The organism is Brachymonas sp. J145 (genome assembly GCF_036312245.1).
Taxonomy (GTDB): Bacteria; Pseudomonadota; Gammaproteobacteria; order Burkholderiales; family Burkholderiaceae_C; genus Brachymonas; species Brachymonas wangyanguii.
Genome location: NZ_JAZDCI010000001.1, coordinates 283,951 through 340,633 on the forward strand (window position 1 = coordinate 283,951; position 56,683 = coordinate 340,633).

50 protein-coding genes and 2 pseudogenes (2 of these 52 running past the window's edge) are annotated in these 56,683 nt (G+C 63.0%); 15 read left to right on the forward strand and 37 right to left on the reverse strand.

Features of this window, described 5'->3' with window-relative positions:
• Positions 1–1,071 carry the 5' portion of a DNA polymerase III subunit beta gene (gene dnaN / locus V1261_RS01345; RefSeq protein WP_329769604.1) on the reverse strand. Its footprint begins 36 nt before the window's first position, so only the first 1,071 of its 1,107 coding nucleotides appear in the window; it begins with the start codon at positions 1,069–1,071; its stop codon lies beyond the left edge, outside the window.
• 135 nt (positions 1,072–1,206) lie between these two features.
• The gene (gorA, locus tag V1261_RS01350; protein WP_329769606.1) at positions 1,207–2,565 is read right to left on the reverse strand and encodes a glutathione-disulfide reductase; all 1,359 of its coding nucleotides are present in this window, start codon (positions 2,563–2,565) and stop codon (positions 1,207–1,209) included.
• Between the two features lie 153 nt (positions 2,566–2,718).
• Between gorA and V1261_RS01355 the strand changes: the two genes are divergently transcribed.
• On the forward strand, positions 2,719–3,057 hold the full coding sequence (locus V1261_RS01355; RefSeq protein ID WP_329769607.1) for a cupin domain-containing protein: 339 nt from the start codon (positions 2,719–2,721) through the stop codon (positions 3,055–3,057).
• A gap of 18 nt (positions 3,058–3,075) precedes the next feature.
• On the opposite strand, the gene V1261_RS01360 is transcribed toward V1261_RS01355, so the two are convergent.
• Together V1261_RS01360 and V1261_RS01365 are read right to left on the reverse strand one after the other, a co-directional pair.
• Positions 3,076–3,393, reverse strand: a complete 318-nt coding sequence (locus V1261_RS01360; protein WP_329769609.1) for a helix-turn-helix domain-containing protein — start codon at positions 3,391–3,393, stop codon at positions 3,076–3,078.
• Positions 3,386–3,787, reverse strand: coding sequence for a type II toxin-antitoxin system RelE/ParE family toxin (locus V1261_RS01365; RefSeq protein WP_329769610.1), 402 nt, complete (start codon positions 3,785–3,787; stop codon positions 3,386–3,388). Before V1261_RS01365 ends, V1261_RS01360 begins: the two co-directional genes overlap by 8 nt.
• Positions 3,788–4,000: 213 nt before the next feature.
• Here V1261_RS01365 and V1261_RS01370 point away from each other — a divergent pair.
• Positions 4,001–4,911, forward strand: a pseudogene (locus V1261_RS01370) (TIGR01777 family oxidoreductase).
• A gap of 303 nt (positions 4,912–5,214) precedes the next feature.
• Here the strand turns inward: V1261_RS01370 and V1261_RS01375 are convergent.
• From V1261_RS01375 to V1261_RS01385, 3 genes are all read right to left on the reverse strand, one after another.
• On the reverse strand, positions 5,215–6,438 hold the full coding sequence (locus tag V1261_RS01375; protein WP_329769612.1) for a type II toxin-antitoxin system HipA family toxin: 1,224 nt from the start codon (positions 6,436–6,438) through the stop codon (positions 5,215–5,217).
• The gene (locus V1261_RS01380; protein WP_329769614.1) at positions 6,435–6,746 is read right to left on the reverse strand and encodes a helix-turn-helix domain-containing protein; all 312 of its coding nucleotides are present in this window, start codon (positions 6,744–6,746) and stop codon (positions 6,435–6,437) included. The genes V1261_RS01375 and V1261_RS01380 overlap by 4 nt, the downstream gene beginning before the upstream one ends.
• Positions 6,747–6,890: 144 nt before the next feature.
• The gene (locus V1261_RS01385; RefSeq protein WP_329769615.1) at positions 6,891–7,079 is read right to left on the reverse strand and encodes a helix-turn-helix domain-containing protein; all 189 of its coding nucleotides are present in this window, start codon (positions 7,077–7,079) and stop codon (positions 6,891–6,893) included.
• Between V1261_RS01385 and V1261_RS11990 the strand changes: the two are divergent.
• A pseudogene (locus tag V1261_RS11990) lies at positions 7,078–7,329 on the forward strand (integrase domain-containing protein); the annotation flags it as partial. The gene V1261_RS01385 and the pseudogene V1261_RS11990 sit on opposite strands and share 2 nt — an antisense overlap.
• Before the next feature lie 54 nt (positions 7,330–7,383).
• On the opposite strand, the gene V1261_RS01390 reads toward V1261_RS11990, so the two are convergent.
• The 7 genes from V1261_RS01390 to ychF all read right to left on the reverse strand — a co-directional run bounded on the left by V1261_RS01390 (position 7,384) and on the right by ychF (position 18,775).
• On the reverse strand, positions 7,384–8,448 hold the full coding sequence (locus V1261_RS01390; protein ID WP_329769617.1) for an HNH endonuclease: 1,065 nt from the start codon (positions 8,446–8,448) through the stop codon (positions 7,384–7,386).
• Positions 8,448–10,289, reverse strand: a complete 1,842-nt coding sequence (locus V1261_RS01395; RefSeq protein WP_329769619.1) for a restriction system-associated AAA family ATPase — start codon at positions 10,287–10,289, stop codon at positions 8,448–8,450. The genes V1261_RS01390 and V1261_RS01395 overlap by 1 nt, the downstream gene beginning before the upstream one ends.
• Positions 10,286–11,845 (reverse strand): restriction endonuclease subunit S, encoded by a 1,560-nt coding sequence (locus tag V1261_RS01400; RefSeq protein WP_329769620.1) that lies wholly within the window; start codon positions 11,843–11,845, stop codon positions 10,286–10,288. The genes V1261_RS01395 and V1261_RS01400 overlap by 4 nt, the downstream gene beginning before the upstream one ends.
• The gene (locus tag V1261_RS01405; RefSeq protein ID WP_329769622.1) at positions 11,842–13,509 is read right to left on the reverse strand and encodes a type I restriction-modification system subunit M; all 1,668 of its coding nucleotides are present in this window, start codon (positions 13,507–13,509) and stop codon (positions 11,842–11,844) included. The genes V1261_RS01400 and V1261_RS01405 overlap by 4 nt, the downstream gene beginning before the upstream one ends.
• A 15-nt stretch (positions 13,510–13,524) precedes the next feature.
• On the reverse strand, positions 13,525–16,323 hold the full coding sequence (locus V1261_RS01410) for a type I restriction endonuclease subunit R (RefSeq protein WP_329769623.1): 2,799 nt from the start codon (positions 16,321–16,323) through the stop codon (positions 13,525–13,527).
• A gap of 126 nt (positions 16,324–16,449) precedes the next feature.
• Positions 16,450–17,511, reverse strand: a complete 1,062-nt coding sequence (locus tag V1261_RS01415; protein ID WP_329769625.1) for a Fic family protein — start codon at positions 17,509–17,511, stop codon at positions 16,450–16,452.
• Positions 17,512–17,677: 166 nt separating this feature from the next.
• Entirely contained in the window at positions 17,678–18,775 is a 1,098-nt protein-coding gene (ychF, locus tag V1261_RS01420) for a redox-regulated ATPase YchF (RefSeq protein ID WP_329769626.1), read from the reverse strand.
• A 148-nt stretch (positions 18,776–18,923) separates the two neighbouring features.
• Between ychF and V1261_RS01425 the strand changes: the two genes are divergently transcribed.
• The 9 genes from V1261_RS01425 (at position 18,924) to ruvC (ending at position 28,675) form a co-directional block, all read left to right on the forward strand.
• Positions 18,924–20,087 (forward strand): FAD-dependent monooxygenase, encoded by a 1,164-nt coding sequence (locus V1261_RS01425; RefSeq protein WP_329769628.1) that lies wholly within the window; start codon positions 18,924–18,926, stop codon positions 20,085–20,087.
• Positions 20,088–20,153: 66 nt separating this feature from the next.
• Positions 20,154–20,957, forward strand: coding sequence for a DsbC family protein (locus V1261_RS01430; protein WP_329769630.1), 804 nt, complete (start codon positions 20,154–20,156; stop codon positions 20,955–20,957).
• 149 nt (positions 20,958–21,106) lie between these two features.
• The gene (locus V1261_RS01435) at positions 21,107–21,544 is read left to right on the forward strand and encodes a DUF3429 domain-containing protein (RefSeq protein WP_329769632.1); all 438 of its coding nucleotides are present in this window, start codon (positions 21,107–21,109) and stop codon (positions 21,542–21,544) included.
• Between the two features lie 52 nt (positions 21,545–21,596).
• Entirely contained in the window at positions 21,597–23,534 is a 1,938-nt protein-coding gene (locus V1261_RS01440) for a M61 family metallopeptidase (protein WP_329769634.1), read from the forward strand.
• Positions 23,525–24,166: a YqiA/YcfP family alpha/beta fold hydrolase gene (locus V1261_RS01445; RefSeq protein ID WP_329769636.1), complete on the forward strand. Its 642-nt coding sequence runs from the start codon at positions 23,525–23,527 to the stop codon at positions 24,164–24,166. The genes V1261_RS01440 and V1261_RS01445 overlap by 10 nt, the downstream gene beginning before the upstream one ends.
• A gap of 41 nt (positions 24,167–24,207) precedes the next feature.
• Positions 24,208–26,271 carry a ribonuclease catalytic domain-containing protein gene (locus V1261_RS01450; protein ID WP_329769637.1) on the forward strand — a complete coding sequence of 688 codons (2,064 nt, stop codon included), beginning with the start codon at positions 24,208–24,210 and terminating at the stop codon, positions 26,269–26,271.
• Positions 26,272–26,362: 91 nt separating this feature from the next.
• On the forward strand, positions 26,363–27,247 hold the full coding sequence (aroE, locus tag V1261_RS01455; protein ID WP_329769638.1) for a shikimate dehydrogenase: 885 nt from the start codon (positions 26,363–26,365) through the stop codon (positions 27,245–27,247).
• Complete coding sequence (locus V1261_RS01460) at positions 27,244–28,092, forward strand: transglycosylase domain-containing protein (protein ID WP_329769640.1); 849 nt, start codon at positions 27,244–27,246, stop codon at positions 28,090–28,092. The genes aroE and V1261_RS01460 overlap by 4 nt, the downstream gene beginning before the upstream one ends.
• 7 nt (positions 28,093–28,099) lie before the next feature.
• Positions 28,100–28,675 (forward strand): crossover junction endodeoxyribonuclease RuvC, encoded by a 576-nt coding sequence (ruvC, locus tag V1261_RS01465; RefSeq protein ID WP_329769814.1) that lies wholly within the window; start codon positions 28,100–28,102, stop codon positions 28,673–28,675.
• A 19-nt stretch (positions 28,676–28,694) separates the two neighbouring features.
• Here ruvC and V1261_RS01470 read toward each other — a convergent pair whose 3' ends face one another.
• The 21 genes from V1261_RS01470 to V1261_RS01570 form a co-directional block, all read right to left on the reverse strand.
• Entirely contained in the window at positions 28,695–28,868 is a 174-nt protein-coding gene (locus tag V1261_RS01470; protein WP_329769641.1) for a hypothetical protein, read from the reverse strand.
• A gap of 29 nt (positions 28,869–28,897) precedes the next feature.
• Positions 28,898–29,821 carry a UDP-3-O-acyl-N-acetylglucosamine deacetylase gene (gene lpxC, locus V1261_RS01475; protein ID WP_329769643.1) on the reverse strand — a complete coding sequence of 308 codons (924 nt, stop codon included), beginning with the start codon at positions 29,819–29,821 and terminating at the stop codon, positions 28,898–28,900.
• Between the two features lie 257 nt (positions 29,822–30,078).
• Complete coding sequence (ftsZ, locus tag V1261_RS01480) at positions 30,079–31,311, reverse strand: cell division protein FtsZ (RefSeq protein WP_329769645.1); 1,233 nt, start codon at positions 31,309–31,311, stop codon at positions 30,079–30,081.
• Positions 31,312–31,413: 102 nt separating this feature from the next.
• Positions 31,414–32,646, reverse strand: coding sequence for a cell division protein FtsA (ftsA, locus tag V1261_RS01485; protein ID WP_329769647.1), 1,233 nt, complete (start codon positions 32,644–32,646; stop codon positions 31,414–31,416).
• Positions 32,647–32,648: 2 nt separating this feature from the next.
• A complete protein-coding gene (locus V1261_RS01490; protein WP_329769648.1) occupies positions 32,649–33,449 on the reverse strand; it encodes a cell division protein FtsQ/DivIB in 801 nt (266 codons plus the stop codon).
• Positions 33,450–33,463: 14 nt separating this feature from the next.
• Entirely contained in the window at positions 33,464–34,462 is a 999-nt protein-coding gene (locus V1261_RS01495; RefSeq protein ID WP_329769650.1) for a D-alanine--D-alanine ligase, read from the reverse strand.
• A complete protein-coding gene (murC, locus tag V1261_RS01500) occupies positions 34,459–35,880 on the reverse strand; it encodes a UDP-N-acetylmuramate--L-alanine ligase (RefSeq protein WP_329769652.1) in 1,422 nt (473 codons plus the stop codon). The genes V1261_RS01495 and murC overlap by 4 nt, the downstream gene beginning before the upstream one ends.
• Positions 35,877–36,950 (reverse strand): undecaprenyldiphospho-muramoylpentapeptide beta-N-acetylglucosaminyltransferase, encoded by a 1,074-nt coding sequence (gene murG, locus V1261_RS01505; protein ID WP_329769815.1) that lies wholly within the window; start codon positions 36,948–36,950, stop codon positions 35,877–35,879. Before murG ends, murC begins: the two co-directional genes overlap by 4 nt.
• Before the next feature lie 29 nt (positions 36,951–36,979).
• Positions 36,980–38,275, reverse strand: a complete 1,296-nt coding sequence (gene ftsW, locus V1261_RS01510) for a putative lipid II flippase FtsW (protein WP_329769654.1) — start codon at positions 38,273–38,275, stop codon at positions 36,980–36,982.
• A complete protein-coding gene (gene murD, locus V1261_RS01515) occupies positions 38,272–39,822 on the reverse strand; it encodes a UDP-N-acetylmuramoyl-L-alanine--D-glutamate ligase (RefSeq protein ID WP_329769655.1) in 1,551 nt (516 codons plus the stop codon). The genes ftsW and murD overlap by 4 nt, the downstream gene beginning before the upstream one ends.
• A gap of 3 nt (positions 39,823–39,825) precedes the next feature.
• Positions 39,826–41,004, reverse strand: coding sequence for a phospho-N-acetylmuramoyl-pentapeptide-transferase (mraY, locus tag V1261_RS01520; RefSeq protein WP_329769657.1), 1,179 nt, complete (start codon positions 41,002–41,004; stop codon positions 39,826–39,828).
• Positions 40,989–42,404 (reverse strand): UDP-N-acetylmuramoyl-tripeptide--D-alanyl-D-alanine ligase, encoded by a 1,416-nt coding sequence (locus tag V1261_RS01525; RefSeq protein ID WP_329769816.1) that lies wholly within the window; start codon positions 42,402–42,404, stop codon positions 40,989–40,991. The genes mraY and V1261_RS01525 overlap by 16 nt, the downstream gene beginning before the upstream one ends.
• Before the next feature lie 11 nt (positions 42,405–42,415).
• Positions 42,416–43,981: a UDP-N-acetylmuramoyl-L-alanyl-D-glutamate--2,6-diaminopimelate ligase gene (locus tag V1261_RS01530; RefSeq protein ID WP_329769658.1), complete on the reverse strand. Its 1,566-nt coding sequence runs from the start codon at positions 43,979–43,981 to the stop codon at positions 42,416–42,418.
• Complete coding sequence (locus tag V1261_RS01535) at positions 43,978–45,741, reverse strand: peptidoglycan D,D-transpeptidase FtsI family protein (RefSeq protein WP_329769817.1); 1,764 nt, start codon at positions 45,739–45,741, stop codon at positions 43,978–43,980. The genes V1261_RS01530 and V1261_RS01535 overlap by 4 nt, the downstream gene beginning before the upstream one ends.
• Positions 45,742–45,836: 95 nt before the next feature.
• Positions 45,837–46,166, reverse strand: a complete 330-nt coding sequence (gene ftsL, locus V1261_RS01540; protein ID WP_329769659.1) for a cell division protein FtsL — start codon at positions 46,164–46,166, stop codon at positions 45,837–45,839.
• Positions 46,163–47,089 (reverse strand): 16S rRNA (cytosine(1402)-N(4))-methyltransferase RsmH, encoded by a 927-nt coding sequence (rsmH, locus tag V1261_RS01545; protein WP_329769661.1) that lies wholly within the window; start codon positions 47,087–47,089, stop codon positions 46,163–46,165. The genes ftsL and rsmH overlap by 4 nt, the downstream gene beginning before the upstream one ends.
• 8 nt (positions 47,090–47,097) lie before the next feature.
• Positions 47,098–47,532, reverse strand: coding sequence for a division/cell wall cluster transcriptional repressor MraZ (locus V1261_RS01550; RefSeq protein ID WP_405197996.1), 435 nt, complete (start codon positions 47,530–47,532; stop codon positions 47,098–47,100).
• Between the two features lie 237 nt (positions 47,533–47,769).
• Positions 47,770–49,101, reverse strand: coding sequence for an ATP-dependent protease ATPase subunit HslU (gene hslU / locus V1261_RS01555; protein WP_329769663.1), 1,332 nt, complete (start codon positions 49,099–49,101; stop codon positions 47,770–47,772).
• A 70-nt stretch (positions 49,102–49,171) separates the two neighbouring features.
• Positions 49,172–49,729, reverse strand: coding sequence for an ATP-dependent protease subunit HslV (gene hslV / locus V1261_RS01560; protein WP_329769664.1), 558 nt, complete (start codon positions 49,727–49,729; stop codon positions 49,172–49,174).
• Positions 49,730–49,831: 102 nt separating this feature from the next.
• On the reverse strand, positions 49,832–50,296 hold the full coding sequence (gene dksA / locus V1261_RS01565) for an RNA polymerase-binding protein DksA (protein ID WP_329769665.1): 465 nt from the start codon (positions 50,294–50,296) through the stop codon (positions 49,832–49,834).
• 213 nt (positions 50,297–50,509) lie between these two features.
• The gene (locus V1261_RS01570; RefSeq protein WP_329769666.1) at positions 50,510–51,667 is read right to left on the reverse strand and encodes a CobW family GTP-binding protein; all 1,158 of its coding nucleotides are present in this window, start codon (positions 51,665–51,667) and stop codon (positions 50,510–50,512) included.
• 303 nt (positions 51,668–51,970) lie between these two features.
• Between V1261_RS01570 and V1261_RS01575 the strand changes: the two genes are divergently transcribed.
• From V1261_RS01575 to V1261_RS01585, 3 genes are all read left to right on the forward strand, one after another.
• On the forward strand, positions 51,971–53,431 hold the full coding sequence (locus V1261_RS01575) for an MFS transporter (protein ID WP_329769667.1): 1,461 nt from the start codon (positions 51,971–51,973) through the stop codon (positions 53,429–53,431).
• An 84-nt stretch (positions 53,432–53,515) separates the two neighbouring features.
• A complete protein-coding gene (locus tag V1261_RS01580; RefSeq protein ID WP_329769668.1) occupies positions 53,516–54,673 on the forward strand; it encodes a M20 aminoacylase family protein in 1,158 nt (385 codons plus the stop codon).
• A gap of 187 nt (positions 54,674–54,860) precedes the next feature.
• Positions 54,861–55,406, forward strand: a complete 546-nt coding sequence (locus V1261_RS01585; RefSeq protein ID WP_329769669.1) for a MarR family winged helix-turn-helix transcriptional regulator — start codon at positions 54,861–54,863, stop codon at positions 55,404–55,406.
• A gap of 9 nt (positions 55,407–55,415) precedes the next feature.
• Here V1261_RS01585 and V1261_RS01590 read toward each other — a convergent pair whose 3' ends face one another.
• Both V1261_RS01590 and V1261_RS01595 read right to left on the reverse strand, forming a co-directional pair.
• On the reverse strand, positions 55,416–56,375 hold the full coding sequence (locus V1261_RS01590) for a tyrosine-type recombinase/integrase (RefSeq protein ID WP_329769670.1): 960 nt from the start codon (positions 56,373–56,375) through the stop codon (positions 55,416–55,418).
• Positions 56,375–56,683, reverse strand: partial view of a DUF484 family protein gene (locus V1261_RS01595; protein WP_329769671.1) — the 3' end only. The gene runs 480 nt beyond the window's last position; the window shows 309 of its 789 coding nt (coding positions 481–789); its start codon lies off the right edge, out of view — the gene reads right to left on this strand; it ends in the stop codon at positions 56,375–56,377. The genes V1261_RS01590 and V1261_RS01595 overlap by 1 nt, the downstream gene beginning before the upstream one ends.

A 56,683-nucleotide genomic window follows, 5' to 3' on the forward strand; every position in this document is an offset into this window, starting at 1 on the left:
GTCGTCATCGGGAATCGTGACCAGCGCCGAGCTGTTGTTGTCCTGCAGCGCGATCTGCACCATGTCCTGGCCCATGTTGCCAAGCACGTCCATCAGGTAGGTGACGTTGAAGCCGATCTCGATCGGGTTGCCAGCGTAGTCGATATCGAGTTCGTCCACCGCCTCTTCCTGCTCGGCGTTGTTGCAGGCAATGCGCAGCGTGGCGTTGTCGAAGTTGAGGCGCACGCCCTTGAACTTCTCGCTGGTCAGGATGGCAGTACGCTGCAGCGCAGCCAGCAACGGCGCGCGGCCCAGCGTGACCAGATTGCCGTGGTCGCGCGGGATGACGCGGTTGTAATCGGGGAACTTGCCCTCGACCAGCTTGCTGACGAATTCCATGCCGCCAAAGCTGAACTTGGCCTGGTTGCCGGCAAACTGCATCTCGATGGCACCGTCGGCATCGGACAGCAGGCGCTGCAGTTCCAGCACGGTCTTGCGCGGCAGGATCACTTCCTGCTTGGGCACTTCGTTCTCGAGCGTGGCGCTGGCATAGGCCAGGCGGTGGCCGTCAGTGGCGACCAGGCTCAGCTTGTTGCCTTCGGCAACGAACAGGATACCGTTTAGGTAGTAGCGGATATCGTGCACCGCCATGGCAAACGAGACCTGCGACAGCAGTTGCTTGAGCACCTTTTGCGGCACGCTGAACTGTGGTCCGAAGTTGGCCGCTTCCTGCACCAGCGGGAAATCCTCGGCCGGCAGCGACTGCAGCGTGAACTTGCTCTTGCCGCCTTTGAGGATCAGCTTGTTCTGGCTGGCTTCCAGCGTGACGATCTGGTCCGCCGGCATGGTGCGCAGGATGTCGATCAGCTTGCGTGCGCCGACCGTGGTGCTGAACTCGCCGGCATCGCCACCCAGCTCGGCCACGGTGCGGATCTGGATTTCCAGGTCGCTGGTGATGAGCTGGAGCATGTCATCCTGCTTGCGCAGCAGCACGTTGGCCAGGATCGGCAGGGTATGGCGACGCTCGACAATGCCGGCTACGGATTGCAGGGCACTGAGGACCTGGGCCTGAGGTGCTTTGAAGACTTGCATGATGCCTCTGGATATTGTTGGGCAGTTCCGCTGACGCAGAGGACACTGCCGTGTGACGCGCAGCGGACTGCCAATATTTCGGGAATATTGTGCCTGATTGTATGTCAAGCGTAGCCCTGGCTACGCTTGCCCTGTTCAGCGGCTGGGTTCGCGCATCAGCACGAATTCTTCCGCTGCCGTCGGGTGTACGGCAATGGTGCGGTCAAAATCGGCCTTGCTCGCGCCGCAGGTCACCGCCACGGCCAGGCTCTGGATGATTTCCGGCGCATCGGCACCGACCATGTGCGCGCCCAGCACCTTGTCGGTGTCGGCATCGACGACCAGCTTCATGTAGCTGCGGCTGCTGCCATCGACAAAGGCATCCTTCATCGGACGGAAATCGCTCTCGAACACGCGGATGGGGCCTTTTTCTGCCGCCTGCGCTTCGGTCAGACCAACCGTGGCCATGGGCGGATCGGTGAACACGGCGCTGGCGACAATGCTGTGGTCGACACGGCGCGGCGTGTTGCCAAACACCGATTCGACCATGGCGCGGCCTTCGGCAATGGCGACCGGGGTCAGGTTGACGCGATCGGTGACATCGCCCACGGCCCAGATATGCTCCACGCTGGTGCGGCTGTCGGCATCGACCGGAATCGCGCCTTTCTTGTTCACGCTGATGCCGACACTTTCCAGACCGATGCCCTGGGTGTTGGGGCTGCGGCCGGTGGCGTTGAGCACCGCCGCCCCACGCAGCTGTTCACCGCCTTCCAGGTGCAGCACGAGAGCATCGCCGTCACGCTCAAGTTTTTGCGGCGCATGGCCGCTGTGCAGCTGCACGCCCTTGGCCTGCAGCGCCTGTGCCACGCGCTGGCGCAGGTCCTCGTCAAAGCCGCGCAACGGCAGGTCGCCGCGGTAGACCAGATGCACCTGGCTACCCAGGCGCGTCATGATGCTGGCAAACTCCACAGCAATAAAGCCGGCGCCGACCACCAGCAGGGTTTCGGGCACCTCGCGCAGGTCCAGGATCTCGTTGGAGGTCATGGCCTGCTCCAGCCCCGGAATCGTATCGGTATTGGGGTGGCCGCCGGTGGCGATCAGGATATGGCGCGCGGTATGGCGCTGGCCGTCGATCTCGACCGTGTGCGGGCCAACGATGCGCGCGTGGCCACGTACCAGCGTCACGCCGGCACGCTCCAGCATGCCTAGGTAGATGCTTTCCAGCCGGTCCAGTTCGGCGGCCTTGGTATCGGCCCAATTGGCCATGTCGAACACCGGATCGGAGAAGGACCAGCCGTAGCCGCGCGCATAGTCAAAGCTGTCGGCAAAGCTGGCGGCGTACATCATCAGCTTCTTGGGCACGCAGCCGCGGATCACGCAGGTGCCGCCAACGCGGCTGTTTTCGGCGATCAGCACCCTGGCGCCCAGCGCAGCGGCACGGCGCGAGGCGGCCACGCCGCCGGAGCCGGCACCCAGGGTGATCAGGTCGTAGTCGTAGGCGGTGTCTGTGCTCATGCGGGTGTTCCTTGCTGTTGCGGATATGGCCCTGATTATGCTTGCTTGTCGCCAGCCGTGCCGCCAGAGTACCGCCATGGCAGCTGCGGGTATCGGCCCATGGCGGGATCGGTTCACCTATAGTGGAATCATCACGACAAGGAGGGTTTATCCATGAGCGATAGCAAAATCACCGAAGTCCTCAACCTCAAGCAGCTGCTGTCCTACCAGGATCGCGCGGTGGTCAGCCGCATGCTGGTAAAAAACGCATCCGGCAGCGTGACCCTGTTTGCCTTTGACGGCGAGGAAGGCCTGAGCGAGCACACCGCGCCCTATGACGCGCTGGTGATTGGCGTGGAAGGCCGCGCCGAGATTCCGGTGGCCGGCGTGCCGCATATCGTGGGCGAAGGCGATTCGCTGCTGATGCCGGCGAACATCCCGCATGCGGTGAAGCCGCTGGGTGGCTTCAAGATGCTGCTGGTGATGATCAAGGAGAAGCCGCCGGCGGAATGAGCTTCTGAACTGTCGGCTTCAGGCGATGGCCTGAATCCCGTTTTTCTGCACGATGGTGAGCAGGCGCAAGGCTGGCCCGCCAGGCTTCTTGACGCCGCGCTCCCAATCCGAAATCAGGTTTCGGCTGACGTTGAGATAACGCGCAAACACGGGCTGCGACAGTTGCTCGCGCTCACGCAGGGCGCGGATATCCTCGGGTGCCATGGGCAGCACCGGCGACAGGCAGGCTTCATCGAACTCGCGCAGGGTACGCTTGTCGATTGCGCCGATGTCATGCAGGGCTTCGAGGGATTCGTGCAGGGCGGCGAGTGCATCACTGCGGTATCGTTTAGTCATGGCGGTTGATCTCCGTGAACTTGCCCATGCGGATCAGGCTGTCCAGCTGCTGGTCTGACAAGCCAAGCATATGAACGGCCGCCTTCTTGTACTGGGTGGTTTCATGCACATCCAGGTTGTCACGATCACTTTTTGCAAAGCCATACATGAAAATCGCCCGTGTTGCCGTCCGGTACAGGATGATGGTGCGATAGCCGCCTGATGCGCCCTGCCCTTGCCGGGCTACACGCTGCTTGATCACATTACCGCCCAACACCGCATCTACCAGACCTTGCTCTGCGCGCATGACGGCATGCACCAGCACCTGATCCGTGATGTCCTCCTTGCGCGCAAAGCGATGAAACCAGGCACTTTTCAGGATCCTTATCGGGCTGCGCATGGCAAGCCTTTGCATGTATCACACATAGTATTATGAAAAATCGGTTTCGTCAATGAACTGACAAGGGCTTGGCTGACGTTCGTCACACATTTCCCCCTTCAATTATATTAAATCTATAGTTGTATTTTGACTTGTATAGACAGATAGTCATCACCCCCCAACCCTCGCATCTGATTAATCCCTTCGGGCTATAGTGCATAGAGCATTCCAAACTCCTGGAGGATTCCCATGCGCATCCTGCTCACCGGCGGTACCGGCCTGATCGGTCAGGCCTTGTGCCGCCTCTGGTCCGCACAGGGCCATACGCTGCTGGTCTGGAGCCGCCGGCCGGAGCAGGTGGCGGCGCTGTGCAGCAGCGCACGCGGCATCGCACAGTTGCAGGAACTGGACGACGAGCCACTGGATGCGGTGGTGAACCTGGCCGGTGCCCCAATTGCCGATCGGCGCTGGTCCGCCGCGCGACGCCAGCTGCTGTGGCGCAGCCGGGTCGATCTGACGCGTACGCTGGTGGACTGGCTGCAGCGCCAGCCCGTGCGACCCGAAGTGCTGATATCCGGCTCGGCGACCGGCTGGTATGGCGATGGCGGCGAGCGCCTGCTCGATGAAGACAGCGCCTCCTGCGGCACGGATTTTGGCAGCCAGCTGTGTGCGGCCTGGGAGCAAGAGGCCTTGCGCGCCCAGACGTTGGGCATGCGCGTGGCCCTGATCCGTACGGCACCGGTGCTCTCGCCCACGGGCGGCATGCTGGCGCGCATGCGGCTGCCGTTCCAGCTGGGCTTGGGTGGCCAACTGGGTCACGGCCAGCAGTGGATGCCGTGGATCCATCTGGACGATGAGGTCGGGCTGATCGATTTCGTGTTGCAGCACCGCACCGGGAATGTCGGGGCGTGTTCAATGCCTGTGCGCCAGGGATGGTGCGCAATGCGGAGTTTACGCAGGCGCTGGCGCGGACGCTGCGCCGGCCAGCGGTGCTGGGAATGCCGGGCTGGGTGCTACAGCTGGCTTTGGGCGAGATGGCCGTGCTGCTGCTGGGTGGGCAGCGGTTGATGGCGCGGCGTGCGGTGGAGGCTGGGTATGTGTTTCGCTGGGAGGGGGTGGAGGCGGCATTGCGGGATGCGCTCCATCGACAGGAGCGCTGACTCCGATTTCCCCCCTTTGCCGGGCTTCCATACGCTGTCCTCCGTATGGAGATCACGTTTTCTATACACGTCCCGCTGAACATGCATGCCAACCAGCGCCACAAACAAGCAACCCGCGCCAGGCGCGGGTTCCTCATGCTGTTTCAAGACGGAATCAGACGTTGAACAGCGATTGTGACTGCAAGTCATTGAATGAACAGTTCACCATGCTGCTCCATTAAAAAATATACTCATGTTTGTACTCAAAAAACTCAGCATTGAGTACGTTCAACCCTGATCTGGCGCCGTTGCGCCGGCTCGGATTCAACTTTCCAGGCGCCTGCGACAGGCATCAATGGTGGATTTTATCTGCTGCGCCAACATCTGCCTGATCGGAACACGCTCAAATCGCTCACCCAATGAGCTTGCCTGCGGCAACATCCGGTCGATGACCTCTTCCGCCCGTTTCCTTGGGATGCCACCTTCCTCCGCCAGACGCAATAAATGCCGACGTTCGATGGCAGCACCTTCGCCGCAAACGTCCAGGTGATGCTGGCCCATCGGGCCTTCGCTGAAGGTCAGGTCGAATGCCGGAGCCAGACGCCAGCGCCGGTCGGGCCCGAGACGCCAGGCGAAATTCTTGGGGTGGTCGTCACGGTTGTGGAAGAGCACATTGAAGACGGCTCGCGCGTAGGCTTTCTCCACTTCGCGCTCGTCGCGCGTCAGGAAACGGGTAGCTCGCAGGAAGGCGGTGTAGTCGGTGGCACCGGGCAGGCGAAAATCCACCTGCAACAATCCAGCCAGACTGTGCACCGGGACGCGTTGCCCACCCTCTCGGTCGAAGCGCGCGACGCCGAAGGCGGCCAGTTCAGGGCCAAGGTCGAACCAGCGGCTTTCGGGTACATCCAGTCCGCAATCCCGAGCCAACTCGGCATAGAGCTGCTCGATGACGCAGACTTCCTTGTGTTCGTTCTGCGCCGGGAACTTGACCAGCCAGGGACTGCCGGGCGCATCCGGACGGGTGCTGACTTGCCCGGTCGTTGCGTCGTACTGCACCAAGGCCTTGGGCCTGGCCCCTTGCGGTGAGCCGCCGGTGAGCGCGAGCTCGCGCAGGGCTGCCCCCGCCTCGCCCGCGAGCGCGAGACGGCTTTGCTCGGCCAGCGCCAGCAAGGACCAGTCGGGCTCCTGGGCAGCGGCGTCGCTTGCCGGAACGAAGCGCAACGCGCCCATGGCGCGCTCACCAATGAAGGCCAGCCGGTCCAGCGGCCCGGGATGGCGCAAGCCGTGTTGACGGAACAAGCGATCCATCAGCAGCAAACCCCAGCCGTCAGGCAGACTGTCGGCGATCAGGCCCGGAAGGCGATGCAAATGGGTCGGAAAACCACCGTAGGCATCCGCACGCAGCTTGAGGTGCAAGGGCGACAGTTCCAAGCCCTGAGACAGGGCTACGGGAGAATATTCGAAGAGCAGGGATTGACCGTCATCGGCTAAGCGTCCCAACGGCCAGTCTTCTCCCCAGCCGCAATAATGCACGGTAAGCAGCTTCATGATGTTCTCTTACGCGGCGCACGCTGGCGGCGGCTGACAAGGTCCACCTGCTCCATCTGGGCGATGGATTGCCGTTTGAGCACGAAGAGATCGTCCAGCGCCTCCAGCAAGCCAAGCGCCTGCGCAACACGGACCAGCGTTTCCAGCGAGCACTGGCCGTCGCTTTCGAGTTTGCGCACCGCTCCCAACGACAGTCCGGCCATTTGCGCCAGTTCACGCTGCGTGAGCGATTGGGCAAGCCGCTGCTCGCGCAGACGAACACCCAGCGCGTGCAGGATCTCAGCGGGAGTCGAGAGATGAAAAGTCACTTTTATGACCCTTAACGCGGAAAAAATTGCGTAAGCACCATTGTAATGTACTTTACTTGTTCTTGAAAGCAGATGGCTGCGATAGCTGCCGCGAGCGACTAGGCAGTGACCATCGTAACGCTACGATACCGTAGCGCTACGATGTTACGGTGCAGGCTCCTGTCCAGCCGCCGGCGCCTCCAGCAGTACTGAAGGCTCCACCCCCAGCGCCTCGGCCAGCTTGAAGATGTTGAGCAATGCGATGTTGCGCTGCCCACGCTCAACCCCCCCCAGATAGCTGCGTGCCAAGCCACTTTCCAGTGCTAGGCGTTCTTGCGACCTGGACTCCAACATCCAGCAACGGCACGTCTACGATGGGCAGAGCAAGGCCGCGGGCCTGAGCAATATGCATGGGCTGCGGCATCGGTATGCACAGATGCGATATGAAACATTGACGGGGTGGAAGTCACCGGCAGCAGGCGGACCAGGCAAGGCTCAACTCGACCTATCACAACGTTTGGCCGACCAACATGTCCGGCAGCAAATCAGTCGCGAACTCGGGCACGAGCGGGTGAAGGTGACGGCGGTCTACCTGGGCAGCTGATCCAAGCCTGAGCTTCCAACGGCCCGCAACCGACTTGTCGGCTACCCACCTCCATCAAAAAGCACCAATCTGCTGGCAAGCATCGAGAAACGGCTTTTTGAGGAAGTTGCAACCACCGTACGGGTTATTCTTCACCTGTCGCGCTAGCGTGGCCATGAAATCGGAGGGGTCTCGACCGCCCTCTTTCCACTCGTCCAGCACCTGCGTCAGCCAGTATTTGCCGTCGTTCTCCGCGCAGAACTTGGCTTTATAGCGTTCTTCAATCCCGTATGCGTCCTTCCATGTGTCGAGTTCTTCAGCCAACGCCGCAGGACCGAGTTGAATTGTGACGTCGGCAGGCCCCAATTTATCGAGGTCTGCATGCAGCAAAGCAACCTGCAATTCAACGGTGTGGCTGACAGCGGCATACGGATAGAAGGCCTTGCGCCGTCCAACTGCATTGTGTGCGGGGTCTTTGCTCAGCTTGTAGGTGCTATTGCACTCGTGGCAGGCGGGTGCGAGATTGCGAAAGTTGATGGAATTGAATGGATATAGCGCTTTCGGCAGATAGTGGTCGTAGGCTTCGCGTTTACTGTGATTCTCACCCTTGATATCGCCTATGCCGCAGAACGGACACTTCCCCGTTTTGTTGGTGGACACGAAGGCCTGATAGTGATCGTCGATATCACCGATCTTGGCGCGCAGTGCAGCGAGACCCAGAAGCGATTGCGAATACAGTCCCTTGAAGAAGATACCGAGTTGAGCTGCAAGGTCTTTGTGATTGACGGCGATGTCGGCGTAACGGGCGAGGTGCGTTACCGGATCATTGGCGCAGACTTTTTCCAGATCGTTATTGCCCTGATACCACAGCTTGAACTGGTCAATCTCTCGCGGTGAGAGTGATGCGAAAAGATCGTAGATTGCCTTCACATCTTTGTAAAACGTCTTTCCTCGCTCTGCCGCTTGCGCGGAAAAACCGAACTCGCCCATGACCTCCTTGAGTTCCGGGTTGCCGTCAAAAAGATCCGGATGGAAGACCAAGCCAATCGGTGCTTTGCACCAGACCTCATGAAAAATGAAGTCAATGAACACCTGCATCTTCTCCATCTGATGCGGCACATAGGTATACGAGAACAACATCAGCCCTGCTCCTCCCCATTGTCTGGCTGATCGCCTTCGAGGATGGCCTTGATCAGCAACACTTTCTCCACTGAGTCGCCGAGCTGCTGGTTAATCTCCGTGATCAACGCTTCGTTATCTTCACCGCCCTGCTCAAAGCGCGTCCGCAACGCCTCCAATAGCTCCTGTGCGTGGCCGCCAATGGTTTCGCGCTTCCCAAACACCTTACTCATTGTGATCTTGTTTATCGAAGCACCAAACGTATTAAAGCCGGGAGGCTCAATACTGACCTTGCCGCTGGCTTTATCCTTGGCGAACACCAACACCTTCTCTGGCTTGCTGTCGGAGATCAGGAAGGGCGTGTGGGTGGTAACCAGCATTTCTTGCCCCGCATCCTCCACATCGGGCAGGCATTGACGCAGGCGGGTAATGAAGCTGGCGCGCCAGTGCGGGTTGAAGTGGGTTTCTGGCTCATCAAGCAGGAACAGGCTGTTAGTTTTACGAAACAGCAGGCATAGCCCGAGGCTGTGCAGCATCTGGTACTCGCCGTCCGACAGATCTTTGAGCAGCATTGGCTTTTCTACGCCCTGCATTGCGAAGTAGAAATTCTTGAAGCGCATGATGCGCTGGTCGGAGGCCAGCGTCGGTACCGTCTCACTGACGTAGTGGCTGGTGGAGCGGTACAAGTCGGTCTTGATGGTATCGCTGACGCTATACAGGTTGAGCGTCAGCAGAACCTGCAAGGCCTGGAACAAAGCGAGGGCAGGGCCTGCCGGATCATCGAAATTGGCCCGGAAGGCTTGCTTGGTTGCTTCATTGATCCGGTAATCCAGGATCAGCGTCTCGGAAGCCTCATCGTAGAAATGCAATGTGGCACAGCGCTTGAGCTTTTCGACAATGGCCGTGCGTTCAGTACGCTCATCGCCATTGGCCTCTAGTCCTTGAAGCAGATTGAGTCGGTAATCTCCGGTCTCCGGATCAAGATAAACCACATTGGTATCTGTAAAACGACCATCCTGCGTTTCGGTGGGCAAGGCGTACTCACCCGAAGTAAAGGCAGCAATTTGCTGGCTTGTGGTCGGGATGCTGCGGCGCAAGACAATGCGGAACTCGCGCAGTGCCTCTATGCCCACATCCTCGCGGAAGGGCTGGAGAGTGGCTTCATCCTGGAGCAGAAGATTGCACAACAGAATAGCTTGGCTGAAGCCACTGTCCAAATAGGCTAGCCGCGTTTCGGGACGGCCGGGATAAGGGAGCTGTCGGGCCAGAGCATTCCAGTACTCATCGAACTGGATGAAACGCATCTTGAAGAACGGCAGGCTAAGAATCTCATTCTCGCCGGAGGAGTAGCCCAGCACGTATTGCGGCAATAGCAAGTCACGCTCTTCGTCGCTCAATCGGCTGAAAGCAAAGCCCTCGACAGGGAACGCTTCGTTGTTCTCCCAGCGCAGCCACGGCGACTTGTCCCTCTCCTTGATTACGACCACGTGGGCGAACTCCGGACTACCGGAAGACCGGGATTCCTTCGGCAACTTGATCAGGTATTCCAGTTCATAGGCGTTGGGATAGCCTTCGTGCTCTTGTATGCCGTCCGGATTGTCATCAGGGTCGTACTGAAAGATGTCGGGCAAGAAATTGCGGCGTACCCGCTGCACCTCCAGCTGAAAGAAGATCGCTGCCAACGCTTCGAGCAAGTTGGACTTACCGCTGCCGTTGGGGCCAGCACACACGAAAGGCGCAAAACCTTCGGGCTGGGCTAGTTCTTCCTGCAAGCTCCATTCGGTGCGGAAGTGATGCTCGAAACCACAGGGCAGGCTGCGAAAGCCTGCCGGGTCAGTGATCTTGAGGCGCAGCAGTTTCATGCGTGGCTGTTCTCGGTGACGGCCTTGAGCTCGATGCGGTTGCCCGCGTCATCGAATGCCTGTACAAGCTGGCCTGTGGCCAGTGCCTCGAATACCCAGGTCTTGACGTGCTCGTAGTCGATGGTGCCCAGTTCGAAATCGTTGTCCGGGTGTAGTTCGGACAGTCGGGTTTGCGCCGCTGCTATGAAACGCTGCACTGAAAACGGTGCGCTGCCCAGTTGGCCGCGATACGCCTCCAGCCATTGCGTGAGTAGCCTTGGGCGCGCATCCGCGTTTTCCAGCGCGGCGAGCAGTTGGTCGGAGTCGGGAAAATGGATGGCAGGCACGGCCTGCACGACAGCTTCGGGCACGGTGGCTTGATCTCCAATGGAAGCGGGAGCAACGGGTTGGGTGGGGAGTGGTACGCGTGATAGATCCAGTTCGCCCTTGAAAGCCTGTTGGCTCAGTGCGCCATAGAGGATTTCGAGGTCGGTAAAGCTTTGCTGGTAGCGGGATTTCAGTTGATCGACGCTCTTGTGAATTTCAGCAAAGCGGTTTTGTAGGTCAATGGGTGCACGCTTGATCTTGGTCTCTTTAATGAGACCTAAATTAAGACCGCTCATGATGGCTCCGCGATTCTTGCTTGCGAACTGCTTCAGAACATAAGGACTGGAGTGAATGGAGTATGACAAGAACAATGGATTGGCCATCTCTCTATTCAGCGTAATCGCCGCAAGGTGCTTGGTGTTAATGGCAACAGGAATGTCGTCTGGGATCACCGCCGAACGACCGATGGTGCCCATGATCGTGACAATCACATCACCCGGGAAGATGCGATAACTCTGGAGCTCCTGATACTTTTCCTTGGAGATAAATCGGCGCTCACCCCACGCAAATCGATTTTGTACAGCATTATCGATGCCCAACACTGCCACATCTCCCTCTGACATAAACTCACTGTGGAGCAAATTGGAACCGAACGGTCCTGTTCGCATCGCACCTTTGTGTTTGGCAGCTAACTCACGAATCTCTACTAGCGGCCAAGTTTCATAACCTGGACTTGTTGGTCCAAACATCTCCAGAAACACGCTCTTGAGCAGGTCGTCGAGGTGTTGCAGGTGTTGTTTGCGCTGGGCGATCAGCCCTTCCACTTTGCCGAGCAGATGGGCAATGCGGATTTGGTCAGTAATTTTCTCTGGATGCGGGATCTGGATGTCCGAGAGATACGCCTTTGAGATGTGCTTTAGTCCAGCCCCCTTAAAGCCGCTCTCCAAGACTTGCATGTTTGCCTTGAAATACTGGAAAACATATCTAGCATCGATTATTCCGTTCGACTTGGGTTTGATTGTTATGCAATCAGTAGAGGTGGCAAAGTGGCTAGTCGTAAAATGGACGCTGGCTTTTCCACCCGTTCCGAATACTAGGCAACCTGGGCCATTCTGAAAGTCATTCAGATACTTGCTCTGGATTTCGCTCGACGTATAGAAAGGGTATTTTCCAGCTTCAAGCCCATCACCAGCTTTGATTTTTGATTTGGGCAGATAGTCAAACAGATCGCCCAGTTTTTCCTGCTTCATCCCACCATCCCCTTCAACGCCAGCAACTCGCGCACGATGCCACTTTGCACCTTGGCGAGTTCCACCTCATCCACATCGCCCACTTCGGCCTGAATCAAGCGATCCAGAATCACGTCGGGGGCGTCGTACTGCACTTCCTCGAACACATCGGTTTTGTAGCGCGACAGCGAGAGATCGAAGTTGTTTTTCTCATCCGCTATTTCGCTGCGCGGCACCATGAAGCATTTTGCGGTGCGGTCAGTATCAGCTTCCGCATCGTGGGCACGGTATTGGGCAATGATGTCCTGCAGATCGCCAGAACCTTCCTGCTTACTGCGTTTGTCATCCAGCGAGTAGCCGTCGGCAGCCATTTCGTAGAACCAGACATGCTCGGTGGCGGGTTTGCTGACCTTGTCTTTTGGCCCCCAGACCTTGGTGAACAACAGAATGGCGGTGCTGACGCCGGCATAGGGCTTGAACACGCCGCTGGGCAGGGTGATGACGGCCTTGAGGTCGCAGCGTTCCACCAGTGTCTGGCGCAAATCCCTGAAGGCCTTGCCGGAGCCGAACAGCACGCCCTGCGGCACGATCACGCAGGCAGTGCCGCCCTTCTTGAGCAGGCGATAGATGTTCTCGACAAACAGCAGCTCGGTCTTGGTGGTAGAGAGCCGCAGGTTTTCATTGATGTCGCCCTTGTCGATGCTGCCGGTAAAGGGCGGATTGGCCAGCACGATGTCGTATTCGGCTTCTTCGTTGTAGCTCTTGCTCAGAGTGTCCTGATAGTCGATGTGCGGCTCGTCGATGCCGTGCATCATCAGGTTCATCAGGCCCAAGCGCACCATGGTGGCGTCTATGTCGTAGCCGTACAGGCTTTCCTGCAGGATGGCCTGAGCCTTTTCGGTCAGTGCGGCAGCGACCGAGGTGCGGACAAAGCCGTCTTCATCGGGCTCAAGGTTCTTGGTTCCTGCATTGATGGCCAACTGGGTGACGATGTACTGGTAGGCGCCCAGCAGGAAGCCTCCAGTGCCGCAGGCAGGGTCGGCTATCTTGTGGCCTAGCTGTGGCTGTACCAGTTCGGCCATCAGCTTGATGATGTGGCGCGGGGTACGGAACTGGCCATTCTTGCCGGCGGTGGCGATCTCGGCTAGCAACATTTCATAGACATCGCCCTGGATGTCCTGGAAGGCTTGACCGTTTTCCCGTGAATCCTTCTCCATCACCTCGAAAATTTCGTCGATGGTCTTCACCGCTTCCACCAGCAGGGCTGGCTTGGGGATGATGAACACGGCGTTCTTCATATGGTGGGTGAAATTGGATTCAGCACCGTTCAGGTCTTTCAGGAAGGGGAATACCTTGCCCTGCACATGTTGCAGCATCTCTTCGGCCTGCATGCGCTTGAACTCACTCCAGCGCAGCGTACGTTTGTCGATGGGACGCTGTTCTGCCACAGGCCAGTTGCGTTCCTCGGGTGGAATCCAGGTACCTTCAAACTTGGATTGGTACGGATCGCTCCAGCCATCTCGTGCGTCGGCCTGGCGCTTCTGATCAAGTTCATCCAGCCGTTTCATGAACAGCAGGTAGGTGATCTGCTCGATGGCGGTGAGCGGGTTGCTGATACCGCCGCTCCAGAACTTGTTCCAGAGCTGGTCGATCTTGCTTTTGAGTTCGGGATTGTTTTGAAGCATGGTGTGCTCTGCTAATTAGGCAGCCAACCGTTCGGTCAGCTGCAGGATCTCGTTGATTTCTAGTGGGCTGAACACGCCACGGATGCCTTGTGGATGGATGACCGTAAAGGGGGCGGTGATCAGGTCTTTCTTCTCCACCTTTTCGCGCTCGATGATGAAGCCCTTCAACAGACTGAGGAATTCCATCTGCCGGCTGCTGAGCGTGGTGTGGGCGCGGATGAATTGGTCAAAGGCGGCGCTGACCTCGTCCGGGAAGCTCCTGAGCACATCAATACCCAGAATGTGGCGGATGAACTGGATGAAGCGCGCCTTGCGGTTCTTGTAGACCTGACGCAGCAGGTCTTCGGTGATGTGCGGATGTTCTTCATGCAGCAGTTCAGCCAGTTGGTTGGCCTCATCTGCACTCAACGTTTCGCCACTCTTGATCTTCTGCAGCACCGGGTTGTGCTCAGTGAGTTCGGCGATCAGGTTTTCCACCATTTCGCGGTAGCGGGTGATACTGACCGCCTCGTGCTGTGGGCCGAACTCCACCCATTCCTTCTTGTGCAGCTCATCGGCCAGATCGAGGTGGGTTTGCTCCTGGCCGCTGGATTGCTCGCGGAATTTCATCAGCGGGCCGAGCTTGGCGACCAGTTCGTCGAAGGCGTCTTCATCCGCCTTGGCCCAGTAGTGGCTGGTTTGCGCGGCGCGGATCAGGGCCTCTTCCTGCTTGACGAAGCCGACCGAGAGTGGCAATTCGCCGATCTGCTCAACGATGCCTTCCTTGAGGGTGTCGGCTTGTTCCTTCTCCTCGCTCAAAACGGCCAGTGAATATTCCAGCAGATCGCGCTCGAAGCGCATGGCCTTGAAATCGGCCTCGGACACGGTGCGGAACAGCGGCTTGATTTCTGCGCGCAGGAACTCAAGGCGCTCGTGGCTGAGGCTGATCCAGAAGTTGTCATCGTCCAGCCGCGCCAGCGCGGCGGCGGCTTCCTTGATCACCACCGACTCTTTGGGTAACGCGGCAATCTGCAGGCGGAGCTTGGCGACTTCACGCGTGGCGATGTCGGCATGGCCGCTGTCATTGGCCTTCTCGATCTTGTCGAGACGCAGGCCCACCAACCGCACCGGGAGCGGCAACTGCGGTTTCAGTTCCTTGCCCTTGGGGTTGAGCTTGAAGTATTCGAAGTTGTCCCAGCAGTCGAGAATCAGGAACACATCCTTTTCAAGGCACCAGGGCTTGGGCTTGCTGGTTTCCAGCAGGCGTGTGCCGCGCCCGACCATCTGCCAGAACTTGGTGTACGAGTAGACCGGCTTGGCGAACACGAGGTTGACGATTTCGCGCACATCGATGCCGGTGTCGAGCATGTCCACGCTGATGGCGATGCGAGGCATGTCGTTGTTGGTGAATTGATCGAGCAGCCCACCTTTCCCGTAGACGCGCGGGTCATCCGACACCAGCACCTTTGCAAGCTCACCGTGGTACTGCGGGTAGAGCTTGTCGAAGATTTCTTCCATGCGCCGGGCATGGGCCTTGGTGGCGCAAAAGAAGATAGTCTTGCCTGGCAGCACGCCGTTGGCGTCCTTGATGGCCTCCTCCATGAATTCACGGACGATCAGGGTGTTGGTGCCCTTGTTGATCACCTGCTTTTCAAGCTGAGTGCCCTCGAAGTTGATGTCTTCAACTTCCTTGCCCTGGAGGATCAGCTTCTTCTGGTCTTCCAGCGAAATGGTGCGCTTGCTGATGCCCTCCATCTGGAACTTGGTCTGAATCTTCATGACCTGGAAGTTGCAAAGGTAGGGCGGCACGTTGTTCACGGCTTCTTCATAGGTGTAGGCAAACGTGGGAATGCCATCTTCGCAATGAAAAAGCTGGAAGGTGTTGTGGTCGATGATGTCGGTCGGCGTGGCCGTGAGGCCCAGCGTGATGGTCTTGAAGTAGTCCAGCACTTCGCCAAAGGTGTTGTAGATGGAGCGATGGCTTTCATCGACGACGATGAAATCGAAGAAGTGAGGCGACAGGTGCTGTGCCTCATCCCGGATAATGTTGAGCATCGTCGGGTAGGTGGCGACATACACACGGCGATCCGTCGCGATCAGCTTTTCACCCACATTGGGCCAGCGCGGCTCGTTGGGCATGTGCTCCTTGAAGGCTGCCAGTGCTTGTTCACGCAACGCTATACGGTCCACGAGGAACAGCACTTTTTCTGCATGGCCAGCCCGCATCAAGGCATCGACCATGGCGATGCAGGTGCGGGTCTTGCCGGTGCCGGTGGCCATCACCAGCAGGAAATCGCGCTTCTTCTGTTCGATGCCTTCGAGCACCGAGCGTATCGCGCGAATCTGGTAATCACGTCCGGCAATCGAGGTGTTGATGAATTCCTGCGTCAGCGGCTTGCGATTGCGACGGATGTAGGCGAAGCGTTCGAGATCGTCGCGGGTGGGAAAGCCAACCACCTTGCGCGGCGGCGCGTTCTCCAGATCCCAGAAATAGAGCTCGTGGCCGTTGGTGTAGAAGCAGAATGGCAGCTCACCACCCAGCTGGTTCTGAATGTTGTAGCAGTATTGCTTGGCCTGCTCGCGGCCAATGGCGGCATCGCGGCTGGTCTTCTTGGCCTCGATCACTGCCAGGGGTTTGCGGTCTTTGCCGAGCAGGACGTAGTCGCTGAACTGGTGGCCCTCGTAGGGCGTGCGCGGCTCGGCCACGCCCACTGGCAAGGCGGTGAGGATGTCGAATTCCTCGACAACCTGGGTGGGGTCTTTGACGTTCCAGCCTGATAACGCGAGTTGCTGGTCAATCAAGTCGGCTCGTGTCTGTGCCTCGGATTTAGACATGCCTAGCCTCCCTGGCGATGCGGAAACGTTGGCTACATGCGGCCATTTCCTCGGTCTGGAACGCGGGCACGTTGCCGCAAGTGTGATCGTCGCGGATGTCGAGGCTGAAAATACTTTTTCTAGTCTTCATTTCTCACCGCCTTGATTGATGCGAAGCCACTTTGCTCCACGCCCCTTGCCGGTCGATTCGATCAGTCCCTCAGACTTCATCGCCCGCAATACCAGCCGTACCATGTCCCGGCTCACGCCCGGGCAGGCTTCTTCAATCTCGGAAATCGAGAACGGCAGGGTGCGCCCCAGAACTTCCGTCCGCACCCGGTCGCCTTTGCTGCCACGTCCCCGCTCGATGGTGCCGACACGCTCCTCGAACTCGCGATAGGCCCGTAGCAAGGCACCCCAGAAGTAATCAAGCCAGGGTTTGACGTTGTGCTGCCCCTGGTGCCAACCCTGAGAGCTGGCTTCCAGCGTCTCGTAATAACCTTCCTTGGTATCCTCGAAGATGCGTTCCAGGCTGATGTAGCGGCCCACGGCATAGTCGAAGTGGTAGAGCAGCAGCAAGGTCAGCAGGCGGGACATGCGGCCATTGCCGTCGGGGAAGGGGTGGATGCACAGGAAGTCGAGCATCGCCAGTGGCACCAGCACCAGTGGGTCGGCCAGGTGCTGGTCCAATGCGGTGGCGTAGCGCCCGGTCAGATCAGCCATTGCCATCGGCGCCAGATGCGCCGCGACCGGCTGGAAGCGCAGCCGCGACGTGCCGTCCGGGTGGCGCTCGATGATGTCGTTGTTGGTCGCCTTCCAGCGCCCGCCCGCCTGCGGCATATAACGGTACAGCAGGGTGTGCAGTTGCAGCACTACGCCTTCGCTGAAGGGCATGTGTGCAGCAGACTCATGAATCAGCGCCAGGGCATCACGGTAGCCGGCGATTTCCTGTTCGGAACGGCTCTTTGGCGTTGCGTTGCGGATGACCAGAGACTTCAACCGCGAGGGTGCGACGACAACGCCTTCCAACCGATTGGATGACTCGGTGGACTCCACCACGGCGATCTGGCGTAGCCCATTGAGAGCTTCGGGCGACTGCGCGGCAAAGAGTTGCTGCTTCCCTTGGTACTCGCCCAGTGTGCGCAACGTGGCAGCCTGGACGCCATCGAAGCGAAGCGCGGCAAGGAACTCGGGTGTGAGCGAGTGCATGGAATGCGAGTTTAGGCTGTATAAATGGGGTAATCATAGTCACTAAATGGGGTATTGTCCCCACAAATACCTCATTAAAGGTGTTTGATTACCCCCATTTCCAGCGACCCGCCTTGGGCTCAATCCAGCCAAGCGCTACCGAACGCTACTGAGTGTTGAAAAATCGTCACACGTTAAACAAGAAGTTCATCACATCCCCATCCTTCACGACATACTCCTTGCCCTCGGCACGCATCTTGCCCGCATCCTTGGCACCCTGCTCGCCCTTGTAGGCGATGAAGTCGTCAAACGCAATCGTCTGCGCGCGGATGAAGCCACGCTCGAAGTCGCCGTGGATCACGCCGGCTGCCTGCGGTGCGGTATCGCCAATGCGGATGGTCCAGGCACGCACTTCCTTCACGCCGGCGGTGAAGTAGGTCTGCAGGCCGAGCAGCTTGAAGCCGGCGCGGATCAGGCGGTTCAGGCCGGGTTCGTCCTGGCCCAGCTCCTGCAGGAACATGGCGCGGTCTTCGTCTTCCATCTCGGCCAGTTCGGATTCGATCTTGGCGCAGATCGCCACCACCGGCGCATCGCCGTGGGCCTTGGCAAATTCCTTCAGGCGATCCAGCAGCGGGTTGTTCTCGAAGCCGTCTTCGGCCACGTTGCCGACGAACATGGCCGGCTTGGCGGTGATCAGGCAGAGCTGCTTGATCAGGGCCTGCTGCTCGTCCGTCAGGTCGAGCACGCGCACCGGCTTGCCTTCCAGCAGGCCGGTCTGCACCACATCGAGTGCCTTCACCATGGCGATGGCTTCCTTGTCGTTGCCGGATTTGGACGCCTTGGTGTAGCGCTGCAGCGCCTTCTCCACCGTGCCCAGGTCGGCCAGGCAGAGCTCGGTCTGGATCACCTCGATATCGGCAATCGGATCGACCTTGCCGGAAACGTGCACCACGTTGGGATCTTCAAAGCAACGCACCACGTTGACGATGGCATCGGTTTCGCGGATGTGGGCCAGGAACTGGTTGCCCAGGCCTTCGCCCTTGCTGGCGCCCGCCACCAGACCGGCAATGTCCACAAACTCGACGATGGCCGGCACCACGCGCTCAGGCGTGATGATCTCGGCCAGCTGGTCCAGGCGCGGATCCGGCACTTCCACCACGCCGGTGTTCGGCTCGATGGTGCAGAAGGGATAGTTCTCGGCGGCGATGCCGGCCTTGGTCAGGGCGTTGAACAGGGTGGACTTGCCCACGTTGGGCAGGCCCACGATGCCGCATTTGAGGCTCATGGTGATTCCTTGGGTGATGCTCGGGCAAGGGGCCACGCGCGGGGCCGCGCCTTGCGAAAAAGTCGGAGGTCTGGGCAGGCTGCCGCCCAATCTTCCAAGTGTATGCGAAGCCGGCCTAAAATGGCCTTTTCTGTACCGGGATCCTGTCATGTCCTTCCATACCTATGATGTTTGCATCCGCGGCAGCGGCATCGTCGGACGCGCACTGGCCCTGCTGCTGGCGCGCCACCGCCTGCATGTGGGACTGGTAGAGTCACCCGCCTTCCCCGGCCAGCAGGCCGATATCCGCGCCTACGCCATCAACCACAAGTCGCAGGCCCTGCTCGCCAGCCTCAAGTGCTGGCCCGGCCCGGACAAGGCGACGCCGATCAAGGAAATGCGCGTCTGGGGCGATGTGCAATCGCAGACCGTGTTCAGCGCCAGCCAGCTGCAGCAGGAGGCCATGACCTGGATCGCCGATGTGCCCACGCTGGAGCACATGCTGCAGCAGGCCTGCCAGTACCAGGGCGGCATCGAGGTCATCACGGCGGAACAGGCCGAAGCCGATCCGGCACCACTCACCGTGATCTGCGAAGGCAAGCACAGCACGACCCGCGCCGAGCTTGGCGTGGAATACGACGTCACGCCCTACCGCCAGACCGCCATCGCCACGCGCGCCACGCTGGACGCGCCGCACCGCCAGATCGCCTGGCAGTGGTTTGCCCACACCGGCAACAACAGCGAAATCCTCGCCTTCCTGCCGCTGGGCGGCCCGGACGGGCAGGAAGTCGGCATTGTCTGGTCGGTCGATCGCGGCCGTGTGCCCGAGCTGCTGGCACTGGACGATGCCGCCTTTGCCGCCGCGCTGGACAGCGCCGCCCACCTGCAGCCGAACGAGGCACCGAGCGTGACCGGCGTGCAGCGCCGCGTCGCCTGGCCGCTGCAGCTGGGCATGGCGCAGCGCTGGGTCGGCAGCCAGCTCGCCGCCGATGGCAAGACGCGCCTGAGCTGGGCGCTGGCCGGCGATGCCGCGCACAGCGTGCACCCGCTGGCCGGCCAGGGCCTGAACCTGGGCCTGGCCGATGTGGCGCTGCTGGGCGAAATTCTCGGCAAGCGCCCGCTGTGGCGCAGTACCGGCGACATGCACCTGCTGCGTCAGTACGAGCGCACGCGCAAAGCCGCCAGCGCACCGCTGATTGCCGGCATGGACGGCATCCAGCGCCTGTTCTCGCACAATGCCGCCGGCGTGCGCCAGTTACGCAATCTGGGCATGGCACTGTTCGATCGCAGTGGCCCGGTGAAGGACTGGGTCGCGCGTCGCGCCATGGATTGACACATTTTTCCGCTAAAGTAGAACCTTCTACATAATCATCGGGCAGCTGACTGCCTGGCACTGCCCATGAATTTCCACCGCCTGGCAGCCTGTGCGCTGCTTCCCGCTTCCCTGTTGACGCTGACCGCCTGCCAGCAGGATGCCACCAAGCCCGCCACACCGGCTTCTGCTGCCGCGCCTGTCGCTGCGGCCCCGGCCAGTGCCAGCGCCGATGCCATGGCCGCCCTGCAGCAGACGCTGGAGCAGCGCATTCCGCAACTCAGCGGCCACATCCTGGAAGTCAGCCCCAGCCCCATGCCCGGCCTGTACGAGGTACTGGCCAGCGGTAACAACCTGTTCTATACCGATGCCCAGGGCGATTTCCTGCTGAACGGCTCGATGCTCGAAACGCGCACGCAGAATGACCTGACCGCCGAGCGCATCGACCAGCTGAACGCCATCGCCTTTGACCAGCTGCCGGCGCAAGACGCCTTTGTCACCAAGCGCGGCGATGGCAGCCGCCAGCTGGCGGTGTTCAGCGATCCCAACTGCCCGTTCTGCCACCGTCTGGAAGAATCGCTGGCCAAGATCGACAACATCACCATCCATACCTACCTGCTGCCGATCCTGGGCGACAACTCGGTCCAGCGCGCCGGCCAGGTCTGGTGTGCGACAGACCGCGTCAAGACCTGGGAAGACTGGATGCTGCGCAAGGCCGAACCGGCGGCAGCTGCTGCCAGTTGCGACACCGGTGCGCTGGAACGCAACGTCGCCTTTGCCCAGCACCACGGCATTACCGGCACGCCGGCGCTGATCTTTGCCAATGGCAAGCGTGTCAGCGGCGCAATCCCGACCGAGGAAATCGAAAAACTGTTGGCAGAAAGCCAATAAGCCCGATCCGGGCCGCGCATTTCACCCGCCGGCGTGCGGAATTCCCGCCGGCCGGAATCAATTTGTTCGACAATCAGGGGTTCCCCGCAATAGACAGCCTGGCGTCAGCCGCACGCCAGGTGCAACTTGCGGCTACCCGAGCCTGACCCATGCTGCCGCAAACCAGTCGCCATTTCATCCGTGCCATCCTGTACCTGGGCTGTGTGCCCATGGCCTTGCTGGCGATCCTGATGTGGCTGGTGCATGACGAACTGCACGGCTTTGTCGCGGTGGCGCTGGCCAGCTATGCCGGCATCGTGGTCGCCTTCCTCGGCGGCGTGCACTGGGGCATCGGCCTGCGCATTGGCGTGCATGCACCCAAGTTCCACTTCATCTGGGGCGCGATTGCCGCTTTCTGCGGCTGGTTCGGCACCATGATGATGCCGGCCGCCGGCATGCCTTTCCTCGCGCTGATGTTCGTCATCTGCTACGTGGTGGATGACCGCACCTGGGTACGCGCCGGCCTGAGCGAATGGCTGACCGCACGCTTCCACTCCACCGTGATCGCCGTCTTGAGCTGCCTGGCGGGCGCCGCCGGCTCCATGTAAGGCTGCTGCCGGTGGCGGCACAGCCAGCGTCCTGCTGCGCTATGCTTGCCGCATGGCCAAGAAAAAATCTTCCGCTTCTGCAGCGACCCCGGTACAGGCAAGTCCTGCAGCCGCCCCCGCCCCCATCAGCTACCAGGTATCGGCAGCCGATCCGCATCAACACCTGTTCCAGGTCCAGATGGTGGTACAGCAACCCGCTGCCCAGCAGGAACTGATGCTGCCGGTCTGGATTCCGGGCAGCTACCTGATCCGCGAATTTGCGCGTCACCTGCAACAGCTGCGCGCCAGCCAGGACGGCAAGCCCTGCCGCGTGGTGCAACTGGACAAGCACCGCTGGGTGGTGGAATGCTGCGCCGGCAAGCCGCTGACGGTCAGCTACCAGGTCTACGCCCACGACAACTCGGTGCGCACGGCCTGGCTCGATGCCGACCGTGGCTTCTTCAACCCGACCAGCCTGTGCCTGCAGGCCAAGGGCCGCGCCAGGGTGCCGCATGCGATCACGGTGGCATCGCCCAATCCGGCCTGGCGGCTGGCGACCGGACTGGATCCGGAACAGGTCGATACCCAGGGCTTTGGCCGCTATCTGGCCCCCGATTACGACACGCTGGCCGACAGCCCGTTTGAACTGGGCGATTTCTGGGACGCCAGCTTCACGCTGTACGGCGTGCCGCACCGCCTGGTGGTGGCGACACCGCCTCCCGGTTTTGACGGCGAACGCCTGCTGGCTGACACCGAGCGCATCTGCAAGACCCAGATGCAGTTCTGGCACGGCAGCAAGCCCAAGGGCAAGCTGCCGTTCACACGCTATGTGTTCATGCTCAACGCCGTGGACGACAGCTATGGCGGCCTGGAGCACCTCAACAGCACCGCGCTGATCGCCAGCCGAAAGCACCTGCCGCGCCACGGCGCCGATACCGGCGAGGACTACATCACGCTGCTCGGCCTGATCAGCCACGAATATTTCCACACCTGGAACGTGAAGCGCCTGCGTCCGGCCAGCCTCACGCCGTATGACTACAGCCGCGAGAACTACACCAGCCTGCTCTGGTTCTTCGAGGGCTTTACCAGCTACTACGACGACCTGCTGCTGCTGCGCGCCGGCTGTATCGAAACGGCTGACTACCTGCGCCTGCTGACCAAGGCGATCGAGCAGGTGCGCGGCACGCCGGGCCGGCTGCAGCAAAGCGTGGCGCAATCCAGCTTCGAGGCCTGGACCAAGTACTACCGCCCCGATGCCAACACCGCCAATGCCACTGTCAGCTATTACACCAAGGGCGCGCTGGTTGGCCTGTGCCTGGATCTGACGCTGCGCCAGGAAGGCCAGACCACGCTCGATGCCGTGATGCGCGCGCTCTACCAGCGCTGCTTTGCCGAGGTCGCTGACGAGCAGGAGCGCGGCCTGCGCGAGAAGGATGTGCTGCAGGTGCTGGAACAGCTGGCTGGCCGCAGCTTCGCGCCCGAGATCAAGGCCTGGGTGCATGGCCGTGGCGAACTGCCGCTGGAAGAATTGCTGAACGCGCATCAGGTGCAGGTCGAGCGCAGCCCGGCCAGCCTGGATCGCCAATGGGGCCTGCGCTGCAAGGAAGGCAGCAGCATCCAGGTGCAATCGGTCTGGCGCGATGGCGCGGCGGAACAGGCCGGCCTGGCCGCAGGTGACGAATGGCTCGGCATCCGCCTGCCGGCGACCGATGGCGCCGGCCAGCATGCGGCCTGGCGCGTCGGCAGCCTGCAGGAAGTGCACAACTACCTGCCGGCCAAGGCCAAGGGCAAGACCGCACCGGGCTGCATCGCCATCGTGGCGCGTGACAAGCGCCTGCTGGAGCTGCCGTTCGCGCTGCCCAGGGAGCCGATGGAGCAATGGAAGCTGGTCGAGGCCAGGGCAGAGCATCAGCCGGACGAGCCGTCGAAAAAGAAAAATGGCAAGAAGAGCGGCAAGGCTGACAAGCCAGCCAAGGCCGTCAGGCTAACCGGAGAGTGGCCATGGCACTGAACGCCCCCAGCCACCTGCTCTACCTGCACGGTTTCCGCTCCTCGCCGCAATCGGCCAAGGCGCGTTTCGTCGCCGACTGGATGCAGCAGCACCAGCCCGGTGTCGTCTGGTGCTGCCCGCAGCTGCCGCCCTCGCCGGCGGAGGCGATCGCGCTGCTGCAGCAGCTGACGCAGCACTGGCCACAGGCCTGCAGCGCCGTGATCGGCTCGTCACTCGGTGGCTTTTATGCGGCACACATGGCGGCAGCGCGCGGCTGGCGCAGCGTGCTGTTGAATCCGGCCGTGCATCCGGCACGCGATCTGGCACGCTATATCGGCGACAACACCGCCTGGCATGACCCGTCCGAGCACTTCTATTTCCAGGAAGCCTATATCGACGAACTGCGCGGTATCGAGCAGCAGACGCTGGCGCTGGAAGCCGAACGGCAGGCCAACGCCACGCTGGCACCGGCGTTTGCGCTGATCTGCGAAGGCGACGAAGTGCTGGACTGGCGCGAGATGACGGCGCGCCACGCGCGGGCGCAGCAGCGTGTGCTGCCGGGCAATGACCATGCGATCAGCGACTTTCCGCAGCACTGGCCGGAGCTGGCGGATTTCCTGCAACTGGGTGCTGCGCAAGGTCAGCCCGCATAAAACTCCCGCCGGGCGGGCAAACATGGGAAAATAGCCCGCTTATGTTTGCCATGTTTGAAGAGTCCGGAAAGTATCTGGCCGGACGCATCCTTTCCCAGGCGGAAGCCTCCTCCCAGATCGAACTCGATTCCGGCAAGCGCGTCAAGGTCAAGCAGGCCCACATCGTGCTCACGTTTGACAAGCCGACGCCAGCCGAACTGCTGGCGCAAGCCCGGAGCCTGAGCGCCGATATCGACGTGCAACTGCTGTGGGAATTCGCCCCCGAAGACGAATTCAGCTTCCGCGAGGTCGCCTGCGACTATTTCCAGGATCCTGCTTCCACCGTGGAGCAGGCTGCCACGCTGCTGGCGATTTTCAACGCGCCGCACTATTTCCGCCGCGCCGGTGGCCCCAAGGGCCGCTTCAGGAAAGCGCCGGAGGAAATCGTGCAGCAGGCGCTGCTGGCGATCGAGAAAAAGCGCCAGATCCAGCTGCAGATCGATGCCTGGGCCGCCGAGCTGGTGGCCGGCAGCTGCCCGCAGCCGGTGCGCGAGCAGCTCTACCGCATCCTGTTCAAGCCGGACAAGAATGGTCCCGAGTACAAGGCCGTGGTGCAGGCCGCGCGCGATGCCAAATTGGCCCCGCTGGAGCTGCTGCAGCGCGCCGGTGCCATCGATTCGCCCTACCAGTTCCACTGGCAGCGCTTCCTGTTCGAATTCTTCCCGCGCGGCACCGAGTTTCCGCCGCTGCAGCCGGTGCAGATCGACGACAGCGAGCTGCCGCTGGCCGAGGTGCAGGCCTATTCGATTGACGATTCCAGCACCACCGAGATTGACGATGCCCTGTCCGTGACCGGCCTGGGCAGTGGCAAGGTGACGCTGGGCGTGCATATTGCCGCACCCGGCCTGGCCGTGCAGCCCGGCGACGCCATCGACAAGGTGGCGCGCGAGCGCCAGTCCACCGTCTACATGCCCGGCTACAAGATCACCATGCTGCCGGGCGATGTGGTCGAACACTACACGCTGGGTGCCGGCCAGCCGCGCCCGGCACTGTCCTTTTACGCCACCTTCGACGAAAAGACGCTGGAGCTGCAGGACACGCGCAGCGCGGTCGAACGCGTGCCGATCGCGCACAACCTGCGCCTTGACGTGCTGGACCCGATCGTCACGCCGCAGTGGCTGGACGACCCGGCCGGCAGCACCGACATGGCCGAGCTGCAGGCGCTGCGCCCCGAACTGGTGTTCCTGTGGAAACTGGCGCAGCAGCTCAAGGCACGCCGCGAAGTGATCCGCGGCAAGCCCGATGTGCAGACCCGCCCGGACTACAACTTCCGCTTGATCCGCGATGAGGCACTGAAGTATGCGCCGCCGGATGGCAGCGAAACCGTGGTGATTGAGCAGCGCCAGCGTGGCGCACCGCTGGACCTGATCGTCGCCGAAGCAGCGATCCTGGTGAACCACCACTGGGGCCAGCTGCTGGCCACCGGCGGCGTTCCCGGCATCTACCGCAGCCAGGCGGCGCTGGCGCCCGGCGTCAAGGTGCGCATGGGCACCAAGGCGATCCAGCACGCCGGCCTCGGCGTGCCCTGCTATGCCTGGAGCACCTCGCCGCTGCGCCGCTACGTTGACCTGGTGAACCAGTGGCAGCTGATTGCTGCCATCCGCCATGGCGCCGCTGCGGCGCTGGTGGCCCCGTTCAAGCCCAAGGATGCCGAGCTGTTCGGCATCATCTCGGCGTTTGAAGGCGCGCATGCCGGCTACCAGGCCTACCAGCGCAACATGGAGCGCTTCTGGACGCTGCAGCATATCCAGCGCCACGGCATCACCGAGCTGACCTGCAGCGTGATCAAGGAAGGCGTGGTGCGCGCCAATGACCTGCCGCTGGTGATCGACGTGATCGGCACCGACGCCATGCCGCGCAACGCACAGGTGCGCGTCAAGCTCGGCACGGTGAACCTGATGTCACTGGACGTGACCGGTGTCGTCACCACGCGTCTGGGCGACAGCCCGCAAGCCAGCCTGAGCGATGACGGCAACGAGGATGACGAGGACGATCTGGCCGCCGGTCCGCTGGCGATCGCGGTCGACGTGAACGAGGCCGACGCGCCGGAGGCTGCCGTCTCCTGATACGGGCACAGCGCCGGCCCCGGCCTACAATGGCTGGCAGGCGCTGTCCCGGCGCCCCTGTTTCCTGTAGGTTCTTGTCGAGTCCATGCCGATGTCTGCCTCTCCCGCTTCCGTCGACCGCTATGCCGTGATCGGCCACCCGGTCAGCCACAGCCGTTCTCCCTGGATCCACACCCGCTTTGCCGACATGACTGGCCAGGCGCTGGTCTACACCGCCATCGATAGTCCGGAAGACGACTTTGCCGGTACGCTGCAACGCCTGCAGCAAGACGGCTTTGCCGGCGCCAACGTGACGGTGCCGTTCAAGCTGGAGGCGTTTGCGCTGGCCGACAGCCGCAGCACGCGTGCCACGCTGGCCGGTGCCGCCAACACCCTGATCTGGCAGCGCCACGGCGACCAGCTGCAGCTGCATGCCGACAACACCGATGGCATCGGCCTGGTGCGCGATATCGTGCACAACGCCGGCGTGCCGCTGACCGGCCAGCACATCCTGCTGCTCGGTGCCGGTGGCGCGTCCGCCGGCGTGCTCGGCGTACTGCTGGAGGAGCGCCCGGCCTCCATCACCATCGCCAACCGCAGCATCGCCAAGGCCGAGGCGCTGGCCGCTTCGCACGCCGACTGGGCCGCACAGCATGGCAGCACGCTGCAGGCGATCAGCCTGGAGCAGGTGCTGGCCGATGCCGCCCTGCCGCAGGCGTTTGACGTGGTCATCAACGGCACCTCCAGCAGCCTGTCGGGCAAGCCGCTGCTGCTGCCGGCGCTGCATCTGGCACCGCATGCGCTGGTCTACGACATGATGTACGGCCCGGCCGCGCGTCCGTTCCTGCAGCACGCCGCCAGCCTGGGCGCACAGACGCGCGACGGCCTCGGCATGCTGGTGGAACAGGCCGCCGAAGCCTTCCGCCTGTGGCGCGGCGTGCAGCCGGCCACTGCCCCGCTGCTGGCCAGCCTGCGCCAGGAGGTCGATGCCGCATGAAGCGCCTGCTGCAGCTGCTCGGCTGGATCGTGCTGGCAGGCCTGCTGCTGCAGCTGTTCTTTGTCGCGCGCGTGTTGCTGATGCGCGTGGTCGACCCGCAATCGACCAGCTTCCAGCGTGCCGAAATGGCGCGCCTGGTATCCCAGGGTGAATTCGGCTGGCGCCAGCAATGGGTACCCTACGAGCAGATTTCCGATCACCTGAAGCGCGCCGTGATCGCCTCCGAAGACAGCGATTTCGTCAACCACGGTGGCGTCGAGTGGGAAGCGATCCAGGCCGCTCGGACGCGCAATGCGGCGGCCGAAGCGCGTGCCCAGGCACAGGTCAAGCGCGCCGAAGAGCAGATGGCGCGCGCCCAGCAACGGGCCCAGCAGCGCATCGAGCGTCTGGAAAAACAGGGCAGGCCAGTGGATGACAAGCTGCGCGCCGTCGCCGAAGGCACGGCTTCCTCACCCGCCGACCGGGTACGGCCGCCCAAAATCCGCGGCGGCTCCACCATCAGCCAGCAGCTGGCCAAGAACCTGCTGCTATCAAGCGAGCGCACGTTGCTGCGCAAGGGCCAGGAGCTGCTGCTGACGCAGTACCTGGAGCTGTTCCTGGACAAGCGTCGCATTCTCGAGATCTACCTGAACAACGTGGAGTTTGGTTCCGGCATTTTTGGCGCCGAAGCCGCCGCACAGCACTATTACGGCAAGCCGGCCAGCAAGCTCAGCGCACTGGAGGCGGCGCGCCTGGCCGTCATGCTGCCGCGCCCGCGCTATTACGAGCAGAACTTCCGCTCCGGCTACCTGGGCAGCCGCGCCAGCACGATTGCCGCGCGCGCGCGCGGCGTGGCCCTGCCCTGACATGGCGATCCGCATTTTGGGCATTGATCCCGGCCTGCGCACCACCGGCTTCGGCGTGATCGAGGCCGAGGGCCTGCAGCTCAACTATGTCGCCAGCGGCACCATCCGCACCGTCAGCCGCAAGATCGAGCAGCAGGACGAGCTGCCGCACAAGGGCGACCTGCCGGCACGCATCAAGCTGTTATGCGAAGGCATCAGCGAGGTGATCGAGACCTATCGGCCCGATGTCGCTTCGCTGGAAATCGTGTTCGTCAACGTCAACCCGCAGGCCACGCTGCTGTTGGGACAGGCGCGCGGCGCCTGCCTGGCCACGCTGGTGGGTCGCCAGCTGCCAGTAGCCGAATATACCGCGCTGCAGATGAAGAAGGCGGTGGCCGGTCATGGCCGCGCCAGCAAGGCGCAGATCCAGGAAATGGCGCGCCGCCTGCTCAACCTGAATGGCCTGCCCGGCACCGATGCCGCCGACGCGCTCGGCCTGGCGATCACGCACGCGCACGCGCGCGGCACCATGCTGCAGCTGGCCAAGGCCACGCCGCTGCAGCGCAAGGCGCATGCGTTGTACAAGGGAGGGCGCAGTTACTGAGGCCGCGCCAGAGCGCGCTTCAGATACGCTGGAACACCAGCACGGCAAAGAACACGCACAGCACCACGATGGTCCAGCTGAACAGCCGGATGCTCTGGCGCTTGTAGCGTTCATTGCGCGTGAACAGGTAGAGCACCATAGTGCCGCCGCTGAGCAGCAGCATCAGGAAAAACAGGACGCGGACAATCGCCATGGCTCAGGACTGCGGACAAGCGCCGCTGCTTACCACTGCATGGCGAGTTCGCCGAAGCCCTTGGGCGCGGCACGCTCGCTGTCAAAGCTGACGATGTCGTAGGCATCGGGCTGGCTGAGCAGCTCGCGCAGCAGCACGTTGTTCATCGCATGGCCGGAACGGTAGGCGCTGTAGGCCGCCAGCAGCGGGTGGCCGATCAGGTACAGGTCGCCCATGGCGTCCAGGATCTTGTGCTTGGCGAATTCATCGTCGTAACGCAGGCCGTCGGCGTTGAGCACGCGGTAGTCGTCCATCACGATGGCGTTGTCCAGGCTGCCGCCCAGCGCCAGACCGTGCGAACGCATCATTTCCACATCCTTGGTAAAGCCGAAAGTGCGGGCGCGCGCGATGTCACGCGTGTAGACACCGGAAGACATGTCAAATTCGACGCTCTGGCCGGTGGAATCGACTGCCGGGTGGGCAAAGTCGATCTGGAAACGCAGCTTGAAGCCGTGGTAGGGCTCGAGGCGGGCCCACTTGCCCTTCTCGCCCTCGCCTTCACGCACCTCGACCGGGCGCGTGACGCGGATGAATTTCTTGGGTGCGCGCTGCTTCACGATACCTGCACTCTGCAGCAGGTAGACGAAGGAGGACGCGGAACCGTCGAGGATCGGTACTTCCTCGGCAGTGATGTCGATATACAGGTTGTCGATGCCCAGGCCAGCGCAGGCGGACATCAGGTGCTCCACCGTATGCACTTTCACATCGCCATTGGAGATGGTCGAGGCCAGGCGGGTATCGGTCACGGATTCGGCCGAAATCGGGATATCTACCGGATTCGGCAGATCCACGCGGCGAAACACGATGCCGGTATCAACGGCAGCGGGACGCAGGGTGAGCTCGACACGCTGACCGCCATGCAGGCCTACGCCTACTGCCTTGGTCAGGGTCTTGATGGTTCTCTGTTCTAGCATGTCCCCATTGTAGAAGCGCCAGGCTTCTGCCGTGTTTGAAGTTGTTTATGGTCTGGATAGCTTCCCTGCCAACTGGGCGGAACCGGACTGCCAGACTGGCGCAGATGCGCTGCAGGCGGTGCGTGTTGCGCACGTACGGACAGGCAGCCGTACGCGCGCAACCAAGCAGGAGTCGTCACGTCATCGCTGTCTGCAGGCAGACAGGGTCAGACGTTCTGGCCGAGGGGTTCAGGCCCCAGCCGGTCAATGCTCGCAGATCAGTCTGCCTGCTTGCGCAGGAAGGCCGGAATCTCGAAATCGTCCATGCCGCTGGAAGCCAGCTTGTCGACGCGTTCAGCCGCATGGGTGCGGTCCACGCCACGGCTGCTGCCCCACACGCTGGCACCCATGCCACCGGACGGCGCCACACCGCTCATGGTCGGCATCGCAGCGGCTTGCGGCATGCTGTTGGTGTTCACGTACACCGGCATGTCATCAGTACCTGTACGGTTGCTGATGACCTGCATCGGCACATTCTGGCGCTGCGCCTGCTGGCGGCTCAGGCCAGTGGCAACCACGGTCACGCGCAGGTCGTCGCCCATGTTCTGGTCGTAGGCGGTACCGTAGATCACGTGTGCGTCCGGGGAAGCGTAGGCACGGATGGTGTTCATCGCCAGCTGCGATTCCTTCAGCTTCAGGCTGCCCTGGGCTGCAGTGATCAGCACCAGCACGCCCTTGGCGCCGGACAGATCGATGCCTTCCAGCAGCGGGCAGGCCACGGCCTGCTCGGCAGCGATGCGGGCACGATCCGGGCCGCTGGCAGTCGCGGTACCCATCATGGCCTTGCCGGGCTCGCCCATCACCGTCTTCACGTCTTCGAAGTCGACGTTCACGTGGCCAGGCACGTTGATGATTTCGGCGATACCGCCGACGGCGTTCTTCAGCACGTCGTTGGCGTGGGCAAATGCCTCTTCCTGCGTCACGTCATCGCCCAGCACTTCCTGCAGCTTCTCGTTCAGCACCACGATCAGGGAATCGACGTTGGCTTCCAGTTCGGACACGCCGGAATCGGCGTTGGTCATGCGGCGGCCACCTTCCCATTCGAAGGGCTTGGTCACCACGCCCACGGTCAGGATGCCCATTTCGCGTGCCACACGGGCAATCACGGGCGCTGCACCAGTACCGGTACCGCCGCCCATGCCGGCCGTCAGGAACAGCATGTGAGAGCCTTCGATGGCAGAGCGGATCTCCTCGACCGCGACTTCGGCGCAATCACGGCCCTTCTCGGGCTTGCTGCCAGCGCCCAGGCCGGTCGTGCCGAGCTGGATCACGCGGTGTGCCGAGCTGCGGGCCAGTGCCTGGCCGTCGGTGTTGGCGCAGATGAATTCCACGCCCTGCACGCCGCTCTCGATCATGTGTTGCACGGCGTTGCCGCCGCCGCCACCCACGCCCATCACCTTGATCTGGGTGCCTGCGTGGAACTCTTCGGTTTCGATCATTTCGATGCCCATCTGTACTCTCCTTGCTTGAGTAAAAAATACCTTGGTTTGCCTGTGGTGACGTTTAGAGCCTGTCGGGGCTTGCCTTGCGGCGAATCAAATCGGTGTGCTGCATCAGAAGTTCCTCACGATCAGATCCTTGATGCGGCCGAACACGCCCTTCATGGACGCGTCCTTCTTGCGGATATTGGTGTGCTCGCGCAGCTGCGACATGCGCATGTCCTCGAGCATGCCCATGACGACGGCAGCACGCGGCTGCGACACCATGTCGGCCAACGCACCACGGTAGCCCGGCGTGCCGACGCGTACCGGCTTGAGAAAGATGTCCTCGCCCAGCTCGACCATGCCCGGCATCACGGCGCTGCCGCCGGTCAGCACCACGCCGGACGACACCAGGTGTTCAAAGCCGGAGCCCTGCACTTCCTTCTGCACCAGCGAAAAAATCTCTTCCACGCGCGGCTCGATCACGCCGGCCAGCACCTGCTTGCTCAGCAGGCGCGGCGGGCGGCCACTCAGGCCGGCGACTTCGATATGCGTTTCCGGATCGGCCATCAGCTGCTTGGCGCAGCCGTTCTGCAGCTTGATGTCTTCCGCGTCTTCGGTCGGCGTGCGCAGCGCCATGGCGATATCGCTGGTGATCAGCTCGCCAGCCACCGGCAGCACCGCCGTGTGGCGGATCGTGCCGCCGGCAAACACGGCGATGTCGGTGGTGCCGGCGCCAATGTCGACCAGCACCACGCCCAGCTCGCGCTCGTCCTCGGTCAGCACGGACAGGCTGGCCGCCAGCGGGTTCACCATCAGCTGGCCCACTTCCAGGCCGCAGCGACGCACGCATTTCAGGATGTTCTCGGCCGCGCTATGGGCGCAGGTGACGATGTGCACCTTGGACTCGAGGCGGATGCCGCTCATGCCGATCGGTTCCTTCACCTCCTGGCCATCGATGACGAATTCCTGCGGTTCGATCTGCAGCAGGCGCTGGTCGGTGCTGATGTTGATCGCACGCGCCGTTTCCAGCACCTTGGCGACATCGGTCGGGCTGACTTCGCGGTCACGCACTGCCACCATGCCAACCGAGTTGCGGCCACGGATATGGCTGCCGGTGATACCGGTGGTGACGTGGGTGATCTTGCAGGCCGCCATCATTTCGGCCTCGCGCACCGCCTGCTGGATGCTCTGCACGCAGCCTTCGATGTTGACCACCACGCCGCGCTTCATGCCGTTGCTGGGCGCAACGCCCATGCCCAGCACCTTGAGCGTGGCGTCAGGCTGCACCTCGGCGACCACCGCCATGATCTTGCTGGTGCCGATATCCAACCCTACGACGAGATCCTTGTATTCTTTTGCCATGTTCATGTCTTCTTGCTAGGTGTGGCATCTACCGTGGTGATGCCCTTGAGCCGGATCGCGTAGCCCGTCTTGTAGCGCAGGTCCGCATACTGCAGATCGGCAAAGCTGCGGCCATACTGGGCCGCGACCTGGTCGATCGTCTGGATGAACTGCTGGATGCGCGTGGCCAGTTCCTGTTCGGTGCCGCTGCCCAGGTTGATCGTGGTGCTGCGGTTCAGGACCAGCGTCCAGTTGCCGCGCGGCTCCAGCGTCAGCCCGGTGATATGCGATTGCACCGGCGCAAACAGCGGCTCCAGCCGGCCATACATCAGCAGCACCTGTGGCGACAGCTCGTCCGGGCCATGCAGCTCGGGCATGTCCTGGGCCACTGCCTCGTCCGGGCTGGCATCGAACACTTCGCCGTAGCGGTCCACCAGGCGGTAGCCCTGCTCCTGGCTGCCCCACAGCGCCACTTCCTGGTGCTCTTCCAGATGCACGCTCAGGCGGCTCGGGAATTCGCGGCGCACCACGGCACGGCGCACCCAGGGCTGCTCCTGGAACAGCTCACGTACCTGTTCCAGATTGACCGAGAAGAAATTGCCCTGCAGCTGCGGCACCACCTGGTTGCGCAGCACATAGACCGAGCTGTGCGCGGTCTGCCCGGTCACGCTGATGCCGGACAGCGCAAACATCGGCAACCGGGCGAACCACCACAGCAGGGTCGCCACCGCGGCGAGCAGCACCAGGCCGAACAGCAGCGAGGCGGCTGCGTTCATCAGCTTGATGTTGGTCATCGAGATGGCGGGGGCTTGCTGGGCGTTCATGCGCTATCGTCCTTTCAGGCGCCAGCCGCCGGCTGGTTGTCGAGGCTGGCCCAGGCCAGCAGCAACAGGCAGAGCTGCGGATAGTCAATGCCGGACACGCGTGCCGACATCGGCACCAGCGAGTGGTCGGTCATGCCAGGCGAGGTGTTGATCTCGAGCAGGAAAGGCTGCTGGTCTTCGGCGCGCAGCATCACGTCGACACGGCCCCAGCCGCGGCAACCCAGCGCCAGATAGGCTTCCAGCGCCTCCTTCTGGATCAGCGCTTCCAGCTCGGCCGGCAGACCGCTCGGGCACTGGTACTGCACCTCGTCGGTGAAGTACTTCTGTTCGTAGTTGTAGTCGCCGCCCGGTGCCACGATGCGCACCATCGGCAGCGCACGCGCCTGGTCGCCAGTACCGAGGATCGGGCAGGTCAGTTCCTCGCCCACGATCAGGTTCTCGCACAGCACGGCATTGTCGATGGCTGCCACCTGGCGGATCGCTTCCAGCGTCTCGGCCAGGTCATGCACCTTGTAGACACCGATCGAGGAGCCCTCATGCGGTGCCTTGACGATCATCGGCAGGCCGAGTTCGGCCACGGCCTGTTCGGCCAGCGCCTGTTGTGCGGCCGGATCACGCAACGCGCGTGCCGGGCGCTGCAGGTAGCGCGGCGTCGGCAGGTTCTCGTGCAGCCAGATGCGCTTGGTCATGACCTTGTCCATGCCTACGCTGGAAGCCATCACGCCGGAGCCGGTATAGGGAATGCCGAGCAGCTCGAGCGCGCCCTGCACCGTGCCGTCTTCGCCGTAGCGGCCATGCAGCGCCACGAAACAGCGGTCAAAACCTTCACGCTTGAGCTCGGCCAGCTCGCGCTCGGCCGGATCAAACGGATGCGCGTCCACGCCCTGGCTGCGCAGTGCCCGCAGCACGCCATTGCCGGAGCGCAGCGAAATCTCGCGCTCGGCCGAGCGGCCACCCATCAGCACGGCAACCTTGCCCAGCGCTTTCACATCGGTCGGAATCACGAAGCTCATGCCTGCTCCTTGTCCTTGGCCAGCGCCACTACCTTGGCCGGCACGGCACCGATGGAACCGGCGCCCATGCACAGCACCACATCGCCATCACGCGCCGTGCGCAGGATGGTGTCGGGCATGTCCTGGATGTTCTCGACAAACATCGGCTCGACCTGGTCGGCCACGCGCAGCGCACGCATCAGGGCACGGCCATCGGCAGCCACGATCGGCTCTTCGCCGGCGGCATAGACCTCGGACAGCAGCACCAGGTCGGAGCGGCCCAGCACCTTGACGAAGTCCTCGAAACAGTCACGCGTGCGGCTGAAACGGTGCGGCTGGAACGCCAGGATCAGGCGCTTGTCCGGGAAGGCGCCACGGGCGGCTGCCAGCGTGGCCGCCATTTCCACCGGGTGGTGGCCGTAGTCGTCGATCAGCGTGAAGCTGCCACCGCCTTGCGCCGGCACCTCGCCGTAGCGCTGGAAGCGGCGACCCACGCCCTTGAACTCTTCCAGCGCCTTCAGCAGCGCCGCATCGGGGATATTCAGTGCCATCGCCACGCCCACCGCCGACAGCGCGTTCTGCACGTTGTGCTCGCCGGGCAGGTTCAGGCAGATTTCCAGATCCGGACCGTAGGATGCACCGTCGTCATCGCGACGCTGCACGGTAAAGCGCATCTGGCCGTGGTCGGCACGCACGTTGACGGCGCGTACCTGGGCTTCTTCGGACATGCCATAGGTGGTGACCGGGCAGCCGACCTGCTCCAGGATGTCACGCGCGGCCGGGCTGTCCACGCACAGCATGGCACGGCCGTAGAACGGCATGCGATGCAGGAAATCGACAAAGGCGCGCTTCAGGTTGTTGAAGTCGTGGCCGTAGGTTTCCATGTGGTCGGCATCGATATTGGTGACGACCGCCATGATCGGCGACAGATTCAGGAAGGAGGCATCGGATTCATCCGCTTCGGCGACGATGTACTCGCCGCGGCCCAGGCGCGCGTTGGCACCGGCGCTGTTCAGGCGGCCACCAATGACGAAAGTCGGATCCAGACCGGCCTCGTGCAGCACGCTGGCGACCAGGCTGGTGGTCGTGGTCTTGCCGTGCGTGCCGGCAATGGCGATGCCCTTGCGCAGGCGCATCAGCTCGGCCAGCATCATGGCGCGCGGCACCACCGGGATGCGCTTCTCGCGTGCGGCGATGACTTCCGGGTTGTCGGCCTTGACCGCGGTGGAGGTCACCACCACGTCGGCGCCCTGGATGTTGCCGGCAGCATGGCCGACAAAGGTACGGATGCCCAGACTGGCCAGGCGGCGCGTGGTCGCGTTGTCGGCCAGGTCGGAGCCGGACACGCGGTAACCCAGGTTGGCCAGGACTTCGGCGATGCCGCTCATGCCGGAGCCACCGACTCCGACGAAATGGATGCTGTCTACAGCGTGCTTCATGCAGCGAACTCCTCACAGGCGGCCACGATTGCGCCCGTGGCCATGCGTTTTTCCATCTTCTTGGCGTGCTGCGCCTTGTCCAGCAGCTCTTCGCGCGTCAGGCCGCGCAGGAAATCTGCCAGTTTTTCCGGCGTCAGCTCGCTCTGCTGCATCAGCCAGCCACCGCCCTGGTCCACCAGGAAACGGGCGTTGGTGGTCTGGTGGTCATCGACCGCGAACGGGAACGGCACGAACAGGGCCGGCGCGCCAACAGCCGCCAGCTCGGTCACGGTGCTGGCACCGGAGCGGCAGACGATGATGTCGGCTTCGCCAAAGGCCTGCGCCGTGTCATCGATAAACGGCAGCAGTGCGGCATCGACATCGGCCTCGGCGTACGCCGCCTGCAGCGCCTGCAGCTGCTTTTCGCCACTCTGGTGCGCCACCAGCGGGCGCTCGGCCGGATCGATCAGCGCCAGTGCCTGCGGCACCGTGTCGTTGAGGGCCTTGGCACCCAGGCTGCCGCCCACCACCAGCAGTTTCAGCGGACCGCTGCGGCCGGCAAAGCGCTGGGCCGGCTCGGCCTGCGCCAGAAAAGGCTCGCGCAACGGGTTGCCGATCCACTGCACCTTGCCGTTGCGCGCATCGGGCTTGCCGCTGGTCTGCTCGAACACATTGGGGAAAGCCGTGAACACGCGGCGCGCAAAGCGCGACAGCAGCTTGTTGGCCATGCCTGGCACCGAGTTCTGCTCGTGCAGGATCAGGGGCTTGGCGTTCAGCGCGGCGGCAATGCCGGCCGGTGCCGTGATGTAGCCACCCATGCCGATCACGACATCGGGCTGCACACGGTCGATCACTGCACGGCTGGCGCGAATCGCCCGTGCCAGATTGAACGGCAGGCGCAGCAGCGTGCCCAGGCCCTTGCCGCGCACGCCGCCAAACTCCACCGGTTCGAAGGCAAAGCCGCGTGCAGGCACCTTGTCGCTTTCCATGCTGTCCGGCTTGCCCAGCCAGTGCACATTCCAGCCGCGCGCGCGCAACGCCTCCGCCACGGCCAGGCCCGGGAAGATGTGTCCGCCGGTGCCGCCGGCCATCACCAGCGCGGTCTTGCGTCCCTGCTCTTTCACAGGCTGCCCCCTTTCATCAGCATGCGGTTTTCGTAATCAATGCGCAGCACCACGGCCAGCGCAATCAGGTTCATCAGGATTGCCGATCCGCCATAACTCATCAGCGGCAGCGTCAGGCCCTTGGTTGGCAGCGCGCCCAGGTTCACGCCGATATTGATCAGCGCCTGGAAGCCGATCCAGATCGCCACGCCCTGCGCCAGCAGGCCCGCAAACACGCGGTCCATCACGATCGCCTGGCGGCCGATGCGGATGATGCGGCGCGTCAGCCAGAAGAACAGCACGATCAGGATCACCAGACCGACAAAGCCGAACTCCTCGCCGATCACGGCCAGCAGGAAGTCGGTATGCGCCTCGGGCAGCCAGTGCAGCTTCTCGACGCTGCCTCCCAAGCCGACACCACTGAACTCGCCACGACCGATCGCGATCAGCGCGTGCGACAGCTGGTAGCCCTTGCCCAGTGCATGCTCTTCGCTGAACGGATCCAGATAGGCGAACACGCGCTCGCGACGCCAGGGCGAGGAGGCGATGATCAGGCCGAACATGCCGACCAGGATGCCGGCGATCAGGAAGAACATCCTGGCATTGACGCCGCCCAGGAACAGCACGCCCATGGCGATCACGGCGATCACCATGAAGGCGCCCATGTCGGGCTCCAGCATCAGCAGCACGCCGACGCCGCCTGCGGCAATCGCCATCGGCATCACCGCGTGCACGAAGCGCTTGATCTCGCCCATGTTGCGCTCGCGCTCCTGGACGTCCATCTTGCGGCGGATGTAGTCGGCGGCGTAGATCGCCATGGCCAGCTTGGCCAGCTCGGACGGCTGGAAGTTCATGATGCCGAGCGAGATCCAGCGGCGCGCACCATTCACGCCCTTGCCGATACCCGGGATCAGCACCGCGATCAGCAACGCAATCGCGCCAAGGAACAACCAGGGTGCCCACTTTTCCCAGGTGCTGATCGGCACCTGGAACGCCAGGATGGCCACGGCCGTACCGATCACGATCGAGATGCAGTGGCGCAGCACGAAGTGGTATTCGGCGTAGTTGGCAAAGCGCGGGTTGTCGGACATGGCGATCGAGGCCGAGTAGACCATCACCAGGCCCCACAGCACCAGCGCCGCCACGACCCAGATCAGGGCCTGGTCGACGATCTGCAGGTTGATCGGCTGCTGCGACACGCGGGCGCGCGAGCCGGGCATGCGCACCGGCACGCTGTCCTCGGCCTGGCGACCCCAGGGCAGACGATCCTTCCAACCCTTGCGGCTGTCTTGTCCGGGCAGAACGGCACTCATGCGCGACCCTCCAGTGACATGCCGCGCGCCTCGGCCAGCTGCTCCACACTGTGGCAGAACACCTGGGCGCGGTGCGCGTAATCCTTGAACATGTCCATGCTGGCGCAGGCCGGCGACAGCAGCACCGCATCGCCCTGCTGCGCCTGTTCGGCAGCCAGTTCGACCGCCTGCTCCAGCGAGCTGGCGTGCGTCATCGGCACACCGGTATGCTGCAGTGCGGAAGCGATCTGTCCGGCATCCTTGCCGATCAGCAGCACGCTGCGTGCGTAGCGCTGTACCGGATCGGCCAGCGGACTGAAATCCTGGCCCTTGCCATCGCCACCCAGGATCACCAGCAGACGGCGATCCGGGCCCAGGCCATTCAGGGCGGCCAGCGTGGCACCAACGTTGGTGCCCTTGCTGTCATCAAAATACTCGACGCCATCAACGATGCCGACTGGCTCGACCCGATGCGGCTCGCCACGGTATTCGCGCAGGCCGAACAGCATCGGTGCCAGCGCGGCACCGGTCTGCACGGCCAGCGCCAGTGCGGCCAGGGCGTTGCTGGCGTTGTGGCGGCCACGGATACGCAGCGCATCGGCAGGCATCAGGCGCTGGATATGCAGCGGTTCCGGCTCGGCCGCACGACGGCGGCTGCCGCCGTTGTCTTCTGTTTCGGCAGCGCGCACCAGCCACAGCATGCCGTTGACGTCTTCCAGGCCGAAATCGCCCGGGCGCTGCGGCAAGTCCATGCCGAAGCTGGTCCAGTTGCGCGCCGTGGCGGCCGGCTGGCCCTTGGCCGGCTTGACCGGTTCCGGCACCAGCTGCGGCAGCAGCGCCATCACCAGCGCGTCGTCACGGTTCAGTACCGCCGTGCCCTGCTGGCCAAACACATGCGCCTTGGCCTGCACGTAGGCATCCATGCCGCCGTGCCAGTCCAGGTGGTCCTGCGACACATTGAGAATGGTGGCCGCAGTCGGTTCAAAGCGGGTGCAGTCGTTCAGCTGGAAGCTGGACAACTCCAGCACCCAGGCTTCCGGCAGTTCGCCGCTGTCAATGAAACCAGCCAGGGTATCAAGCAAGGCCGGGCCGATATTGCCGGCCATGGCCACGCGCAGGCCGGCGCGATCCAGCAGCTGCGTGGTCAGCGAGGTGACGGTCGTCTTGCCATTGGTGCCGGTAATGCCCAGCACCTGCGGTGCATAAGCCTGTTCCTGCTGCAACTGGCGCAGCGCATGGGCAAACAGGTCCAGCTCGCCACCCACCCACAGGCCGATGGCACGAGCCGGCTCGGCCACGGCAGCCACCGCCTGCGGCGACAGGCCGGGGCTGATGAAGACGGCGCGGATCTGGCCGTTTTCCAGCAGCGCCTCGGTCAGCGGGCCACTGACGAACTGCGCCTGCGGCACATCCTGACGCAGGCGATCCAGATTCGGCGGGACTTCACGGCTGTCGGCCACGACCACGTCGGCACCCTGCCGCGCGCACCAACGTGCCATGGACAGGCCGGAAATGCCGAGTCCCAGGACCAGGACGCGTTGACCGTGAAGGCTGGAATACATCGTCATGGCTTACCTCAGCTTCAGCGTGGTGAGGCCGATCAGGATCAGCAGCATGGTGATGATCCAGAAGCGCACCACCACCTGGGTTTCGCGCCAGCCATTCTTCTCGAAGTGGTGGTGCAGCGGCGCCATCTTGAACAGGCGCTTGCCAGTACCGGTACGCTTCTTGGTGTACTTGAAGTAGCTCACCTGCAGCATCACCGACAGCGCTTCCACCACGAAGATGCCGCCCATGATGGCGAGCACGATTTCCTGACGCACGATCACGGCGATGGTGCCGAGCGCGCCGCCCAGCGCCAGCGCGCCGACGTCACCCATGAACACCTGCGCCGGATGCGCGTTGAACCAGAGGAAGGCCAGGCCGGCACCGGCCATGGCAGCGCAGAACACCAGCAGCTCGCCGGCGCCCGGAATATGCGGCAGGTACAGGTAGTTGGAAAACACGCTGCTGCCGGTCACGTAGGCAAACACGCCCAGCGCCGAGCCGACCATCACCACCGGCATGATCGCCAGGCCATCCAGGCCGTCGGTCAGGTTGACCGCATTGCTGCTGCCGACAATCACGATGAAGGTCAGCACCAGGAAGCCGACCACGCCCAGCGGATAGCTGATTTCCTTGAAGAAGGGCACCAGCAGGCTGGCCGCCGACGGCAGGCTGATGGAGAAGCCGGAGCTGATCCAGTCATAGACCAGCATCAGCACGCGGTAGTTGCTGGTCTCGGAAATGCTGAACATCAGGTAGAACGCAGCCAGCACGCCGATGATGGTCTGCCACAGGAACTTCTCGCGCGAGGGCATGCCTTCCGGGTCCTTGCGCACGACCTTGCGCCAGTCATCGGCCCAGCCAATCGCGCCAAAGCCGATCATCACCACCAGCACGATCCAGATGAAGCGGTTGGACAGGTTCATCCACAGCAGCGTGGACAGGGTGATGGACAGCAGCACCAGCACGCCGCCCATGGTCGGCGTACCGCTCTTGCTCAGGTGGGTCTCCATGGCATAGCCGCGCACCGGCTGGCCGATCTTCAGTTCACGCAGCTTGCGGATCACCCACGGGCCAGCCAGCAAGCCGATGATCAGGGCCGTCATGGCACCCATCACGGCGCGGAAAGTCAGGTACTGGAACACCCGCAGGAATCCGTACTCCGGATACAGTTCCAGAAGCCACTGGGTCAGTGCTGGCAGCATGTCGTGTCCTTTTCTTGTTGTTGTTCCTGCATCAGCAGCTCGACCACACGCTCCATCTGCATGAAGCGCGATCCCTTCACCAGCACACTGCCGGCCTGCGCCAGCACCGGCGGCAAGGCCTGCAACAGCGCCGGCATGTCCTGGGCACTGTCACCGCAGTGCTGCGCGCCGGCATGCTGGCCGGCCGCATGGCGCGCCAGCTCACCCAGCGTGAACAGGTGCTCGATGCCCTGCTGCTGCGCAAACTGGCCGATCTCGATATGGAAGGCCTCGCCCTGGTCGCCGACTTCGCCCATGTCGCCCAGCACCAGCACACGTGGTGCCGGCAGCTCACGCAACACCTCGATGGCTGCGCGCACGGAATCGGGATTGGCGTTGTAGCTGTCATCCACCACGGTCAGCGCGCGGCCTTGCCATTGCAACTGCAGCGCGCGCGAACGGCCCTTGACCGGCTCGAAGGCGTTCAGGCCTTCGGCGATCTGCGCCAGCGACACGCCAGCAGCCTGGGCGCAGGCAACGGCCGCCAGCGCGTTGCGGATGTTGTGGCGACCGGCCACGTGCAGGCGGAACGCCAGCGCGCCTTGCGGCGTGGCGGCTTCGACCTGCCAGTGATCGCCCTGCCAGGCCGTGGCCGTGGCAAATACCTGGGCGCCACAGGCGGCACTTTCGCCAAAGCACAGGCTGGGGCGTTCGCCGGCCAGCTCGCGCCAGATCGGGGTGTACTCCTCATCGGCCGGGTAGACGGCGATGCCATCGGCCGGCAGCGCGCTGATGACGCAGCCGTTCTCGCGCGCAACGGCCTCGACCGTGCCCATGAATTCCTGGTGCTCGCGCTGCGCGTTGTTGACCAGCGCCACGGTGGGGGCGGCCATGGCCGCCAGGCCGGCAATCTCGCCGGGATGGTTCATGCCCAGTTCCACCACCGCCAGACGATGGCTGTCACGCAGGCGCAGCAGCGTCATCGGCACACCGATGTCATTGTTCAGGTTGCCCTGGGTGGAAAACGCGGCGTCGCCAGCCGCGGCACGCAAGATGCTGGCCAGCATCTGGGTCACGGTGGTCTTGCCATTGCTGCCAGTCACGGCAATCAGCGGTAGCTGGAACTGGCTGCGCCAGCCGGCAGCCAGCTGGCCCAGCGCCAGGCGCGTATCGGCCACTTCGAGGCCATTCCAGCCCAGGCCATCGAGCTTGCCGGCATGGCAAAGCGCCGCGGCGGCACCGGCATCACGCGCCTGCGCCAGAAAATCGTTGGCGTCAAAACGCTCGCCCTGCAACGCCACGAACAGGTCGCCGGCCTGCAGCGTGCGGGTATCGGTATGCACGCGCAGCAGCGGCGTGTTGCCATCGCCCTGCAGACGCGACTGCGGCAGCCAGCCGGCTGCCTGTTGCAAGCTCATCATGGGAGTCGTGCTCATGCCTGCTCCCCTTCCGTGACGCCTGCCTGCAGGCGTTGCTGTTGTGCCATCTGCACCTGTTCCTGATCCTTGAAGGGCAGTTTCACGCCCTGAATGTCCTGATAATCCTCGTGGCCCTTGCCGGCGACCAGCACCACGTCCTGCGGCGCGGCCTGTTGCAGGGCCAGCGCAATCGCGCGGGCACGATCCGGTTCCACGCGCGCCTGGGCCGGCTGCTGCAGGCCAGCCACGACCTGGCCGATGATGCGCTGCGGATCTTCGCTGCGCGGGTTGTCGCTGGTGACCAGCAGCTGGTCGCAGGCGGCTTCGGCGGCACGTCCCATCAGCGGGCGCTTGACCGGATCACGATCGCCACCGCAGCCGAACACGCACCAGAGGCGGCCGCCGCGTTGCTGCGCCAATGGCTGCAGCGCCTGCAGCGCCTTTTCCAGCGCATCGGGGGTGTGGGCGTAATCGACCACCGCCAGCGGCTGACCGTCGGCCGGCAGGCACTCCATGCGACCCGGCACCGGCAGCAGGCCGGTGCAGGCGGCCACGGCAGCCTGCAGACTGATGCCGAGCGCGCGCATCGAGGCGATCACGCCCAGCATGTTGGAGACGTTGTACTGGCCGATCAGCGCGGTACGCAGTTCCAGCGCCGGTGCACCGGCTTCGTGCAGCTGGAACACCAGGCCGTCATCGGCATAGCGGATATCCGATGCCCGCAGGCGCGCCGTGCGGCCGTCCTCGCAGGACACCGTCCACAGGTCCAGGCCGCTATCGGCCAGCTCCTGCGCCAGCGTGACGCCAAACGCATCGTCCAGGTTGATCACGGCGGCGCGCAGGCCCGGCCAGTCGAACAGCGCACGCTTGGCCTGCCAGTAGGCTTCCATGGTGCCGTGGTAGTCCAGGTGGTCCTGGGTGAAATTGGTAAACAGCGCCACGGCGATACGCACGCCATCCAGGCGATGTTCCGCCACGCCGATGGAGGAGGCCTCCATGACGCAGTAGCGCACGCCCTGTCCTACGCTGTCGTGCAGCAGGCCTTGCAGCAGCACCGGGTCCGGCGTGGTCATGCCGGTGTAGTGCAGTTCGGCGCGGTTCTGCACGAAACGGCCGACACCCAGCGTGCCCACCAGGGCACAGCCAGCCGTGGCTTCCGGCACGCGTGCCAGCGCCTGCGCCAGCCACCAGGAGGTGCTGGTCTTGCCATTGGTGCCGGTCGCCGCCACGATCTGCAACTGGCTCGACGGCTCGCCGTAGAACAGGTCGGCGATCTGGCCAGTCAGGCGGCGCAGACCCGGCACGCAGGCGACGCGGTCCTGCACCAGCGGCTGATGCTGCGGCTGCATGAAATCGAATGCCTCGACACCTTCGGCCTCGACCAGGCAGGCCGCAGCGCCTTGTTGCAGCGCACCCAGCACGTGGGCACGCGCATCGTGCGCGGCACCCGGCCAGGCGACAAAGCCGTTGCCGGCCTGTACCTTGCGGCTGTCAGTGCACAAGATAGCCGTATGCTGACGCAGCCAGGCGGCGGCATCAGCAGCAGTTGTCAGGATCGGCAGGGAAAGGTGTTGGCTCATGGGGTCACCTCCTTGGCTGCCTCGTCATCGGCCGCCACCACCTGGGGCTGCACCGTCATGTCAGGCTGTACGCCCAGGATGCGCAGCGTCTGCTGCACCACGTCGCTGAAAACCGGGGCGGCCACGATACCGCCGTAAATGCTGGAACGCGGCTCGTCGATCATCACGCCGACCACGATGCGCGGCGACTCGATCGGCGACACGCCGACAAAGGAGGCGCGGTACTTGCGGTCGGCATAGCCACGACCTTCCTGCTTGCGCGCGGTACCGGTCTTGCCACCAACCGAGTAGCCCACGGTCTGCGAACGCGTGGCAGTACCGCCGGGCAGGCTCACCATCTGCAGCATGTGCATCACTTCCTTGGCCACCTTGCTGCTGTAGACGCGCTTGCCTTCCTCGGGATTGGAAGGCTGGAACTTGCCGCTCTCGTCCACCGCACCCTTGCGCACCATGCTGACCGGCATCAGCACGCCATCCCGCGCAAACACGGAATAGACGCGCGACACCTGGAACAGGCTGGCCGACAGGCCGTAGCCATAGCTCATGGTGGCCTTCTCGACCGGACGCCAGGACTTGTAGTTGCGCACGCGGCCGGCGGCAATGCCCGGGAACGGCAGATCCGGCTTCTGGCCCAGGCCGAGCGCCGTGTAGTTCTGCCACATTTCCTCGGAGCTGAGGCGGTCGGCGATCTTGACCATGCCGACGTTGCTCGACTTCTGGATCACGCCCTGCACCGTCAGCGTGCCGTAGCTGTGGGTATCGCTGATGGTGTGGCCACCCATGCTCATGCGGCCGTTGCCGACATGGATGGCGGTCTGCGGGTTGACACGACCCAGTTCCAGCGCCTGCGCCACCAGGGCCGGCTTGATGGTCGAGCCCGGCTCGTAGATATCAGTCAGGGCGCGGTTGCGCAGCTGCTCGCCGGTCAGGTTGCGGCGATTGTTCGGGTCATAGCTCGGGTAGTTGGCCAGCGCCAACACCTCGCCGGTCTGCACGTCCAGCACGACTACGCTGCCACCCTTGGCGTCGCTTTCGGTCACGGCATCGCGCAGCTTCTGCCAGGCAAAGTACTGCACCTTGCTGTCGATCGTCAGGTGGATGTCCTGGCCGTCCATCGGCGGTACTTCCTCGCCCACGCCTTCGATCACGCGGCCCAGGCGGTCCTTGAGCACGCGACGCGAACCGGCCTCGCCAGCCAGCTGCGCGTTGAAGGTGCGCTCCATGCCCTCCTGGCCCTTGTCCTCGACGTCGGTGAAGCCGACGATGTGCGCCACGGCCTCACCCTCAGGGTATTGGCGACGGTATTCCTTGCGCTGGTAGACGCCTTCGATCTCCAGATCCATGATCTTCTTGGCCACATCCTCGTCAATCTGGCGCCGCAGGTAGACGAAGGTGCGGTTCTTGCCGTTGAGGCGCTTTTCCACATCGGCCAACGGCATGTCGAGCAGCCTGGCCATCTGCTTCAGCTTGTCGCGATCCGCGTCCAGATCCATGTCTTCGGGAATCGCCCAGATGCTTTGCGCCGGCACGCTGGAGGCCAGGATCAAGCCGTTGCGATCCAGGATGCGGCCGCGGTTGGCCGGCATTTCCAGCGTGCGGGCAAAGCGCACCTGACCCTGACGCTGGAAGAAATCGTTGTCGATGATCTGCACATAGGCGGCGCGGCCCATCATCACGCCAAAGGCCAGCATCATCAGCGCGACCAGCAGGCGGCTGCGCCAGGCCGGCGTGTGGCTGGTGAGCAGCGGGTTGGCACCCATGGCGCGCTCGCGTACTGCCTTGACGCTGGTGGCCCCACGCAGGCTTTTTTCCAGGGCGCGATCCATGCGGTCATCGCGGCTGCCGAAAATGCGTTTCATCGGCTGCCTCCCTGCGCGTTGGTGCTCACGTCGGCCACCGGCGTGCTCAGGCTGACCACGCCATTGCGGATCGTCACGTATTGCGTGACGGCCGGACTGGACTCGCGCATGCCGAGCTGGCCACGTGCAATACCCTGCACGCGCAAGGCAGCGGTCTGGGCGCGCTTCTGCACCTCGAGCGTGTCACGCTCGGTCTCGAGCTTGCGTGCGGCGGCGCGTGCCTTGTCCATGTCGGTATAGACAGTGCGCGATTCATACTGCAGGTGCACCAGGTAAAAGGCACTGACCAGCACGGCAGCAAGCAGAGCCAGATGGGTACGGATCATGCCGAGGCCTCCGTACGGGTGGCACAGCGCAGGATGGCACTGCGCGAACGCGGGTTGCCTTCCACCTCTTGCGCCGTCGGGCGCAGGCGCTGCACATCGGTCAGCGGCATCGGCTTGGGCGCGGTGGCAAAGGCGGCCGGCATGCGGCGGTCAAACACCTCGCGCGAATGCTGCGCCATGAACTGCTTGACGATGCGGTCTTCCAGCGAGTGAAAGCTGATGACGACCAGGCGACCACCCGGACGCAGGATGCGCATGGCGGCATTCAGCGCCAGCTGCAGGTCTTCGAGCTCAGCATTGATGAAAATCCGGAAAGCCTGAAACGTGCGCGTTGCCGGATCCTGGCCACGCTCGCGGGTCTTGACCGCGCCAGCCACGAGTTGGGCAAGCTCTGCGGTGGTCGTGAGCGGCCCGTGCTCCTGTCGGCGAGCTGCAATCGCCTTTGCAATCTGTGCAGCAAACCGTTCTTCGCCGTAATCACGTATCACCTCCGTCATCTGGTCGATTTCGGCATCTGCCAGCCAGTCGGCCACGCTTTCGCCACGGGTCGGATCCATCCGCATGTCGAGCGGACCATCATTGCGGAACGAGAAACCGCGCTCCGGGTTGTCGATTTGCGGGGAGCTCACCCCCAGGTCCAGCAGCACGCCGTCGACACTGTGCGCCGGCAGTTCGCCCATGGCAACAAAGCTGTCATGGCGGATCTCGAAACGGCTGTCCTCGATCAGGCGCGCTTCGGCGATCGCATCGGGATCCTTGTCGAAGGCGAGCAGGCGGCCGCTCTCATTGAGCGACTGCAGGATGGCGCGGCTGTGCCCGCCGCGGCCAAACGTACCATCGACATAGTGGCCGGACGGGTTGGCTACCAGCAATTCGGCGGCCTCCCCCAGCATGACTGTGGTGTGTTTCCAATCTGCCTGCACAACGCACCTCAGAACGACAAGTTGTCCAAGAACTCGGGCAGCGGCTGCTCGTCAGCCTCTGCGTCCTTGGCCTTGAACAGCGCCAGATCCCAGATCTCGAAATGGCTGCCATTGCCGATGAACTTGGCGTCTTTCTCCATGTGCGCGGCTTCGCGCAGGTCAGGGGACAACAGGATACGGCCGGCAGAGTCGAGCTCGACCGGCATGGCGTTGCCCAGGATGCGGCGCTTTTGCCAGGCCGCCGAGTTGGGCCAGGCCGCCACCATGGCGCGGAACTGCAGCCATTCATTCTCGGGAAACAGCAACAGGCAGTCCTCACGGAAATGGCGCGTGATGTGCAACTTGTTCTCGCAGACCTGCTGAAGGTCGTCACGATACCGGGCAGGAATGGCGATCCTGCCCTTGGCGTCGATGGCGATGGTGCTGGCACCCTCTAGCAACACGGTGTGATTTCCTGAAAAACGGCCTGAAAAGGGAGGTGGAATGACACTTCTCACCACTATTCCCCACTTTTCAACACTGTATCAGGAAACGACACCGCCCACAATTGCTGTGGGCGGAATTTTTTAATGAAATCAAGAACTTATGGTAACAAGCGGGGAATTTCCAGAAAGGAAATCCCTGCAACTACCAGCACTTACGGAACCTAGTCAATGTAAGGCTTGAGACAATTCCAGGCATTACAGGATGTAACGTGACAAATCCTCGTTCTGGCTGATCTCGCCCAGACGCTGATCGACATAGGCGGCATCGATCACCAGGGTCTGGCCGCCACGGTTGCTGGCATCAAAGCTGACCTCGTCCAGCAGGCGTTCCATCACCGTTGCCAGGCGGCGCGCGCCGATGTTTTCGGTGCGCTCGTTCACGTCATGCGCGATCACCGCCAGACGGCGAATGCCCTCGTCGGTGAAATCGAGCGTGACCTGCTCGGTCGCCAGCAGCGCCTGGTACTGCTTGACCAGCGAAGCGCGGGTCTGCTTCAGGATCGCCTCGAAATCTTCCACCGACAGGTTCTGCAGCTCGACGCGGATCGGGAAACGGCCCTGCAACTCGGGGATCAGGTCGCTCGGCTTGCTCAAGTGGAAGGCACCGGAGGCCACGAACAGGATGTGATCGGTCTTGATCATGCCGTACTTGGTGCTGACCGTGGTGCCCTCGACCAGCGGCAGCAGGTCGCGCTGCACGCCCTGGCGCGAGACATCGGCACCACTGCGCTCGGCACTGCCAGCGACCTTGTCGATCTCGTCCAGGAACACGATGCCGTTCTGCTCGGCGTTGTCCAGCGCCTGGCTGCGGATCTCGTCCTCGTTCACCAGCTTGCCGGCTTCTTCATCGACCAGCTGGCGCAGCGCGTCGGCGACCTTGACGCGCTTGAGCTTGCGGCGGCCCTGCCCCATCTGGCTGAACATGTCGCGCAGCTGCTCGGTCATCTCTTCCATGCCAGACGGACCCATGATCTGCATCGGTGCCGCAGCCTCGGCCAGCTCGATCTCGATTTCCTTGTCGTCCAGCTGGCCTTCGCGCAGCTTCTTGCGGAACAGCTGGCGCGTGCTGTTGTCGGCGGCGGGTTGCGCCGGCTGGTCGCCGACCGGGCGCGCCTGCGGCAGCAGCGCATCCAGAATGCGCTCCTCGGCTGCGTCCTGGGCGCGGTTGCGCATCTGCTGCACCGCCTGTTCGCGCGTCTGCTTGACCGACACCTCGACCAGGTCGCGGATGATGGAATCGACATCCTTGCCGACGTAGCCGACTTCGGTGAACTTGGTCGCCTCGACCTTGATGAAAGGCGCATCGGCCAGGCGTGCCAGCCGGCGTGCGATCTCGGTCTTGCCGACACCCGTCGGGCCGATCATCAGGATGTTCTTGGGCGTGATTTCGGGACGCAGCTTCTCGTCCACGTGCTGGCGGCGCCAGCGGTTGCGCATGGCAATGGCGACGGCGCGCTTGGCCTGCTGCTGGCCAACAATGTAGCGGTCCAGTTCGGACACGATTTCCTGGGGGGTCATGGCAGACATGCTCGGGATCCTGCTTGCGGAAAAGATCGGAAAAGGGAACGGCTGCGCCCACCGGGCGCGGCGGGAGGCATCAGGCCGGGAATTCCAGCGTCTCGATGGTGTGGTGCATATTGGTGTAGATGCACAACTCGCCGGCAATCGCCAGCGAACGGCGCACCACCTCTTCGGCCGACAGCTCGGTGTGGTCGACCAGCGCGATCGCGGCCGACTGGGCATAGGCACCACCGGAACCGATGGCGACAATGCCTTTCTCGGGCTCAAGCACATCGCCATTGCCGGTGATGATGAGGGAGGCATCCTTGTTGGCCACGGCCAGCATGGCCTCGAGGCGACGCAGCACGCGGTCGGTGCGCCAGTCCTTGGTCAGTTCGACGGCAGCGCGCACCAGGTTGCCCTGGTATTTTTCCAGCTTGGCCTCGAAACGCTCGAACAGGGTGAAGGCATCAGCGGTGGCGCCAGCAAAACCGGCCAGCACCTGGCCGTTGTAGAGCTTGCGCACCTTGCGGGCCGAACCCTTGACGACGATATTGCCCAGCGTGACCTGGCCATCGCCGCCGATGGCGACCTGCAGGCCTTGCGGCGTCTGGCGACGCACGCTGAGGATGGTGGTTCCGTGAAATTGTTCCATGCGGGGTAAAGCCAGCGACAGCAGCTGCCGGCTGGCCACAGAAAGTTGATCAACCCCGCACAGATAGGGGCGCGCTGCGGCTTTGCAAGCGCGCCAGCGACATCAGTCGCCGAACATTTTCTGCTTGAGTTCGCGGCGCTGCTGTGCTTCCAGCGACAGCGTGGCGGTCGGGCGCGCCAGCAGGCGGCCGATGCCGATCGGCTCGCCGGTTTCGTCGCAGTAGCCGTAGTCGCCGGAATCGACCAGGTCGATCGACTGCTCGATCTTCTTCAGCAGCTTGCGCTCACGGTCACGCGTGCGCAGCTCCAGTGCGTGCTCTTCCTCGATGGTGGCACGGTCGGCCGGATCGGGCACGACCACGGCATCTTCGCGCAGGGTTTCGGCGGTCTTGCCGGCATTGCTCAGGATGTCGTCACGCAGCAGGGACAGCTTGTGACGGAAGAAGGCCAGCTGCGCGGTGTTCATGTACTCGGCATCCGGCATGGCCAGCACTTCGGCATCGGTCAACTCTTCAGGAGACTTCTTTTTCCAGTTGTTGGCCAGCTTGGCGTCTTTTTTCAGGGGCATACTTCGCTCATGTCGGTGGTCTGTCCAAGGCGGCAGACAGCTTGCTCGCAAACTGCAGCCGCGAACAGCTGCAGGGGAACCCCGAAGCCGGCAAGCAACCCTGCCTGCTTCATGGGGAATTTGCCATTTTGAACGATGTTCGGGGGCAAAACGCAGCGATTTTAGGGTAAATCACTACAAGTATCCAGCCAGCCCCTGTGCTGCGGTGCGATATCAGCTCAGGCTCTGGTCCAGTCCCTGCGTCAGGATCTCGCGCGGCAGATCGACGCCGATGAACACCATGCGGCTTTCGCGCACTTCGTCCTTGCCCCATTCCGGGCCCAGATCGCTGCCCATCAGCTGGTGCACGCCCTGAAAGATCACCTTGCGATTGGTGCCCACCATGTCGAGCACGCCCTTGTAGCGGTACATCTTGGGGCCATAGATCTGCACGATGGCGCCGAGGAAGTCTTCCAGCTTGGCCGGATCAAACGGGCGCGTGGCGCGGTAGACAAAGCTCTTCACGTCATCGTCGTGGTGATGGTGGTGTGCATGGCCCTGGTGGTTGCAGGCTTCGCCCGGTGCGTGGTGGTGGTCGCAATCGTGTGCATGGCCATGCTCATGCTTATGTTCATGACCGTGATCGTGGCCCTGGTGGTTGCAGGCCTCGCCTTCGGCGTGCTGGTGGTCGCAGCCTTCGGCATGGTCATGATCGTGGTGATAGTCGTGCTCGTCTTCCTGCAGGAACTCGGGATACAGGTCCAGCGTGGCGTTCAGGTTGAAGCCGCGCAGGTCCAACACCTCGTCCAGCGCCACTTCGCCAAAGTGCACCACCTTCTGCGGCGCACGCGGGTTCATCTGCTGCAGGCGGTGCTGCAGGTCGTGCAGCTCGGGCTTGCTGACCAGATCGGCCTTGCTGACGAAGATCTGGTCGGCAAAACCGACCTGGCGCTGTGCTTCCAGGCGCTCGTCCAGCTGCGTCTGCGCGTGCTTGGCATCGACCAGCGTGACGATGGAGTCGAGCAGGTAGTTCTCGGCAACCTCGTCGTCCATAAAGAAGGTCTGCGCCACCGGGCCGGGGTCGGCCAAGCCGGTGGTCTCGATCACGACACGGTCGAAATCGAGCAGGCCCTTGCGCTTCTTGGCCGCCAGCAGCGTCAGCGTGTTGCGCAGATCATCGCGGATGGTGCAGCAGACGCAGCCGTTGCTCATCTGGATGATCTGCTCGTCGGTATCGGAGACCAGGATGTCGTTGTCGATGTTTTCCTCGCCAAACTCGTTCTCGATGACGGCGATCTTCTGGCCGTGCGCCTCGGTCAGGATGCGCTTGAGCAGGGTGGTCTTGCCGGAGCCGAGGAAGCCGGTGAGGATGGTGGCGGGGATCATGGTCATGGGAATCTGCAGGAGTGGCGGCAACGCGCGTGGCGCGCCGGAGTGGACAGGGCCAGCGCTGTCATCAGGCTGGCATGCAGGGATATTACTGTCTTTCCGATGCGCAAGGCCAGCAGCAGGCGGCATGGCCTGCCCGGCATCAGGGGCGTCCGGGCATATCCTTGCCTGACGTGGGTGTTTTCTTGATCTGGATCAAGAAACATGCAAACAGGGCTTGCAGGCGAACATCGAGAGGTATAAATTTTCAACTGTTGATTAATTCAATCAATTAACTCCCTCTTCACCTCCTGCAAGGAGACTTCCATGACAAGCACTGCAACCTCTCCGGTTCCCTACAAGGGGAACGACAAGCTGCTGTTCGGCATGATCATGGGCGTGATCGCATTCTGGCTGTTTGCCCAGACCACGCTCAACATCGCACCGGACATGCAAAAAGACCTCGGCATCGATTCCAACCTGATGAACATCGCCGTGGCCATCACTTCCCTGTTCTCGGGCATGTTCATCGTGGTGATGGGCGGCCTGGCCGACCGTGTCGGTCGCGTGCGCATCATGATGCTGGGCTTCATCCTCAGCATTATCGGCGCCCTGATGATTGCCATGGCGCCCACCGGCACCCTGGCAATTCCCTTCCTGATGGTGGGTCGCGCCATCCAGGGTGTTTCCGCCGCCTGCATCATGCCGGCCAGCCTGGCGCTGGTGAAGAGCTACTGGGACGGTGCCGAGCGCCAGCGTGCCGTAAGCATGTGGTCGATCGGCTCCTGGGGTGGTTCCGGCCTGTGCGCCCTGTTTGGCGGCCTGATGACGCAGAACTTTGGCTGGCGCTCGATCTTCTTTGCCTGTGCCGCCGTGTCGGTGCTGGGCATGCTGATGATCCGTGGCACGCCTGAAAGCAAGGTGCAGGGCAACAGCAACGCCAAGCTGGACCTGGCTGGCATCGTCAGCTTCATGGTCACCATGGTGGCACTGCAGATCCTGGTGACCCAGGGCAACAAGTACGGCTGGGCCAGCCCCGCCATGCTGGCCATGCTGGCCATCACCGTGGTCGCAGGTGCCTTCTTCTTCTACGTGGAAAGCCGCGCCGGCCATGCCTTCATCGATTTCAAGCTGTTCAACAACCGCATCTTCACCGGTGCCACGATCTCCAACTTCATGCTCAACGGCGTGGCCGGCATGCTGATCGTATCCCTGCAACTGGTGCAGCTGGGCGGCAACCTGAACGCCCAGCAGGCCGGCATGCTGACCCTGGGTTATGCGATTGCCATCATTGCCTTCATCCGCGTCGGCGAGAAACTGCTGCAGCGCTTCGGTTCCCGCAAGCCGATGCTGTGGGGCTGCCTGATCACCGGCCTGTCGATCCTGCTGCTGATGCCGACCAACGTCATGCTGGAAGACTACAAGTACCTGGCCATCGTTGCCTACATCCTGTTCGGTATCGGCCTGGCCTTCTACGCCACCCCGTCCACGGACGCTGCCCTGTCCAACCTGCCTGCCGACCAGGCTGGCTCCGGCGCCGGCATCTACAAGATGGCCTCTTCCCTCGGCGGTGCCTTCGGCGTGGCGATCTCTGCCGCCATCTTCACCGCCCTGCGTGCCAACAACGACAGCATCCACTGGCTGGAAGGCGTGATCACCTTCGTCGGCCGCCAGGACAACGTGGCTACCCGTGAAGCAGCGATCATCGCCCTGGCATTCAACCTGCTGATGGTGGTACTGGCGATCATCTCCATCATGCGCACCATCCCGAAGGGCAAGAAGGCCTGAGCCTGCCGCCCGCTACGGTCGGCCAGCCGTGCCGCTGGTGCACGCTGTCCGGCCGGAACCCACACACCAGCAAGGAATACCAACATGAAACAGATTCTCGACACCATCAGCGCCGGCCAGGCCGGCATCCAGGAACATTTCCACTACCTGCACCAGCACCCGGGCCTGGCATTTGAAGAAACCGTGGCCGCCAGCTACATCGCCGGCAAGCTGCGCGAATGGGGCTATGAAGTGACCGAAGGCCTGGGCCAGACCGGCGTGGTGGCTCGCCTGAAGGTGGGCGATGGCCAGGCCAGCATCGGCCTGCGCGCCGATACCGACGCGCTGCCCGTGCAGGAAGGTGCCGACCTGCCCTACAAGAGCCAGATCGCCGGCAAGTCGCACATGTGCGGCCACGACGCACACAGCGCGATGCTGCTGGGCGCTGCCGAATACCTGGCGAAAACGAAGAACTTCAACGGCACGCTGAACCTGGTGTTCCAGCCGGCCGAGGAAATCATGGCCGGCGCTCCCGGCATGATCGCCGACGGCCTGCTCGAGAAGTTCCCGATGGACGTCATCTTCGGCATGCACAACATGCCCGGCCTGCCGGCCGGCAAGCTGCATTTCACCTCCGGCCCGATCATGGCCGCGGTGGACAACTGGGAAATCGTGCTGACCGGGGTCGGCAGCCACGGCTCCATGCCCGAGAAGAGCATCGACCCGCTGGTGGCGGGTGCCGCGCTGGTGATGTCGCTGCAGACCATCGTGTCACGCAACGTGGCACCGATGGATGCCGCCGTGGTCAGCGTGGGGGCCTTCCAGTCGGGTGACGCCGGCAACGTGATTCCGCAAAATGCCACGCTGCGCCTGAGCGTGCGCACGCGCAAGCCGGAAACGCGCCAGATGGTGCTGGACAAGATCCGTTCCATCACCAAAGCCACGGCCGAAGCCTACAACGTCCAGTCCGAGATCAAGGAAGGCCCTCCCGGCGCGATCCTGATCAACAACCCGGAACAGACCGAGCGCTGCACGCAGATCGCGCGCGCGCTGCTGGGCGAGGACCAGGTGGTGAATCCCGGCCCGACCTTCATGGGCAGCGAGGACTTTGCCTTCTATGCCGAGAAGATTCCTGGCGTCTATGCCTTTGTCGGCAATGGCGATACCTATAACGTGCATCACCCGATGTACGTGTTTGACGAAAAGGTGCTGCCGGTTGGTTCTGCCTATTGGGTGGCGATTGCCGAAAGCTATCTCAAATGATAGTTTCCTGAAATAAATCGCATTTCTACGGCGCAGGGGCCATGGCAAATGTCATGTCCCCTTCATTTTTATCCACGCATGCCGCGCGGGCTCTTGGCGTGTTCCGGGATCGGGACTAGTATGCAAGTTGCAACAGCCTGCAAGCAGTTCAGGCTGTGCTCCTGTTTCCTGTAATCCGGTCGTACTCATGTCTGCCCCCTCTTCTTCCCGCCCCGCATCGCCCGACAGCGCGTCTGCGGACAAGCCCTACCTGACCTACAAGCTGGATCTGATCAAGACCCTGGCCACCAAGGCCGCCGATCAGCGCTACGAGAAGGCCGTGGGCATGCGGGTGCGCGAGTTGCGGGTGCTGCGCCTGATCCACGCCCTGCCCGGCGTGGCCGCTTCCGAGCTGGGCCAGCGCCTGGTGCTGGAAAAGACGCTGATGTCCAAGTACCTGGCTGACCTGGAGCAGCGTGGCCTGATCCAGCGTTCGCTGGATCCGCAGGACAACCGGGTGCACCGCCTGTTCCTGACCCCAGCCGGGCAGGAGGTCTGGCAGACCTGCGAGCAGATCGGCCGCGAACTGGAACAGCAGATGTTCCAGGAACTGGACGAAGCCGACTGGGAGCAGCTCAACCTGCTGCTGGATCGGCTGCACGACTCGCTGCTGCACTGGCAGGCCAGCACCAGGCCGGCAAGCCGGCGCCCGGCGGCGCGCAGCCGTATCCGTCCGCAGCTCAAGGCGGTCTGACGCCCGGCATCAATCCTGTTTCTTGTGCGCGCGCGGATGCGCGGCATCGTAGATACGCGCCAGGTGCTGAAAATCCAGCCGCGTATAGACCTGCGTGGTGCTGATGTTGGCATGTCCCAGCAGTTCCTGCACGGCACGCAAATCCCCGCTCGACTGCAGCAGATGACTGGCATAGGAATGGCGCAGCATGTGCGGATGCACCGGCGTATCCAGCCCGGCCTGCTGTGCGCGCTTGCGCAGCCGCTGCCAGACCGAAGCCGCTGACAGGCGCTTGCCGCCGCGGCCGATCAGCAGGGCCGGTTCCTGTTGCGCTGCCGGCAGTTGCGCACGCTGCTGCAGCCAGGCCTGCGCCGCCAGCTGCGCCTGTCGCCCGAGCGGTACGCTGCGCCGCTTGCTGCCCTTGCCCAGCACATGCGCCTGGCCTTCCTGCAGATCCAGCCAGCCGCGCGCATCCGGTCCGGCTGCCACATCCAGCCCCACCAGTTCGGCCACACGCAGGCCACAGCCATAGAGCAATTCGACGATCAGGGCATCGCGCAGCTGTTGCCAGTCTGGCGGCGCAGTGCCGGATTCGGGCGGCTGGTAATCGGCCAGCTGCATCGCGGCATCGACCGGCAAGGCCTTGGGCAGCGGCCGGCCGGCCTTGGGCGCATGTACGTCCTGCACCGGGTTGTGGGCGATCTGCCGGCTGTTCACCAGCCAGCGGTAGAAACCACGCCAGGACGACAGCACCAGCGCCAGCCCGCGTGCACTGCGGCCACGCGCATGCAGGGTGGCGACCCAGCGGCGCACATGTGCTGTCTGTACCTGCAGCAGCGGCACGCCAGACTCGCTGGCCAGCGCCTGCAGCAGCGTCAGGTTCTCGCGGTACAGCGTGACGCTGCGCGCCGCCAGCCGCTTTTCATGGCGCACAAAGTCCAGATAGCGCTGCAGCAGCGGATCCGGAGCGATGGCGCCAGTCGGCTGCATCAGGCGTCGGCCGGGGTGTCGCTGGACGGCGCAGCGCTGTCGGGAGCTGCCTCTGCAGGCACTTCGGCCACAGGTGCAGCAGTAGCCGCCACCGCACGCGGCAGCACCAGCGGCGACAGCGCCGCGCTGGCGATATCGGCAATGCGCTGCAGGAAATCGGTCGCCATGTCATCGGTAAAGCGCTGGCTGTCGGGCGATGCCAGCACCAGCAGGCCAAAGGCGGCCGACGTGACAGCGCTACCCGGCGTGCGCAAGGGCAGCAGTGCCAGTGACGCCGCCTGGGTCGGCTCATCCAGCCATTTCACCGC

What these genes read in the sequence shown, in the direction of transcription:
- V1261_RS01360 (WP_329769609.1), bottom strand. Translation starts at nt 3,393, where the DNA reads ATGACTAAACGATACCGCAGTGATGCACTCGCCGCCCTGCACGAATCC.
- V1261_RS01435 (WP_329769632.1), top strand. Translation starts at nt 21,107, where the DNA reads ATGCTGCCGCAAACCAGTCGCCATTTCATCCGTGCCATCCTGTACCTG.
- murC (WP_329769652.1), bottom strand. Translation starts at nt 35,880, where the DNA reads ATGAAGCACGCTGTAGACAGCATCCATTTCGTCGGAGTCGGTGGCTCC.
- V1261_RS01450 (WP_329769637.1), top strand. Translation starts at nt 24,208, where the DNA reads ATGTTTGCCATGTTTGAAGAGTCCGGAAAGTATCTGGCCGGACGCATC.
- mraY (WP_329769657.1), bottom strand. Translation starts at nt 41,004, where the DNA reads ATGCTGCCAGCACTGACCCAGTGGCTTCTGGAACTGTATCCGGAGTAC.
- V1261_RS01590 (WP_329769670.1), bottom strand. Translation starts at nt 56,375, where the DNA reads ATGCAGCCGACTGGCGCCATCGCTCCGGATCCGCTGCTGCAGCGCTAT.
- V1261_RS01385 (WP_329769615.1), bottom strand. Translation starts at nt 7,079, where the DNA reads ATGTTGGAGTCCAGGTCGCAAGAACGCCTAGCACTGGAAAGTGGCTTG.
- V1261_RS01530 (WP_329769658.1), bottom strand. Translation starts at nt 43,981, where the DNA reads ATGAGCCAACACCTTTCCCTGCCGATCCTGACAACTGCTGCTGATGCC.
- ftsZ (WP_329769645.1), bottom strand. Translation starts at nt 31,311, where the DNA reads ATGGGCATCGAAATGATCGAAACCGAAGAGTTCCACGCAGGCACCCAG.
- V1261_RS01365 (WP_329769610.1), bottom strand. Translation starts at nt 3,787, where the DNA reads ATGCAAAGGCTTGCCATGCGCAGCCCGATAAGGATCCTGAAAAGTGCC.
- aroE (WP_329769638.1), top strand. Translation starts at nt 26,363, where the DNA reads ATGTCTGCCTCTCCCGCTTCCGTCGACCGCTATGCCGTGATCGGCCAC.
- murD (WP_329769655.1), bottom strand. Translation starts at nt 39,822, where the DNA reads ATGACGATGTATTCCAGCCTTCACGGTCAACGCGTCCTGGTCCTGGGA.
- V1261_RS01375 (WP_329769612.1), bottom strand. Translation starts at nt 6,438, where the DNA reads ATGAAGCTGCTTACCGTGCATTATTGCGGCTGGGGAGAAGACTGGCCG.
- V1261_RS01400 (WP_329769620.1), bottom strand. Translation starts at nt 11,845, where the DNA reads ATGAAGCAGGAAAAACTGGGCGATCTGTTTGACTATCTGCCCAAATCA.
- V1261_RS01395 (WP_329769619.1), bottom strand. Translation starts at nt 10,289, where the DNA reads ATGAAACTGCTGCGCCTCAAGATCACTGACCCGGCAGGCTTTCGCAGC.
- V1261_RS01495 (WP_329769650.1), bottom strand. Translation starts at nt 34,462, where the DNA reads ATGAGCTTCGTGATTCCGACCGATGTGAAAGCGCTGGGCAAGGTTGCC.
- gorA (WP_329769606.1), bottom strand. Translation starts at nt 2,565, where the DNA reads ATGAGCACAGACACCGCCTACGACTACGACCTGATCACCCTGGGTGCC.
- V1261_RS01390 (WP_329769617.1), bottom strand. Translation starts at nt 8,448, where the DNA reads ATGTTGTTCTCGTATACCTATGTGCCGCATCAGATGGAGAAGATGCAG.
- ychF (WP_329769626.1), bottom strand. Translation starts at nt 18,775, where the DNA reads ATGAGCCTCAAATGCGGCATCGTGGGCCTGCCCAACGTGGGCAAGTCC.
- hslV (WP_329769664.1), bottom strand. Translation starts at nt 49,729, where the DNA reads ATGGAACAATTTCACGGAACCACCATCCTCAGCGTGCGTCGCCAGACG.
- V1261_RS01445 (WP_329769636.1), top strand. Translation starts at nt 23,525, where the DNA reads ATGGCACTGAACGCCCCCAGCCACCTGCTCTACCTGCACGGTTTCCGC.
- V1261_RS01585 (WP_329769669.1), top strand. Translation starts at nt 54,861, where the DNA reads ATGTCTGCCCCCTCTTCTTCCCGCCCCGCATCGCCCGACAGCGCGTCT.
- hslU (WP_329769663.1), bottom strand. Translation starts at nt 49,101, where the DNA reads ATGTCTGCCATGACCCCCCAGGAAATCGTGTCCGAACTGGACCGCTAC.
- V1261_RS01425 (WP_329769628.1), top strand. Translation starts at nt 18,924, where the DNA reads ATGTCCTTCCATACCTATGATGTTTGCATCCGCGGCAGCGGCATCGTC.
- V1261_RS01535 (WP_329769817.1), bottom strand. Translation starts at nt 45,741, where the DNA reads ATGGGTGCCAACCCGCTGCTCACCAGCCACACGCCGGCCTGGCGCAGC.
- V1261_RS01525 (WP_329769816.1), bottom strand. Translation starts at nt 42,404, where the DNA reads ATGATGAGCTTGCAACAGGCAGCCGGCTGGCTGCCGCAGTCGCGTCTG.
- murG (WP_329769815.1), bottom strand. Translation starts at nt 36,950, where the DNA reads ATGGCCGGCGGCACCGGCGGACACATCTTCCCGGGCCTGGCCGTGGCG.
- ftsW (WP_329769654.1), bottom strand. Translation starts at nt 38,275, where the DNA reads ATGAGTGCCGTTCTGCCCGGACAAGACAGCCGCAAGGGTTGGAAGGAT.
- dksA (WP_329769665.1), bottom strand. Translation starts at nt 50,296, where the DNA reads ATGCCCCTGAAAAAAGACGCCAAGCTGGCCAACAACTGGAAAAAGAAG.
- V1261_RS01470 (WP_329769641.1), bottom strand. Translation starts at nt 28,868, where the DNA reads ATGGCGATTGTCCGCGTCCTGTTTTTCCTGATGCTGCTGCTCAGCGGC.
- V1261_RS01355 (WP_329769607.1), top strand. Translation starts at nt 2,719, where the DNA reads ATGAGCGATAGCAAAATCACCGAAGTCCTCAACCTCAAGCAGCTGCTG.
- V1261_RS01405 (WP_329769622.1), bottom strand. Translation starts at nt 13,509, where the DNA reads ATGCTTCAAAACAATCCCGAACTCAAAAGCAAGATCGACCAGCTCTGG.
- ftsA (WP_329769647.1), bottom strand. Translation starts at nt 32,646, where the DNA reads ATGGCAAAAGAATACAAGGATCTCGTCGTAGGGTTGGATATCGGCACC.
- V1261_RS01575 (WP_329769667.1), top strand. Translation starts at nt 51,971, where the DNA reads ATGACAAGCACTGCAACCTCTCCGGTTCCCTACAAGGGGAACGACAAG.
- V1261_RS01410 (WP_329769623.1), bottom strand. Translation starts at nt 16,323, where the DNA reads ATGTCTAAATCCGAGGCACAGACACGAGCCGACTTGATTGACCAGCAA.
- lpxC (WP_329769643.1), bottom strand. Translation starts at nt 29,821, where the DNA reads ATGCTAGAACAGAGAACCATCAAGACCCTGACCAAGGCAGTAGGCGTA.
- V1261_RS01580 (WP_329769668.1), top strand. Translation starts at nt 53,516, where the DNA reads ATGAAACAGATTCTCGACACCATCAGCGCCGGCCAGGCCGGCATCCAG.
- V1261_RS01460 (WP_329769640.1), top strand. Translation starts at nt 27,244, where the DNA reads ATGAAGCGCCTGCTGCAGCTGCTCGGCTGGATCGTGCTGGCAGGCCTG.
- V1261_RS01430 (WP_329769630.1), top strand. Translation starts at nt 20,154, where the DNA reads ATGAATTTCCACCGCCTGGCAGCCTGTGCGCTGCTTCCCGCTTCCCTG.
- ftsL (WP_329769659.1), bottom strand. Translation starts at nt 46,166, where the DNA reads ATGATCCGTACCCATCTGGCTCTGCTTGCTGCCGTGCTGGTCAGTGCC.
- V1261_RS01490 (WP_329769648.1), bottom strand. Translation starts at nt 33,449, where the DNA reads ATGAACGCCCAGCAAGCCCCCGCCATCTCGATGACCAACATCAAGCTG.
- V1261_RS01570 (WP_329769666.1), bottom strand. Translation starts at nt 51,667, where the DNA reads ATGACCATGATCCCCGCCACCATCCTCACCGGCTTCCTCGGCTCCGGC.
- V1261_RS01415 (WP_329769625.1), bottom strand. Translation starts at nt 17,511, where the DNA reads ATGCACTCGCTCACACCCGAGTTCCTTGCCGCGCTTCGCTTCGATGGC.
- V1261_RS01440 (WP_329769634.1), top strand. Translation starts at nt 21,597, where the DNA reads ATGGCCAAGAAAAAATCTTCCGCTTCTGCAGCGACCCCGGTACAGGCA.